At 43.6% G+C, this 57,671-nt stretch carries 42 protein-coding genes, 2 tRNA genes and 2 rRNA genes (2 of these 46 only partly in view); 7 read left to right on the forward strand and 39 right to left on the reverse strand.

Annotated elements, in window-relative coordinates; genetic code table 11:
• The 5 genes from HWQ47_RS15520 to gmhB form a co-directional block, all read right to left on the reverse strand.
• Nucleotides 1–136, reverse strand: a 23S ribosomal RNA gene (locus tag HWQ47_RS15520); it reaches 2,778 nt to the left of the window's first position.
• 567 nt (nt 137–703) lie between these two features.
• Nucleotides 704–779 (reverse strand) — tRNA-Ala (locus HWQ47_RS15525).
• A 135-nt stretch (nt 780–914) separates the two neighbouring features.
• A tRNA-Ile gene (locus HWQ47_RS15530) sits at nt 915–991 on the reverse strand.
• A 202-nt stretch (nt 992–1,193) separates the two neighbouring features.
• A 16S ribosomal RNA gene (locus HWQ47_RS15535) occupies nt 1,194–2,747 on the reverse strand.
• Together the 16S and 23S rRNA genes with 2 tRNA genes alongside form the textbook arrangement of a ribosomal RNA operon.
• A 685-nt stretch (nt 2,748–3,432) precedes the next feature.
• The gene (gene gmhB / locus HWQ47_RS15540; protein ID WP_269966977.1) at nt 3,433–3,984 is read right to left on the reverse strand and encodes a D-glycero-beta-D-manno-heptose 1,7-bisphosphate 7-phosphatase; all 552 of its coding nucleotides are present in this window, start codon (nt 3,982–3,984) and stop codon (nt 3,433–3,435) included.
• 197 nt (nt 3,985–4,181) lie between these two features.
• On the opposite strand from gmhB, the gene HWQ47_RS15545 reads away from it, so the two are divergent.
• Entirely contained in the window at nt 4,182–5,501 is a 1,320-nt protein-coding gene (locus HWQ47_RS15545; protein ID WP_269966978.1) for an aminopeptidase P N-terminal domain-containing protein, read from the forward strand.
• Nucleotides 5,502–5,622: 121 nt separating this feature from the next.
• On the opposite strand, the gene HWQ47_RS15550 is transcribed toward HWQ47_RS15545, so the two are convergent.
• The 3 genes from HWQ47_RS15550 to HWQ47_RS15560 form a co-directional block, all read right to left on the reverse strand.
• The gene (locus HWQ47_RS15550; RefSeq protein WP_269966979.1) at nt 5,623–5,931 is read right to left on the reverse strand and encodes an antibiotic biosynthesis monooxygenase family protein; all 309 of its coding nucleotides are present in this window, start codon (nt 5,929–5,931) and stop codon (nt 5,623–5,625) included.
• 54 nt (nt 5,932–5,985) lie between these two features.
• On the reverse strand, nt 5,986–7,284 hold the full coding sequence (locus HWQ47_RS15555) for an NAD(P)/FAD-dependent oxidoreductase (RefSeq protein ID WP_269966980.1): 1,299 nt from the start codon (nt 7,282–7,284) through the stop codon (nt 5,986–5,988).
• Between the two features lie 64 nt (nt 7,285–7,348).
• Nucleotides 7,349–8,389 carry a proline racemase family protein gene (locus HWQ47_RS15560; protein WP_269966981.1) on the reverse strand — a complete coding sequence of 347 codons (1,041 nt, stop codon included), beginning with the start codon at nt 8,387–8,389 and terminating at the stop codon, nt 7,349–7,351.
• A gap of 190 nt (nt 8,390–8,579) precedes the next feature.
• Here HWQ47_RS15560 and dapA point away from each other — a divergent pair, with 190 nt between their 5' ends.
• The 5 genes from dapA to HWQ47_RS15585 all read left to right on the forward strand — a co-directional run bounded on the left by dapA (nt 8,580) and on the right by HWQ47_RS15585 (nt 14,186).
• Complete coding sequence (gene dapA, locus HWQ47_RS15565; RefSeq protein ID WP_269966982.1) at nt 8,580–9,494, forward strand: 4-hydroxy-tetrahydrodipicolinate synthase; 915 nt, start codon at nt 8,580–8,582, stop codon at nt 9,492–9,494.
• A gap of 117 nt (nt 9,495–9,611) precedes the next feature.
• Nucleotides 9,612–10,613, forward strand: a complete 1,002-nt coding sequence (locus tag HWQ47_RS15570; RefSeq protein WP_269966983.1) for a 4-hydroxyproline epimerase — start codon at nt 9,612–9,614, stop codon at nt 10,611–10,613.
• 60 nt (nt 10,614–10,673) lie between these two features.
• On the forward strand, nt 10,674–12,239 hold the full coding sequence (locus HWQ47_RS15575) for an aldehyde dehydrogenase (NADP(+)) (protein ID WP_269966984.1): 1,566 nt from the start codon (nt 10,674–10,676) through the stop codon (nt 12,237–12,239).
• Between the two features lie 117 nt (nt 12,240–12,356).
• A complete protein-coding gene (locus tag HWQ47_RS15580; RefSeq protein ID WP_269966985.1) occupies nt 12,357–13,028 on the forward strand; it encodes a GntR family transcriptional regulator in 672 nt (223 codons plus the stop codon).
• Between the two features lie 93 nt (nt 13,029–13,121).
• On the forward strand, nt 13,122–14,186 hold the full coding sequence (locus tag HWQ47_RS15585; protein ID WP_269966986.1) for a ketoacyl-ACP synthase III: 1,065 nt from the start codon (nt 13,122–13,124) through the stop codon (nt 14,184–14,186).
• Nucleotides 14,187–14,270: 84 nt separating this feature from the next.
• Here the strand turns inward: HWQ47_RS15585 and HWQ47_RS15590 are convergent, their stop codons facing one another.
• The 10 genes from HWQ47_RS15590 to HWQ47_RS15635 all read right to left on the reverse strand — a co-directional run bounded on the left by HWQ47_RS15590 (nt 14,271) and on the right by HWQ47_RS15635 (nt 26,117).
• The gene (locus HWQ47_RS15590; protein ID WP_269966987.1) at nt 14,271–15,071 is read right to left on the reverse strand and encodes a ceramidase domain-containing protein; all 801 of its coding nucleotides are present in this window, start codon (nt 15,069–15,071) and stop codon (nt 14,271–14,273) included.
• A 117-nt stretch (nt 15,072–15,188) separates the two neighbouring features.
• Nucleotides 15,189–16,331, reverse strand: coding sequence for a GGDEF domain-containing protein (locus HWQ47_RS15595; protein WP_269966988.1), 1,143 nt, complete (start codon nt 16,329–16,331; stop codon nt 15,189–15,191).
• 248 nt (nt 16,332–16,579) lie between these two features.
• The gene (locus HWQ47_RS15600; RefSeq protein WP_269966989.1) at nt 16,580–16,813 is read right to left on the reverse strand and encodes a hypothetical protein; all 234 of its coding nucleotides are present in this window, start codon (nt 16,811–16,813) and stop codon (nt 16,580–16,582) included.
• A 199-nt stretch (nt 16,814–17,012) separates the two neighbouring features.
• Nucleotides 17,013–17,945, reverse strand: a complete 933-nt coding sequence (locus HWQ47_RS15605) for an MBL fold metallo-hydrolase (RefSeq protein ID WP_269966990.1) — start codon at nt 17,943–17,945, stop codon at nt 17,013–17,015.
• Nucleotides 17,946–18,073: 128 nt separating this feature from the next.
• Entirely contained in the window at nt 18,074–19,474 is a 1,401-nt protein-coding gene (gene pntB, locus HWQ47_RS15610; RefSeq protein WP_269966991.1) for a Re/Si-specific NAD(P)(+) transhydrogenase subunit beta, read from the reverse strand.
• Between the two features lie 14 nt (nt 19,475–19,488).
• Nucleotides 19,489–21,033, reverse strand: coding sequence for a Re/Si-specific NAD(P)(+) transhydrogenase subunit alpha (locus HWQ47_RS15615; RefSeq protein ID WP_269966992.1), 1,545 nt, complete (start codon nt 21,031–21,033; stop codon nt 19,489–19,491).
• Between the two features lie 401 nt (nt 21,034–21,434).
• The gene (locus HWQ47_RS15620; protein ID WP_442802112.1) at nt 21,435–22,097 is read right to left on the reverse strand and encodes an exonuclease domain-containing protein; all 663 of its coding nucleotides are present in this window, start codon (nt 22,095–22,097) and stop codon (nt 21,435–21,437) included.
• A gap of 19 nt (nt 22,098–22,116) precedes the next feature.
• Complete coding sequence (locus tag HWQ47_RS15625; RefSeq protein WP_269966993.1) at nt 22,117–23,964, reverse strand: DUF294 nucleotidyltransferase-like domain-containing protein; 1,848 nt, start codon at nt 23,962–23,964, stop codon at nt 22,117–22,119.
• Nucleotides 23,965–24,104: 140 nt separating this feature from the next.
• The gene (locus HWQ47_RS15630; protein ID WP_269966994.1) at nt 24,105–25,823 is read right to left on the reverse strand and encodes a sodium:solute symporter family protein; all 1,719 of its coding nucleotides are present in this window, start codon (nt 25,821–25,823) and stop codon (nt 24,105–24,107) included.
• Between the two features lie 27 nt (nt 25,824–25,850).
• Complete coding sequence (locus tag HWQ47_RS15635; protein WP_269966995.1) at nt 25,851–26,117, reverse strand: DUF4212 domain-containing protein; 267 nt, start codon at nt 26,115–26,117, stop codon at nt 25,851–25,853.
• A gap of 863 nt (nt 26,118–26,980) precedes the next feature.
• On the opposite strand from HWQ47_RS15635, the gene gadC reads away from it, so the two are divergent.
• Nucleotides 26,981–28,501: a putative glutamine/gamma-aminobutyrate antiporter GadC gene (gene gadC / locus HWQ47_RS15640; RefSeq protein ID WP_269966996.1), complete on the forward strand. Its 1,521-nt coding sequence runs from the start codon at nt 26,981–26,983 to the stop codon at nt 28,499–28,501.
• Nucleotides 28,502–28,759: 258 nt separating this feature from the next.
• On the opposite strand, the gene HWQ47_RS15645 is transcribed toward gadC, so the two are convergent.
• The 21 genes from HWQ47_RS15645 to HWQ47_RS15745 form a co-directional block, all read right to left on the reverse strand.
• Nucleotides 28,760–29,080: a hypothetical protein gene (locus tag HWQ47_RS15645; RefSeq protein WP_269966997.1), complete on the reverse strand. Its 321-nt coding sequence runs from the start codon at nt 29,078–29,080 to the stop codon at nt 28,760–28,762.
• A gap of 41 nt (nt 29,081–29,121) precedes the next feature.
• Nucleotides 29,122–29,562, reverse strand: coding sequence for a hypothetical protein (locus HWQ47_RS15650; protein ID WP_269966998.1), 441 nt, complete (start codon nt 29,560–29,562; stop codon nt 29,122–29,124).
• A 43-nt stretch (nt 29,563–29,605) separates the two neighbouring features.
• Entirely contained in the window at nt 29,606–29,890 is a 285-nt protein-coding gene (locus tag HWQ47_RS15655; protein WP_269966999.1) for a hypothetical protein, read from the reverse strand.
• Nucleotides 29,891–30,024: 134 nt separating this feature from the next.
• Nucleotides 30,025–30,576: a hypothetical protein gene (locus HWQ47_RS15660; RefSeq protein WP_269967000.1), complete on the reverse strand. Its 552-nt coding sequence runs from the start codon at nt 30,574–30,576 to the stop codon at nt 30,025–30,027.
• 24 nt (nt 30,577–30,600) lie between these two features.
• Nucleotides 30,601–36,333, reverse strand: a complete 5,733-nt coding sequence (locus tag HWQ47_RS15665) for a beta strand repeat-containing protein (RefSeq protein ID WP_269967001.1) — start codon at nt 36,331–36,333, stop codon at nt 30,601–30,603.
• 14 nt (nt 36,334–36,347) lie between these two features.
• Nucleotides 36,348–38,159 carry a LamG-like jellyroll fold domain-containing protein gene (locus HWQ47_RS15670; protein WP_269967002.1) on the reverse strand — a complete coding sequence of 604 codons (1,812 nt, stop codon included), beginning with the start codon at nt 38,157–38,159 and terminating at the stop codon, nt 36,348–36,350.
• Nucleotides 38,160–38,244: 85 nt separating this feature from the next.
• Nucleotides 38,245–38,820: a hypothetical protein gene (locus tag HWQ47_RS15675; RefSeq protein WP_269967003.1), complete on the reverse strand. Its 576-nt coding sequence runs from the start codon at nt 38,818–38,820 to the stop codon at nt 38,245–38,247.
• Between the two features lie 12 nt (nt 38,821–38,832).
• Entirely contained in the window at nt 38,833–39,852 is a 1,020-nt protein-coding gene (locus HWQ47_RS15680; protein WP_269967004.1) for a hypothetical protein, read from the reverse strand.
• A 48-nt stretch (nt 39,853–39,900) separates the two neighbouring features.
• Nucleotides 39,901–41,766 (reverse strand): contractile injection system tape measure protein, encoded by a 1,866-nt coding sequence (locus HWQ47_RS15685; RefSeq protein WP_269967005.1) that lies wholly within the window; start codon nt 41,764–41,766, stop codon nt 39,901–39,903.
• Nucleotides 41,767–41,788: 22 nt separating this feature from the next.
• Entirely contained in the window at nt 41,789–44,227 is a 2,439-nt protein-coding gene (locus HWQ47_RS15690; protein ID WP_269967006.1) for a hypothetical protein, read from the reverse strand.
• Between the two features lie 244 nt (nt 44,228–44,471).
• Entirely contained in the window at nt 44,472–45,914 is a 1,443-nt protein-coding gene (locus tag HWQ47_RS15695) for a tail fiber protein (protein WP_269967007.1), read from the reverse strand.
• 124 nt (nt 45,915–46,038) lie between these two features.
• On the reverse strand, nt 46,039–47,487 hold the full coding sequence (locus tag HWQ47_RS15700) for a tail fiber protein (RefSeq protein WP_269967008.1): 1,449 nt from the start codon (nt 47,485–47,487) through the stop codon (nt 46,039–46,041).
• A gap of 119 nt (nt 47,488–47,606) precedes the next feature.
• Nucleotides 47,607–52,358: a hypothetical protein gene (locus HWQ47_RS15705; RefSeq protein ID WP_269967009.1), complete on the reverse strand. Its 4,752-nt coding sequence runs from the start codon at nt 52,356–52,358 to the stop codon at nt 47,607–47,609.
• 50 nt (nt 52,359–52,408) lie between these two features.
• Nucleotides 52,409–52,843: a hypothetical protein gene (locus HWQ47_RS15710; RefSeq protein WP_269967010.1), complete on the reverse strand. Its 435-nt coding sequence runs from the start codon at nt 52,841–52,843 to the stop codon at nt 52,409–52,411.
• 140 nt (nt 52,844–52,983) lie between these two features.
• The gene (locus HWQ47_RS15715) at nt 52,984–53,382 is read right to left on the reverse strand and encodes a GPW/gp25 family protein (RefSeq protein ID WP_269967011.1); all 399 of its coding nucleotides are present in this window, start codon (nt 53,380–53,382) and stop codon (nt 52,984–52,986) included.
• A gap of 27 nt (nt 53,383–53,409) precedes the next feature.
• The gene (locus HWQ47_RS15720) at nt 53,410–53,631 is read right to left on the reverse strand and encodes a hypothetical protein (protein WP_269967012.1); all 222 of its coding nucleotides are present in this window, start codon (nt 53,629–53,631) and stop codon (nt 53,410–53,412) included.
• A 68-nt stretch (nt 53,632–53,699) separates the two neighbouring features.
• Nucleotides 53,700–55,412, reverse strand: a complete 1,713-nt coding sequence (locus HWQ47_RS15725; protein WP_269967013.1) for a hypothetical protein — start codon at nt 55,410–55,412, stop codon at nt 53,700–53,702.
• A complete protein-coding gene (locus HWQ47_RS15730) occupies nt 55,405–56,157 on the reverse strand; it encodes a CIS tube protein (protein ID WP_269967014.1) in 753 nt (250 codons plus the stop codon). Before HWQ47_RS15730 ends, HWQ47_RS15725 begins: the two co-directional genes overlap by 8 nt.
• Nucleotides 56,158–56,160: 3 nt before the next feature.
• Nucleotides 56,161–56,307 carry a hypothetical protein gene (locus tag HWQ47_RS15735; RefSeq protein WP_269967015.1) on the reverse strand — a complete coding sequence of 49 codons (147 nt, stop codon included), beginning with the start codon at nt 56,305–56,307 and terminating at the stop codon, nt 56,161–56,163.
• Nucleotides 56,308–56,324: 17 nt separating this feature from the next.
• Nucleotides 56,325–57,014 (reverse strand): phage tail protein, encoded by a 690-nt coding sequence (locus HWQ47_RS15740; protein ID WP_269967016.1) that lies wholly within the window; start codon nt 57,012–57,014, stop codon nt 56,325–56,327.
• Between the two features lie 9 nt (nt 57,015–57,023).
• On the reverse strand, nt 57,024–57,671 hold the 3' portion of the coding sequence (locus HWQ47_RS15745) for a hypothetical protein (RefSeq protein WP_269967017.1). Its footprint extends 18 nt past the window's final position; the window shows 648 of its 666 coding nt (coding positions 19–666); its start codon lies beyond the right edge, outside the window — the gene reads right to left on this strand; its stop codon occupies nt 57,024–57,026.

Raw genomic sequence — 57,671 nt, forward strand, 5'->3', positions numbered from 1 at the left:
GCTAGTGGGTTTCCCCATTCGGACATCGTTAGCTCAAATGCTTGTTACTAGCTCGCCAACGCTTATCGCAAGTTACTACGTCCTTCATCGCCTCTGACTGCCAAGGCATCCACCGTATACGCTTAGTCACTTAACCATACAACCCACATAGGTTTTTCTCGCTTGCGATTTGCTATTTTGTCTGTATTGCAAGCTTCGTTCGTCAGTCATGTAGCACGCTACACTCCTTCCTCTCTCAACTTACGGCTTAGACAAAAACGCAACTTGCTGCGCTGATATTATCTATCGTTCAAACGGGTAAGTTTGAACGAGATGTATCGCAACTAATGGTGTTTACTTTCGCCAAAAGAATACTCTTGAACCATCGTTAAGATGATTCGGCACTTGATTTAAGTGTTTGAGAACTCAATTATTTATTTTTCGCGCTAATGCTATTAACAATAAATAACTTACAAATAAGATATTTACTGTCCCTTTCACATTAACACTATCAGCTTTCCAAATTTTTAAAGAGCGGGCTTAAAAAAGCCAAAGATAAATTTTTCATTTATCTTTGGCGTCTCTATATCCATGTGCATGCCTTACTTCTTGCTGGAAAAGTAAGTCTACTTAAATAATCAAAAAACCTTTTTTTATTATTTAGCTAAGTAAATGGTTCATATACGAGAGTGTAGTGAACCAAAGTTCAAAACAATCAAGTAAATGGTGGAGCTATGCGGGATCGAACCGCAGACCTCCTGCGTGCAAGGCAGGCGCTCTCCCAGCTGAGCTATAGCCCCATTTACATGCAGTCAAACAAACAATCAAATCCAACTTAACATTGGAAATTCCAAATCGAGTTTTAGCCGAAGCAAATTAATGCGACGTTTAGTTCACTAAACGAGTATTAATTTAACAAAGGATAAACGAAGATTTGGTGGGTCAGAGTGGACTTGAACCACCGACCTCACCCTTATCAGGGGTGCGCTCTAACCAGCTGAGCTACAGACCCATTCTTTTTGGTTTTTTAACCCTTACTCTTCGTTACTTTCATCATTTCTCAATCATGTAGGTGAACTACACTCATTGCGAGACTCTTCAAGTGCCTTGATTAAGAATCAAAATCCTCAAAAACAACCTTTCGATTATTTGCTCTTTCTTTCTATCAAGTAATCTGTGTGAACACTCAACAAGCATTGAGTTAGTCGTATAGGTAAGGAGGTGATCCAGCCCCAGGTTCCCCTAGGGCTACCTTGTTACGACTTCACCCCAGTCATGAACCACACCGTGGTAAACGCCCTCCCCGAAAGGTTAAGCTATCTACTTCTGGTGCAGCCCACTCCCATGGTGTGACGGGCGGTGTGTACAAGGCCCGGGAACGTATTCACCGTAGCATTCTGATCTACGATTACTAGCGATTCCGACTTCACGGAGTCGAGTTGCAGACTCCGATCCGGACTACGACCGGCTTTGTGGGATTAGCTTGACCTCGCGGCGTTGCGACCCTCTGTACCGACCATTGTAGCACGTGTGTAGCCCTACTCGTAAGGGCCATGATGACTTGACGTCGTCCCCACCTTCCTCCGGTTTATCACCGGCAGTCTCCCTAAAGTTCCCGACATAACTCGCTGGCAAATAAGGATAAGGGTTGCGCTCGTTGCGGGACTTAACCCAACATTTCACAACACGAGCTGACGACAGCCATGCAGCACCTGTCTCACAGTTCCCGAAGGCACCAAGCTATCTCTAGCGAGTTCTGTGGATGTCAAGAGTAGGTAAGGTTCTTCGCGTTGCATCGAATTAAACCACATGCTCCACCGCTTGTGCGGGCCCCCGTCAATTCATTTGAGTTTTAACCTTGCGGCCGTACTCCCCAGGCGGTCTACTTAATGCGTTAGCTTGGGAGCCCAGTAACTAAGTTACCAAACTCCGAGTAGACATCGTTTACGGCGTGGACTACCAGGGTATCTAATCCTGTTTGCTCCCCACGCTTTCGTACATGAGCGTCAGTCTTTGTCCAGGGGGCCGCCTTCGCCACCGGTATTCCTTCAGATCTCTACGCATTTCACCGCTACACCTGAAATTCTACCCCCCTCTACAAGACTCTAGTCTGTCAGTTCCAAATGCAATTCCCAGGTTGAGCCCGGGGCTTTCACATCTGGCTTAACAGACCGCCTGCGTACGCTTTACGCCCAGTAATTCCGATTAACGCTTGCACCCCTCGTATTACCGCGGCTGCTGGCACGAAGTTAGCCGGTGCTTCTTCTGCGAGTAACGTCACAGTTGTCGTTTATTAAACGACAACCTTTCCTCCTCGCTGAAAGTGCTTTACAACCCGAAGGCCTTCTTCACACACGCGGCATGGCTGCATCAGGCTTTCGCCCATTGTGCAATATTCCCCACTGCTGCCTCCGTAGGAGTCTGGACCGTGTCTCAGTTCCAGTGTGGCTGATCATCCTCTCAGACCAGCTAGGGATCGTCGCCTAGGTGAGCCATTACCTCACCTACTAGCTAATCCCACCTAGACTCATCTAATCGCGAAAGGCGCTCTCGAAAGTGCGTCCCCTCCTTTCCCCCGTAGGGCGTATGCGGTATTAGCAGTCGTTTCCAACTGTTATCCCCCACGACTAGGCAGATATCTAGGCATTACTCACCCGTCCGCCGCTCGACAGCAAAAGTAGCAAGCTACTTTCCTGTTTCCGCTCGACTTGCATGTGTTAGGCCTGCCGCCAGCGTTCAATCTGAGCCATGATCAAACTCTTCAATTAAAGTTTTTTGCGTCATCCACCTTATAAGTAAGGCTAAATCAGCGGCTCAACGAATTATACTGTTTTATAAATCTTACGATTTATAGTTTACATATTTCTATGGTCACTCAGCTCCCCTACTTCTTATAAAGAAATAAGAGATTCATTGAGATAATTTTTTTTATTTACTGCGTTAGCAGAAAATAATTTCGAATAACTCAACACCTGTGAGTGTCCACACAGATTACTTGATAAATTGTTAAAGAGCGTTGCACTTACTAGTGCAGCCGTGACGCTAGGTCGTTGGCTTGGAATGCGTATTTTACGTATTCCCTTTTCTGCGTCAAGCCATTTTTAAACATTTAACATTGGATGATGACTTCTTATACATAAAGTGTTCAAACAAAACTAAATAAAGACTTGATGCGAAGATCTCTTATTAAAAGTCTTCATTAACACTGCGTTGGATATCTTATAGACATCGTCTCTACCGTGTCAGTGGTTGCGGATTATAGGGAATTAAAAACCAAGCACAAGTGCTTTTTTCTATTTCAACACCGAGTGGATAGTTAATCAGCACAGTGGTTGATTTTTGAATAGCACCAGTATATAAAGCCAGCAAAAAACACCAAGAACAGCTTGGTGCTTTTAGTCTTTATTATTTTATAGCTAATCAAACCCTATGTACTGTCATCAAATAGTATAATTAGAGGCTTTTTAAGTATTCTGGTACATCTGCTATCGAGTTAAGTACGACGCTGGCTTCTGCGATCGCTTCATCAGTCACCTCTTTACCTGTACGCACTAGAATTCTGATCGGGATACCAGCAGCTTTAGCGGCAAGCATATCATCACGCTTATCTCCAACCATCACAGATTGACTCAGATCTAATGTCAAGAATTCAGCGGCTGATTGCATCATGCCAGGCTTAGGCTTACGGCAGTCGCACTCTTGTTTATATTCACCAATGCCCTTTTCGGCGTGATGTGGGCAATAATAGATCCCGTCGAGCTCGACACCTTTATCTGCGAAATTCCAATCCATCCACTCTGTTAACGTATGAAACTGATCTTCTGTATAAAGGCCGCGTGCAATACCTGATTGATTGGTCACAACCGCCAGTTTAAATCCCATCTCTTTTATCGAGCGGCAGGCATCAAACACGCCTTCAACGTATTCAAAGTCATCGACCATATGAACATAGCCATGATCAATATTGATAACACCATCTCTATCTAAAAAAACTGCTCGAGTCACGAGTTTAACTCCCCAAAATTATCTGCTGACATTATCCCACCCATCGCCATAAATTGCACCGCTAATCTCATGGACGTTAAACAGCAGGATTGAAATGAATAAAATATACAAATATAGTACAAAGAATCACAGAACTAATACCTGTCACCTACCGAGTTCACTTTTTACAGAGTAGCTGAAGCAATGAGCCTATATTTATGAACATGACCTTATATCAAAGCAGACGAGCAGCCCTATTTAACACACTTCCAAAGAGTAGTGTTGTCATTCTTAGTGGCTACCAGCAAAAAGTAAGAAGTAAAAATATAAAGTATCACTTCAGACAAGACAATGACTTCTTATACCTCACCGGATTCAATGAACCCGATGCAGTCGCTATTTTATGCTCAGATAAAAATACTGACACAGGTTATCGCTATACCTTATTGTGCCGTCCTAAAAATGAGGCTCTGGAAGTCAGCTTTGGTGAGCGTGCAGGGCTTACTGGCGCTATTAGCCAGTATGGCGCTGATGACTCTTTTGATATTGCCGAGCTCGAAAAGGTCGTTCTAGCTAAAATAGACCAGCATACTCACTTCTTTATTAGCGATGAGTGTGACCGCTTCAACACCCAGATCACTGGCTGGTTAAATAATCAGCGGCGCAATAGCAGTTTCGACACTATTAAGCAGTACCGCAGTCTAACGCCACTGGCAAAGTACTTACACCCCATGCGTGTAATTAAAAGCGACGAGGAGATCGCTCAGATAAAAGCGGCTGTCGTTGCCTCAACCGCAGGGCATATCTCGGTAATGCAGGCCTGTAAAGCTGGCGTTAATGAAGCGCTTCTTTCTGCAACGTTTAATTTTACTATCTCACAATTCGGCTGTACCGAGGTCGCCTACCCTAATATCGTCGCTGCAGGTAATAATGCCTGCTGTCTTCATTATGAAGAAAACTGCAGTGATATAGTCGATGGTCAAATATTGCTTATCGATGCTGGCGGAGAACTTGCTCACTATGCTTCCGACATCACTCGCAGTTATCCAGTCAATGGAAAGTTTACCAACTCCCAAAAAGCCATTTATCAATTAGTACTAAATGCACTTGATGCCGCCATTGCTAACGTTGCTCCCGGCACCGCTTGGAACACGCTTTATGAAACCTGCATGAAAGTCATGGCTAGAGGGCTACTTGAACTAGGTTTATTAAGTGGTACTCTTGAAGAGGTGATGGCCGCAGAGAGCTACAAACGTTTCACTGTGCATAAAACAGGTCATTGGTTAGGTATGGATGTACACGATGTTGGCCCATATCATGACGAAAACGGAGAATGGCGCAAACTTGAACCTGGCATGGTGTTCACCATAGAACCAGGGATCTACATTCCCCTTTCAGCAACCGACGTACCAGTAGAATACCGCGGTATGGGAATACGCATTGAAGATGACATTCTTGTCACCCAACATGGCCATGATAATCTGTCAGTTCACATTCCAAGAACAATCGATGAGATCGAGAAAACCATGACGAGATAATTCTTGCTATGCCGATACATTTAGGGAAAGCAATAATTCCTCACTCTCCTTGAACGACATAGTAAATCAATGATAAACAACCATCATCGACCAAGAATATGCGCATAAAAAACGGGCACGGTTAGCCCGTCTCTGCAGATATCACCACACTGTACTTCTCAATAGCTGGCTTTCCGGTGAATGCCTCCTTGGGAAATGGATTTTGATGAGACTGTTTGAAATCGTCACTTTGAAGCCAAATATCGAAAGCCTCTTCATTCTCCCAGGTTGTCAGCACGACATAAGGAGTCTCGCTCGTTTCAGGTTTTAACACCTGCATGGATACGAAGCCTGTTTGCTTGTTTATCTGCCCCACTCGCTTACTAAAGCGAAGTTCGAACTCATTTTGCCAACCTGATGCAACAGGGATTCGATTTGCCACTATATACATATTCATTCCTTTGTTTGATTAGAACCTAATATTATAGCTTTTCTTTATCGCCAGTTATGAGAACCTATCCACTCTGTAGGGCGTCAAATCGATATCGATTTGTTTCCCCCCTATCTGCTGGGTCACCAATTTAGCTGTGATAGCCGACCACGTTAATCCCAAGTGCTGATGACCAAATGAGAAAAACACATTGGCATGATTAGGACAGGCCCCCAACACTGGTAAACTGTCTGGCAGTGAGGGTCTGAATCCTAACCACCGCTCACCGTCACTCGCCTTGGCATCACAAAAAAGCCCAGGCAGTAACGCTTTACCATGGGGAAATAAACAATCTGCGCGGGCATTAACCAAAGGCGCTTTTAGGCCACCAAATTCAACGGTTCCCGCTAATCGAGTTCCTTCACTCATAGGCGTAATAATGAATTTGCGATTATAGGAGGCAACTGGCCGCGACAAACCACTCTTTTGCGGCATCATCAAATGGTAACCTCGCTCACACTCAAGCGGCACTTTATGTCCCAACTGCTTAGCAAAAGGTTTTGACCAAGCACCGGATGCTATAAGCAACTTATCTGCTTTTAACACCTCCCCCGACACGAGGTTTAAACATACAGAGCTGATCTGAGGCACACCTACATCTATCGACTTCAGCTCATCGGTGATCAACTTCCCACCTAAGGCAACAAACGTTTTTGCAAAAGCTTGGCACAATTGATAAGGATCACTAGTATGTCCCACTTGGGTAAAGTACAAAGCATAAGTAATAGTGTCACTCAAGCTAGGCTCAAGCTCCCTGACCTCGATGCCATTAAGCAGTCTGACTTTAACCCCTGCTTCACGGTAATGTTGGAAGGTCTTTTCAACTTCTGCGATATCAGTTCCTTCAAATACCAGCAGGCTACCATTAAACAACAGTAAATCTTCGCAACCACAGAAAGTGGCCAGCTCACAGATGGCGGCAATAGAGGCTTGATTAAGTCGCTTGATAGCTTGACTGTTATGCGCCCTTTTAGTGGGCAACATATTAAGTAAAAAGCGCATAAACCAAGGCAAAGCCTTTAAAAAATACTTAGGTTGGATACGAAAGGGTCCAAGCGGATCGAGCAGCATACCCGGTAATTTAGGTAACAGAGTAGAGTCTGCCAGTGGAAATACCTGCTCAGTGGCAAAATGACCAGCGTTGCCCTTAGATGCTCCTGCAGCCACACCCTCTTTATCTAAAATCTCGACCTGAAAACCCGCCCTTTGTAACTCTAACCCTGTCGCAAGCCCGACAATACCAGCACCGATAATGGTGACACTCTCTTTTGCCTTGCGCGGTTGCTCATGCTCTTTAGGATCCATCGATGCCATCGTTCTCCTGCCTTTAATTTTATATCGACTGTCGAAGCTAACGTATTTGCTTTTGTTCAATAACTTAACGCAACACAAAGCCCGTTTGAAAAATATCATCCGGGTCGACAATAAATTGATGTTGACCCGTTATGTATGAGCGACCCGACACTTGTGGGATCACGGCTTGTTTACCGTGAAACTCACTCTGTCTTAAGGCGCTGACGATCATTCTTCCGTCGACAATACTCTCTATTATTAACGGTTGATTTAACTCTACTTCTCCTTTGGCATGTAATAAGGCAACTCGAGCAGCAACCCCTGTTCCCGTTGGCGATCTATCCACTTCACCATCGGCAAACACGCACACATGACGTGAATGCGCTTGTGGGTCAGTCACCTTATTTGAGGTAAAGATGGTGCCATAGAGAAAACTTAACTCTTTTTCTAACGGATGGTTCAATACATGAGACTTCATCGCGGCATGCTTAATACGTCTACCTATATCTATCAGTTGTGATACGTTTTCTCGGCCACAACTTATGCCCAACAGATCCGCATCGACATATGCATAGTAAGCACCACCAAAACCGATATCGTAATTGACCTCTCCAAATCCTTCGACCATAACAGAACAATCTAACGACTCCGCCCATGAGTCCACATTCTCAAAGCTTGCTTGAATCTTACCATCAGCATCGCGCGATGCCTTGGCAGTAATAAGCCCTGCCGGTGCATCGATTTTTATTATCCTAGACTCACTACCTAAGCTGATGGTGCCGGTTTCACACATCACTTTAACGAGCGCCAAAATACCGTGACCACACATACTGCTATAACCTTCGTTATGCAAAAACAGCACCCCAAAATCCGCATCAGGGGTGATAGCTCTAGTAATGAGTGCACCATACATGTCCGCATGACCTCTAGGTTCATGCATCAACAAAGTGCGATAGTCATCTAAATGCTCGATCACATATTGGCGCATCTCCAATATGGTTTCACCCATAATATCCGGATAACCAGACATGATAATCCTCAGTGGCTCCCCTTCTGTATGGGCATCGAGTGTTATGAATTGTTGACGTTTGCTGACGATTTCAGAAGGTAGATCTTGAAGCTTCATGGCCCATTCCTTTCAAATTATTTGCATGCAATATATAGTATTTGACATTAATCGATACAACCAACAACAAAAATAGGGTTTTCTTTTTACATTTATTGTATACAATATACCATAGGTTTTTGGAATAATCCAAAATTTGACATGATTCAATCTGTTTATATCAGTATCAAAAGTGAAAGAGGTCTTTAAGATGAAAGTAAATTGGCAAGGTGTTTTCCCAGCAATCTCAACACAGTTTAATGATGACGGTTCGATTAACTATGAATCGAATGCCCGTATGCTGGAAGACCTCATCAATGACGGTATCGACGGTATCATTGCCCTAGGCACTATTGGCGAGAATGCCTCACTGAGTCCAACAGAAAAGCGCGAGTTTATTAAACACACTGTAGATACTGTTAAAGGCCGTATCTTAGTCTTATCTGGTTGTACTGAAAATACCGCAGAGCAAGCAGCTCAATATGCTCAAGATATCGAAGAGATTGGTATCGATGGTTTAATGTTATTGCCTGCTATGGTGTATCGCGGTACAGATCGTGAGGTAATTGCTCACTACCAAACGGTCGCACGCTCAACTAAATTGCCTATCATGATCTACAACAATCCTGTTAGTTACGGCATCGACATTGATCTGGAGATGACAGCGATTCTTGCAGCAGAAGAGAACATCGTCGCAATTAAAGAGTCCACCACCGACACTCGTCGTTTGACCGAGTTGCAATCACGCTTCGGTGACCGTTTCAATATTCTGTGTGGCGTTGACGATATCGCCCTTGAAAGTATTCTCTTAGGCGCGACAGGTTGGATCTCTGGTCTCACTAATGTATTCCCACGTGAATCGGTCACGCTATTTAAGCTAGCACGTGCTGGTCGTATTGAAGAGGCTCGCGAGATCTACCGTTGGTTTATGCCTTTACTACGTCTAGATACTATCCCTACTTTGGTTCAATGCATTAAGTTTGCCGAACAAGTCGTCGGTCGTGGGAGAGAAAATGTCCGTATGCCGCGCATGAGCCTAATCGGTGAAGAGCGAGCTTATGTTGAAAATGTCATTAAAGAAGCTATGGCGACGCGTATCGATCTTAATAAGTACAACTTAGATTAAGGGTTAACCACTACCTGTTTCCTCTTTGACATTATGGGTGAATAAATTGACTATCTATCACCCATGTTCACAGCTTATCTTAGCCAAGAGGAACTGGAAAAATGGAGTAAGATTGAGATGTTAAAAGGTACCTTCTTTTGCGTCGATGCTCATACCTGCGGCAATCCGGTTCGTTTGGTCACCAGTGGCCACCCTGCTCTTAAAGGCCACACAATGAGTGAAAAACGCCAAGATTTCCTCAATCAATATGATTGGATCCGCAAAGCCTTGATGTTTGAGCCCAGAGGTCACGACATGATGTCAGGGGCATTTTTGTATCCTCCTTGCAGTGACAATGCCGATGCCTCTATTTTGTTTATCGAAACCAGTGGCTGCCTACCTATGTGTGGTCATGGCACTATCGGCACAATTACGGCGGCAATCGAGTCAGGTCTGTTATCGCCTAAAACACCAGCAAAGCTCGTCATCGATGTACCAGCAGGTCAGATAAATATCGATTTTCAGCAGACGGGCCCCAAAGTTGACTGGGTCAAGATCTACAATGTTCCCGCTTATTTAGCCCACTGCGATGTGATTCTCGATATTCCAGAACTTGGCCCATTAAAAGTCGACGTTTCGTACGGCGGCAACTACTACGTCATCGTTGAACCTCAAACTAACTACCCAGGATTAAGACATTGGTCTGCGGCAGACATTTTGCGCTGGAGCCCTATAGTGCGTCAAATAGCCCATGAGCAGTTAACCTGCATACATCCAAATGACGCGACGGTTTCAGGTGTTTCACATGTGTTGTGGACCGGCGATACCATCAGTGAAGGTTCTGATGGAGCCAACGCTGTCTTTTACGGTGATAAAGCAATCGATCGTTCCCCTTGTGGCACAGGAACAAGCGCTCGTCTGGCACAACTCTATGCCAAAGGGCTGCTCAACGTAGGCGATCAGTACACCCATGAAAGCATTATCGGCAGCCAATTTATCGGCCGCATCGAATCAGCAACCACGGTTGGGGAATATCCCGCCATTATGCCAAGCATTCAGGGTTGGGCCAGAGTAACTGGCCACAACTCCATTACCGTTGATGATAGCGACCCCTACGCCTTCGGCTTCCAAGTTGTATAAATAAATCATTCACACTCTAGCTTAACGAGCTAGTTGGACAGAGATAATTCAGGAATTACTATGATAGATACAATAAAGACAAAATTGACCGGACAACACTTTATCAAGGGTGAATGGATGGGCGATAGTGGCACTTTCTCTAGCTTCAATCCAGTAGAGAATATGCCACTGGATTGGCAATTTTCCACTGCATCAAACCAAGATATCCATACCGCAGCGAAAGCGGCCAAACAGGCATTTAATCAGTATCGTTCAACCACGCCGATACAGCGCGCCGAGTTTCTAGAAGCCATTGCCGATGAGATCCAAGCAGATATAGAAACGATCACGACAGCAGCTCACTTAGAAACCGGACTACCTATGGCCAGACTTCAGGGCGAAACAGGCCGAACTTGTGGTCAGTTAAGGTTATTTGCCAGTACATTACGTCAACCACTCGAGCCTAAATTTGTCGATTTGGCTAATCCAGAACGTGCTCCATTGCCAAAAGCTGATACCCGGCTCAGCGTATTACCACTGGGTCCTGTTGCCGTATTTGGCGCATCGAACTTCCCGTTAGCCTTCTCAACGGCTGGTGGCGATACTGCCTCAGCATTAGCCGCTGGTTGCAGCGTGATTGTTAAAGGCCACCCTGCCCATGCGGCCACGAGTGAATTAGTGACCCATGCTATCGAAAAAGCCATCAAACGCTGCAATATGCCTGCCGGCGTATTTAGTTTAATCCAAGGCACGGCACCGCAGGTATCGGTAGATCTCGTCAATCAGAGTGCCATTAAAGCGGTTGGTTTCACCGGCTCACTCAAGGTGGGCCGTATCTTAGCTGACTTATGCGCAGCCCGAGTTGAGCCGATCCCTTTTTATGGCGAGCTGGGATCAACTAACCCACAGTTCCTGTTAAACCAAATACTGTCAGACAAAGCCGAGCAGCTTGCCAGTACGCAGGTACAATCTATGATGATGGGACACGGTCAATTCTGTACTAGCCCAGGTGTTATTATTGCTCAAACTGGGGAGCCGCTGAACCGTTACATCGCGACAGTGACAGAAGATATCTCATCTTTAGCAGCATCAGCTATGTTAACATCTGGGATTGCTTCAACCTATCAAGCACACATTGATTCCCTCTTGAAAAACCCTCAGGTCAACTTAATTGCACAGGGACAAGCTGCAAACGCAAGCCACCAGACTCGACCAATTGCATTTAGAGTATCAGCTGAAGCTTACTTAGCCTCAGAAGCGCTACAGCAAGAGGTATTCGGCCCATGCGCAATTTTAGTTGAATGCGAAAATCTGGCTCAGATGCAGCTAGTTGCCGCTGATTTAGATGGCCAATTGACAGCCACCATTCATGGAACCGATGCTGAATTGTCACAAAACTCAGACTTAATTGAAGCCGTGGCCTATAATGTTGGTCGCCTAATTTTCAATCAGATGCCGACCGGCGTTGAAGTGTGTCATTCAATGAATCATGGCGGGCCATATCCTGCCAGCACTGATAGTCGCAGCACTTCAGTAGGCAGTCAGGCAATGAAGCGGTTTGAGCGACCGATCTGCTATCAAAATATGCCAGAATCAATTTTACCAAGTGAATTAATGCTATCAGACCCTAAAGTTATGACATTTTAAACTTTGCTTGATTTACCAGAAATAAATAGAGGGAAGATAGTTTCCCTTTATTTATATTGACAATAACGGTAATCTTACAAGGATAAAATAGAATAACGAATAGTCAAAATTGAAACTATGAGCCGATCAACACCTATTATCCATAAAACTCGCACTCAAGTTGTCGTTGAAGTGCTTAGAGAAAAAATTCTTTCTGGTGATATCGCAGCTGGTGAACCACTTCGCCAAAGTGCATTAGCTGAAGAGTTAAATGTCAGTCGTATTCCTGTTAGAGAAGCCTTACTTCAGCTAGAAGCTGAAGGTTTGGTGAAGTTTGAAGCCCATAAAGGCGCAACAGCAACCGTGTTGTCAGTCGAGCAAGTGACAGAATTGTTCGAGCTCAGAGCCATGATCGAAACCGATCTGCTTGCCAAAGCTATACCGAATTTAACTGATGATGATTTTCTGCAAGCAGAAAAAGTGCTTGATGAATTGGAATCTGCGTTTAAGCAAGAAGATGCTGTCGCCACGTGGAGTGAACTGAATACTAGCTTCCACACATGCTTATATCAGCCGGCAAATCGTCCACATACCTTAGAGGTTGTGCATGGTTTAAATACTAATTGTGACCGCTATATTCGTTTACAATTACTGCTTGCTGGCGGAATACCACGAGCAGAGCAAGATCACCGCGATTTGCTCCAATTCTGTAAAAGTAGAGAAATAGACAAGGCCGTCGAACTGTTGCGTTGTCATATTTTGCATGCTGCTGGTGAGATCCGTAATCTTGTCGCTCAACAAGTGGTATAGGTCACAGTTGCAGTGCAAACGACTTGTTAAGCTAAATTTACGTTTGATAAGGCAGAGCCAAGGTTCTGCCTTTTTTATTTGAGAGAAAACTAGATGCAGTACGCCACAATTACCGGTTGGGGAAAATGTGTTCCTCCAGCAACACTAACAAACCATGATCTTTCAACCTTCATTGAAACTTCTGACGAGTGGATTAAATCACGTACCGGCATCAGTCAGCGTCATATCAGTCATGTAAATACCTCTGAACTTGCTTCTGTCGCCGCGCAACACGCGCTTGCTGCCGCTGGTATCAAAGGCAGTGACTTGGATATGATCATTTTAGCGACTGCCAGCCCGGATACCTTGATCCCAAATATCGCTTCTACTGTTCAAGCCAATGTCGGCGCAACTTGTGCGGCATTTGATATTAATGCAGCCTGTAGTGGCTTTCTCTACGGCGTAGGTCTTGCCAGTTCACAGATTAAAAGTGGTCAATGTAAAAAAGTACTGGTTATCGGTGCTGAGCGTTTATCTTTCTATTTAGACTGGTCACGTCGTGACACTGCCGTGTTATTTGGCGATGGTGCTGGTGCTGTTGTACTTGAAGCTACAGATCAGGAAATTGGTGTGCTTGGTTATGAGCTTAACAACGATCCTGCTGGTCGCGATATTCTAAAAGCGGGCTTCGGTACCGCCATGGATAGATTCAGTGCTGACTCTCTTGAATTCTATATTGAATTTAACGGTCAAGAGATCTTTAAACGTGCCATCGCAGGCATGAGTAAATTGAGCACTAAAGTGCTTGAGAAATGCAAAATAAGTAAAGATGATGTTGATTGGGTTATTCCTCATCAAGCTAACGAGCGTATTATCGATACGCTTATTAGTCGCATGAAGATCCCGAAAGAGAAAGCGATCGTCAATATTGCCAACTATGGTAATACCTCCGCTGCTACGATCCCTATTGCCATCTGTGATGCATTAGAACAAGGTAAGATAAAGCCTGGTCAAACTATTCTTTCCTGTGCTTTTGGAGCCGGCCTGACATCGGCTGCAGCCTTAATTAAGTGGGGCGACAGAGTCAGCCCTATTAATGAAAGCAATGCCGAGCTGCCGCCCTGTGATCAAACCGGTATTGAGCTGGTCAGCAAAGCCGTTAAACATTTTTGTGGCTAATCGTTAACAGCAATTAAATTAAGCACGAAACAAAACACCAGCCATTGCGCTGGTGTTTTTGTATCTTTAATTTTGTGTCTTTAATTATTCTTTCCGTGATGCTCTGATCCCAATGGGTATTACAGTTCTGTTCCTCAACATTAAGAGTATGAAGTAGCAGCCGATAGCTGCAAGTAAGTGTTTCACGGTGTGTCCACTCATCACTTCCCCCGTAGCCAAATAGATATTTAGGTCATTAAACTCCGCTATTTTAGCTAATATGTAACAGACAAATGCCATAAATAGTAAGTTGTAATGAGTATATATTTTAGGAAAAAATAGCAAAATAACAGGCAGGGTTAACATAGGCACAAGTTGAACCCAATAATAGAGTCTGAGATCATCAGTCCAATGCCAATAGCAGACTGAAAAAATCCCAATAAATAGGGCGGGTAATAGTATTAAACTACTGAGCTTGCTAGAGACACACTCCCCAATCAAGGCCACATAAAGCCCCATAAATCCAAACGTCATAGGCAGACGATCCCACACTAATGAATCGTTATTTGGCGACCAATGATAATAGAATGATGCTATCGAGACTAAAGTCACTCCCACAAAAAGGAGTGTCCAACCATTCATCACTCGCCACTGATAGATGGACAAGGTTTGATAAAGTCCCAAAAAACCTATGATAAAAAATGGAATATTAGACAGCACATTAAAAAAATTAGGAACATCTACCAATTTTTTTTGATCAGCAAAGCTATGATAAGCTAGGTTTTGTGGTATAGAACCTAAACTATAAAGCCACAATAACGAACCCCAAACGATGGCAAGCAAAAGGCCGTGGCGCCAATTGAAACTTTCCATCACAACAACATTAGTTTGATTTAACCTGTTCACTTATGACTCCTAATCGCCCACTTATTCGCTAACACACGAACACGTGAAGGAGTTAATCTAGGCACATCGATAGTTTTATTCTAGATGAGTTCTTCTCGTTAAGAATCAAAATTACTGCTAATGCATCTTCTTCTGATTATACATTCGAGTATCAGCGTTGTGCAGGAGATCCCGTAAGCTATTACCATCTTGGGGAAACATAGCAACTCCAACACTGGCCCTTAATTCAAGCTGCTTCCCTTCAATTTCAATATCTTCATTTAATGTCGCACGTATACTGTCGATTAAATCAACTTTAATTACATCTAAGCTATAATTTTCAAGTACTACCACAAATTCATCACCACCAAATCTAGCGAGGATATCTGAATGGCGAATTTTCATTTTAATCCTACTAGCCGCTTCAATTAACACTTTATCACCCACTTCATGACCAAAACGATCATTGATGACCTTAAAATTATTAAGATCAATATAGAGCAGAGCGATAGATTGTTTACTTACTTTAGCGCGTTCAAGAGCATCTTCGGCACTACCTTCAAAGAAATGACGATTAGCCACCTTTGTCAAGCTATCGAATAACGCCATCTCCTGCAGCTTTTTTCTGGTTATCACATGTTCTGCCACCTCGGCCTGTAAACTGATATTCACAGTAATTGAACGTATTTCACTTTTGGAAACTTTAATGCCTTTGGTGATAAACACTGACGAGCCTGACACCACAAAAAAGATCATCAAGTAGCCAAAAGAGCTTGGATTAATGATGAAGTATGACATCACGGGTAACAACACACTCAAAATAAACAGTATGTAATAAGCTGGTATCATTGAATATTGAAAAATGGCCACAGCAATAGCACACAGATAGAGACATAGAAGAAATAACACTGCAGATTGTTCAATAGGCTGAGGTAACAAAAAAACAGCCACACCATATAGCAGACCGATCAGACAACCTAATCCCACTCTACAAATCAGTAATCTTGCGAGCACTTGTCTTTCTGGTTTATGTTTACCAACATATTTAGCGATAAAAAAGACAAACGTGGCGACGAATGTTGTTACACAGAACAGAGCTTGAACATATTCAGTCGTCGTACCGTAATATGAGAGAATAACCGAAACAACAAAAGCTCCAAAAATCAAACCCATCATATTCGATATTGAGTAGCTGAAGAAACGATTAACTCGCTCCAGATAGTTTTGTTCCTGTTCAGGGTCAGTTGGATAGTTTAGAGATAATAGATTGATATAGGTCACTTCAACTCCCCCTTTAACCGACTAACTCTGTGACTCTCATATATCGGTTTCTTCTTACCTAAAAACGTTTTTCTTACCGTTTACAAAGTCTAGTAGAGCTCTCTTTGTATTGCCATGACAGAAAAATAGCGGTTTAAAATGAATAAATAGAGTCCAGCAGCAAAAGTGGGAGTAAATAAAAATAAAGAGGAGAAGTGATGAGATAACCCAACCAAGTTATAATTCCAAGCTGGGATTAATCATGAATATTAGTTGTAACCACGAATATAAGTAGGGGTGACATCATCACTGTTGAAGGCTTCACATAAAGAATTAAAAAGCTCTGTATTAGTCTTTTTTACCAGAGGAGGAAAGCGATCAAACTGCTCAATTTGATCATTAAGATGATTATTTTGATCATTTTTCAATAAAATTTTAGTGTTTTCCATAAGTAATGCCTCTGATATCGAGTAAGCGAGTCCGCAAAGATGTCGTAGATTCATCAGGTCGCATTTCCCCGAGTAAAGCCAATATCGACTAGATTTTGAGGATGTTAAACTCATGACTCATTGAATACCATAAGCTTAATGACCAGTATGAAACTAAACTCATTTAACAATACTTAACAGTCATAATAAATATAAAACATTCAAACTTGAGTTTTATATGGGTAAAACATAATCATATGTTTTAAATTGCACACTATTTGATCTGAACAAGTTCAAGCTCGTTTGCCAAAATAACCTGACCTGTAAAGTCTTCTTTTATGATCGCAACTGACTCATCCAATGTCTTTGTACTACGTAACATAAAATGCGCCAACATCAGTTGATTAACATTCGCTTGTTGTGCTATTTCGCCGATAGTTTGAGGAGTCATATGCAAGTTTTTTTCAACCCACCCAGCCTCTTGTCCAATAGCATTATTCGCCACTAACAGTTGAGTTCCTTTGGCTAAAACAGGTAAATTTCCACTACGACCATTCATATCCCCACTAAAGGTAACAGAGCATTCACCTAAGCTCACTCGCCAGGCTAAAGCGGGTACTGGACCATGAAACACATTGATAGCAGCAATTGAGAGGCTATCTGTTAATGCGTGCTGCCAGACCTTATTATCAGCAACAATATTATGAGCTTGTATTAAGTAGTCAGTGGAAGCTTGCTGCCTAACGTTATCAGACAGGTAAGGAAAAGTACTCTTTTGCCTATCATCGAACAGCGCTGAGATAAACTCAGTGGTCGATGGAAAATTGACCGCAGAGCTGGGGCCAAAAATCCCCAAAGGCTGATCTCTTCCAGTGAAAAAGCCCGCCTTAATATAGACAGGAAGTGCAGCGCTATGATCCACATGTAAATGTGTGAGTAAGATAGCCTGCAAATCATTAAAATTGGCAGTGGATTGTTCAAAATTAAAAGAGCTGCCTCCACCAGCATCGACCATGACTCTTGCCTTACCATTTATCCAAACCAGAAATGATGCCGATGCCAAGCCATCGTTAATTTCAGGCCCTCCCGCCCCTAATGTTTGTACCTGTATACCAGTACATTGCTCAACAGGCATCTGTGATGCAAATAAGTTTGTACTCCACATCATTGCCGTTAACGCGATAAAACTCAATCCAGCCTTGTTCATAACACTTCCTTAAAACACATGAGTAAGAGTACAGACCTCGTTAACGCTTTTTTTTATTCAATCATGAGATAAAAAAATGCCAGTCATTGCTGACTGGCATTGTTCACTTGTACTAGCGGGTTAAAACATTAAATATTCGCTAAAATTTTATTAACACTTTCTTTGGCATCGCCGAACAACATTTCAGTATTTTCTTTAAAGAAAAGTGGATTCTGAACGCCTGCATAACCAGTAGCCATCGAACGTTTAAATACCACTACGTTCTCAGCATTCCATACTTCAAGTACTGGCATACCCGAAATTGGGCTACCAGGCTCTTTCGCTGCGGGGTTAACAGTATCGTTCGCACCGATAACAAGCACCACATCAGTATTGGCGAAATCATCATTGATCTCATCCATCTCCATCACGATATCGTAAGGAAGTTTAGCTTCAGCCAGAAGTACGTTCATATGACCCGGCAAACGTCCCGCAACAGGGTGAATCGCAAAACGGACATTAATGCCACGTTTACGCAGTTTCTGAGTGAGTTCTGCAACTGGATATTGAGCTTGAGCAACCGCCATGCCATAGCCTGGTGCGATGATAACGCTACGGGCACTTTTCAGCATTTCAGCCACATCTTCAGCTTGGATTTCACGGTGTTCACCCTGATCAGCATCACCGGCTACCACGGTACCACTTTCGGTACCAAAGCCACCTAAGATCACCGAGATAAATGAACGGTTCATCGCTTTACACATAATATACGAAAGAATCGCGCCTGAACTACCCACTAGCGCACCGGTAATGATCAATAGATCGTTACCTAACATGAAGCCTGCTGCTGCTGCTGCCCAACCTGAATAAGAGTTAAGCATAGAAACAACCACTGGCATATCCGCGCCGCCAATGGCCGATACCAAGTTATAACCGAATACGAAAGCGATTAGCGTCATCAGCACTAATGCACTTATGGCATCAGTTTGCATGTAGTAGATACCCAATACGACAGAAGCTACCAGCATACCTAGGTTCAACCAATGTGCCCCAGGTAGTGCTTTAGGCGAACTGCTAACGAGTCCGCGAAGCTTAGCGAACGCCACAACCGAGCCAGTAAAGGTCACACCACCGATAAAGATGCCTAAGAAGACTTCGACATCATGAATGGTCTTAGCCACAGGATCGATATGACCCGTCACAGCATCCATCAAGGCGCCGTGATCTAATGTGCTCGAGAAACCAACGAGCACCGCAGCCATACCCACAAAACTGTGAAGGATAGCCACTAATTCAGGCATTTCGGTCATCTCTACTTTCAGCGCTAAACGCACACCAATCGCAGCACCTATTGCCATTGCACCAGTAACAATCCAGCTGTTACCATCAATTTGAGTACTGGCTAGGGTTGCGACAATCGCAATCACCATACCGATAATACCCAAGATATTACCGCGTTGAGCGGTTTCTTGTTTACTTAAGCCTGCAAGACTGAAGATAAACAGGACAGCGGCAACCAGATAAGCTGCACTTAATAATCCTATAGACATGTTCGTCAATCCCCTTAGTCTTTACGGAACATTTTCAGCATACGCTGAGTGACAGTGAAACCACCGGCAATGTTAATCGAAGCGATAAGTATCGCAATACCAGACAATATCAGTACAGCCGTGCTGTCGCTATTCATCTGTACCAGTGCACCGACAACAATGATGCCACTGATGGCATTGGTCACGCTCATCAATGGTGTGTGCAGTGAGTGGCTCACGTTCCAAACCACGTAGTAACCGACAACACATGACAGAACAAACACGCTAAAATGTTGCAGGAAGTCAGCTGGCGCCGAGTTTGCGATAAGCCCAAATAGACCTGCAGCAACTAATAGCAGTGCTCGTTTAATCCAAGGGTTCTTTTTCTTCTCAACGACGTCAGCGACGGCCTCTGCAACTTTCGCTTGAGGTTGCGCACTGACCTGAATCACTGGTGGTGGGAAAGTGATTTCGCCATCTTTAACGGCTGCAACACCACGAATCACTTCATCATCGAAGTTGATCACATAGTTACCATCTTTCTCTGGCGCCATCAGTTTAAGCAAATTGACTAAATTGGTACCGTACAGTTGGCTTGCTTGTGTCGGCAGACGACGTGACAGCTCGGTATAACCAATAATGGTCACATCGTTGACCACAGCGACTTCACCTGGCACAGTTAATTCACAGTTACCGCCGTTTGCCGCTGCCAGATCGACAATTACGCTACCAGGCTTCATCAAGCCAACCATATCTTCTAAGATCAACTTAGGTGCAGGCTTGCCCGGGATAAGTGCTGTGGTAATGATAATATCGACATCTTTGGCTTGTTCACGAAACAGTGCCATCTCAGCTTCAATAAACTCTTTACTCATGACTTTGGCATAACCATCACCAGAGCCAGATACCTCTTCGAAGTCTACTTCTAAGAATTCGGCGCCCATGGAGTTGATCTGCTCTTTCACTTCAGGACGAGTATCGAAGGCGCGAACGATTGCCCCTAAACTTCCAGCAGTACCTAATGCTGATAAGCCGGCAACACCAGCACCAATGATCAACACTTTGGCCGGCGGCACTTTACCTGCAGCAGTTATTTGACCAGTAAAAAAACGGCCAAAGTGATTAGCCGCTTCGATAACTGCACGGTAACCATCTACGTTAGCTAATGAGCTACGGGCATCAAGGGATTGAGCACGTGAAATACGCGGTACCATATCCATAGCAAGCAAGTTTATGCCTTTCGCTTTAAACTTCTCTAACAGTTCAGGATTTTGAGCAGGCCATACAAAACTTATGACTGTCGCACCGGCTTTCATTAGATCTGTTTCGTCAACGCCAGTATCGGCATCGATAGTGGGCGCATTGACTTTCAATATGAGATCCGCTTGAAACGCTTCTTCGAGGCTAACAATCTCAGCTCCCGCTTCTAAATACGCTTCATCTTTGAAATTTGCAGCCTCTCCGGCACCGCGTTGCACAACAACACTGAAACCTAATTTCTTAAGCTGAATAACAGTGGCTGGTGTCGCGGCTACCCGGCTCTCCTGATTAAGGATCTCCCTTGGTATTCCGATTTGCATAGTGTTTTCCTGGTGTCGATAGTGATGTTCTCTATTGCGATTAACACGAGTATTGCTCGGTAATGCATTAGCAATTTTTTATAATCCTCTATGACAAAGCAATAGATAGGGTCATTGCCGCCGAAATATTAATTCAAGCGTGTCATAAATCCTATCAACAATAACAAGATATTTGGGCTATGGGTCAATAATTTTCAATATTTGAGATTAATCTCTATTATTCTTGCGGAGAAGTTTGATCGTGGCAGGCTGTCAATCTCATTCTGCTATTAGTTATTTACAATTGTTATAAAATCCATCTACATAGATAGAAGATTTACGAGCCCAATGACTAAATAACATTAAATTTGTGTTCCTCATTGCAGACTCAAGATCAACAGAGGTTAAGCAAGAGATATCAATTAAGAGAGCAGTTCAGCAACATTCACTCTTCCTCCCTGACCTATCGCGCATACCTGAGCGAGTAACAGCTCCCCACAAGCAATGGCATCAATCAGTGCATTGTGCGCAGCGTAAACAGGCAAGCCATAACGTTCCCTACTCGCACCAAGCCTCAATGATCCCTCTTTGAACACTTCATGTTGACGCATCAATCTGCGTTTTTCTAATCCCAAGGTGTCGATGGCCATCAATATCACTCTTTGCTGAAAGTGCACTGACAAGCCTTTTTGTAAAAAAGCCAGATCTAAAGGGGAGTGGTGTGCGACCAGTATTTGACCATGGATTTTTTCTGCAAACCATGCCATTGCAACTTCTAGAGAAACCGCCCCATCAAGATGATGATCTAAGATGCCGTGAATGGCTGCACTTTGCCCGACACTGCCCTCGATTTTAACCAGTTTATGCTCAGCTTTTGACAATATCAGACGACCCTTTTCTATCGGTACAATACCAATACTTAATATTTGATCAAACTGTGCATCTAACCCCGTCATCTCCAAATCAATAGCCAACAAAGGCGCATCCATAACATTGGTGGTTAATAACGTTTTTTGAGCAAGATAATAAGCTTTGAGGCTTTCATTTTCGGCTCGAATGACCCGCCAGAAAAATTTAGTTTTCAACAGGTTCTGTACCAACAAATCAAAAACTCCGGGTAAATTTAAGTTTTATACCAGACTGAGCATCATGTACGACTTTAAAAGCATCCCTTAATTGATGCCGAACAAGAGACGACAGCTGCTTAGGTTGAAGATAATTTGAAATAGGCAGGGCCTGAGTATATTGTTCCCCTTGATTAAACAGTCGCATATGAGCTATAAACTCATGGGCATCAGCAAGGTTTAGTGCATCTTTTCGGTTAATAATATTTTGCTCCATCAGGGCGCGGATCCGCTTAGCGGTATTGACCTCTTTAATCCCTGCAAAGAGTGCGTAGATACGAACGATATCGTTAATTAACGCGTTGCCTTTATTCTTAAGATCTATCCCTTTAACCTCAGATCCATCGCGTTCAAGGACAAGTTGCTTGAAAAAACCCAAAGGGGGTGACTCTACCAGTGAGTTATTGGTCATCGCTGCGAGAAAAATATCATTATCTTTGGTGTTGGCTAACACCTCATCTTGCAAACTATCGAACAGGCAGCTTGGGCCGAAAATAGAACGCATATCGAAAAATATACTGGCATGCATCAAGGCTGTTGGTTCTGGGGTATCGACCCATTGAGTAAATTTACCTTGCCATTGAGATAAGCTCAATCGCCACTGAGGGTTCTGCGCCATGATATCGCCAGGACAATAGATGTAACCACATTTATCTAGTCCGCTACATACCGCCTTTGCTAGCGCCTCAAAGTAGCCTGACGCAGCTTCATCGGGCTCATGGGCCAAGAGCAAACCGTTATCTTGATCTGAGCAGGCAGCCTGATCTTGTCGTCCTTGAGAGCCAAACGCTAACCAACAAAACGCCATTGGCGCCTCTCCGAGCAGGGTTAGATTTAAAATGATCAACCGGCGCGTCAGGGCATCGGTAACCGAGGTCAATACACGCCCTATCTCTTCCGCTCTGGCATCAGCACTGATTAAGTTCTGTAACAGCAAGGGGATCTGTTTACTGACAGAGATAAGACTGTCTAGACTAATCTGACGCTCTATTTCACCAATCAGCAGTAGAGGTTGAGCGCTTTGTCCACGTAGAATATCAGTACTGGTCACAACCCCTACTGCTCTCTCATCATCGACAATGGGCAGATGATGAATACCATGCTCACTCATCAATAACATAGCCTCAAACACTAAGGCATTAGCGCTGAGTACTTTTGGTTGCGAGGTCATCGCTTGATGCACTGGTAAACTGCCATCTTGTCCTTCTGCTAACACGCGATTACGCAGATCTCTATCCGTTAAAATGCCACAGAGTTTAGCATTATCGACCACCAAAATGGAGGAGACTCTCGCTCCGCGCATCATTCTTGCTGCCTCACTAACAGACGCATTAATATCGATAATCAGCGGGTTCTTAGACATTAACGAGCAGACTCGGCTAGTCGTGGTTAACTCTTTTGCCTTAAACTTGGCTTGATGACGAAGACGTTTCGCAAATGCCCGATTAAAAGAGCGATCAAACTGCCGACTCTGTACACGTAGATAATCAAAAGTGTCTGGATCCAGATGATATACAAGACCATCTTCTAAGATACGAACTCGATTACTGATTTTTTCACCGGACAAGAGTGATGGGAAACCGAAATAGTCTCCTTCACCTAACCTATCGAGTAACTCACCATTATCACTTCTCACCTCAAATGCACCACTGCGGACAATATAAAGTTGAGGGTCTGTTTCATCTAAGGGAACAAACGTTGACGCCTTGCTGTAGTAGCCAACACTCAAGCTTTTACAACATCGTTCTAATGCTGAGTCAGACAAGGAGTCAAAGGGAACGAGTCCCTGGATAAAATCGGTAATGGGTTGAAGCTCGCTTGCATCCATAGGTAGCCTGCCATAGTTATACATCATTGAACTATAACGAATTCAATATAGGCTTAATATTCGACTAAAGGCTTAATGAATTGTATTTAAAGCAAAAAGAGCGCCGAAGCGCTCTTTTATTGAGTGAATAAACTCACTAATTAATGATCATGTGCTTCGCCAGACCCTTTAGGGAAACGAATCGACTCGACCATAGCAACCACATCTGCAGGAACTTCTTTAGTCACCCTGCTAACACTAAATGCAACAACGAAGTTCACTAGCATACCTAACATACCGATACCTTCTGGTGAGATGCCCATGAACCAGTGATCAGCATTGTTAATCTCAGGATTAACAAACTTAAAGAACACAATGTAAGAGGCCGTAAACAGTAGACCCAGTACCATACCAGCGATCGCGCCCTCTTTATTCATCGTCTTAGAGAAAATCCCCATGATAATAGCTGGGAAGAGTGATGAGGCAGCTAAGCCAAAGGCAATGGCGACCACCGCAGCAACAAAGCCTGGAGGATTAATACCAAAGTAACCCGCCAACACAATACCCAGAGCTGCAGCAATACGGGCAAACAACAACTCCTTTTTATCAGAGATATCTGGCATTAAGTTTTTCTTCAACAAATCATGCGCAACTGACGTTGAGATAACCAGTAACAAACCCGCAGAAGTAGATAATGCCGCCGCTAAACCGCCCGCAGCAACCAATGCGATAACCCAAGCTGGTAAATTAGCAATTTCAGGCGTTGCTAATACCATGATGTCACGGTCAATCTTCATCTCATTTTCAGGACCGTTGGCGTAATAAATCTTGCCATCGTCATTCTTATCATCCCAGGTAATAAGCCCTGTCTTTTCCCAGTTCTTAATCCACTCAGGAGCTTGGGTATAAGCGACACCGGTCGACTCTGGACCGTTGATAGTTTCAATCATATTCACACGAGAGAACGCAGCTAGAGCAGGAATAGTGGTGTACATGATAGCGATAAAGACTAATGCCCAACCTGCTGAAACGCGCGCATCTTTCACCTTAGGTACAGTGAAAAAACGCACGATAACGTGTGGCAAACCCGCAGTACCAAACATTAACGCACCGGTAATAAAGAACACATCAATCATGCTCTTAGAGCCTTCAGTATACTGAGAGAAACCCAGTTCAGCCGATAAGCCGTCTAACTTATCCAGTAGGAAAACACCAGTACCATTACCCGCAGCATCGACAAGTTCAGCACCAAAACCAATTTGTGGGAAAATATGGCCTGTCATCATCACAGAGATGAAAATTGCAGGCACCATGAAAGCAAAAATAAGCACACAATACTGAGCAACTTGAGTATAAGTGATGCCTTTCATGCCACCGAGGACGGCATAGAAGAAGACCACTGCCATGCCTATATACACACCGGTATCGACTTCGACCTCGAGGAAACGCGAGAACACCACGCCCACACCACGCATCTGCCCTGCAATATAAGTGAAGCAGATAAAGATGGCACAAACAACAGCTACAGTACGTGCAGCTTGAGAATAATAACGGTCACCAATAAAGTCAGGCACCGTAAATTTACCAAATTTACGCAAGTAAGGAGCCATACACAAAGCGAGTAGTACATAGCCGCCCGTCCAACCCATCAAGTAAACTGAACCATCGTAACCTACGAACGAGACTATACCTGCTAATGAGATAAAAGACGCCGCAGACATCCAATCAGCGGCTGTCGCCATTCCGTTAACAACAGGATTGACACCACCGCCTGCTACATAAAATTCTTTGGTCGAGCCCGCTCGGGACCAGATCGCAATACCAATATAAAGGGCAAACGTTACGCCCACGATTAAATACGTTAGAGTTTGTACATCCATCTCACTGCTCCTTACCTAGGTTAAATGCTAGTCTTCGTTCACATTGTATTTTTTGTCTAATGCATTCGCTTTAGCGACATAGACAAAAATCAGCGCCACAAACACGTACATTGCACCCTGTTGTGCAAACCAGAATCCTAATTTGAAGCCCATGAAATGATATTCATTGAGCACATCTACTAATAAAATACCGCAACCAAATGATACGGCCGCCCATATGGCCAATAAGCCAAGCACTAAACGTAAATTTTCACGCCAGTATCCCTCTGCCTTGTCGTTGCTTTCAAAACTCATAGCGACTCCTCTGTGATGATTTTATATTTAAGTCTCAGTTAATCTATCAAGCAAAAGCACAACAACAATCGCGACCTTAGTCTAACGCTTACGACAACTTTAGTATTAAACAAGTAATTAGTCGCTATTTAACAACCTATTACAAGTTAACGTGCACGTTAACCTGCCAATTATTAAGTAATAAACTTTAGACTAAGGTAGCAGGGATATTGATAAGGTTAATGTAGCGCGCCGCCTTAAATGAGAAACTCAATCGTGTAAGCTGAGATAGTTTTGTGTAGCGCGTCGCATGGTTTGGCAAAAATTTTCACACTATTTGGCAAATGAAAACAGGTCTCACCTGAGGCTTTATCAGTTCACATAGATTGACAAATGAGAACAGGTCTCATTCAGCCCGTATCTCACCAAAGATCAAGGCTTTTAATTGGAGTTTACCCCTAAACAGTTACTAATTGACTAGTACTAATTAACGCCAAACCTGCAAGTAAACTTATTTTTAATAGACACTTATTGATCATACTAGCCCATTTAAACATGACCTTGTTTGGCGGTGTTAAACATATAAATAGAATTAATTATTTAATAAAACATTGAATTATAAGCACACCTAAATTTAAACCTAACACTAAAAATGAGCAGAACCAAAATACAGATCTGCATTTAATTGCACATTGATTGGAAACGTGGTAATAAATGATGAGATAAAATACCTTATTTATCTCATCATTTATATGAATAACAAGCTTCCATAATGGTATTTTTATGCGTTAGCTTTACATAATTCAATATCATCATTTTACTTTACATTGAAATATGTAAAGCCAACTAACTGAAACAGTATTGATTACTCGAAGTTGGTTATTATGAATAATGAAAAGAAGATAAGTAACGGGAAAATAGGTGTATTTGCGCTAGCAATGTTAAACGTCGTTGCCGTTGTCAGTTTACGTGGCCTCCCCGCGGAAGCTGAATATGGGTTAAGTTCGGTATTTTATTATGTATTTGCAGCCGTTGTATTTCTGGTTCCAGTTTCTCTGGTTGCTGCCGAGTTGGCAACTGGCTGGTCAGAAAAAGGGGGTATATTTCGTTGGGTAGGTGAAGCATTTGGTCCTCGGCTTGCCCTTGTCGCTGTATTTATGCTGTGGATTGAAGTCACTGTTTGGTTCCCAACTGCGTTAACGTTTGGTTCGGTATCACTGGCATTTATTGGTCCTGATACGACTTGGGATCAAGCTCTTTCAGAAAACAAATTCTTCATATTGTCGATTGTATTAGGTATTTATTGGTTTGCAACTTTTGTCGCTCTTCGGGGGACATCTGCTTTTGCTAAACTGGCTAAGTGGGGTGGCCTAGTGGGCACTATCATACCTGGCATCGTGTTAATCGTGCTTGGTTTTTCTTATTTGTTTTTCTCTGGTAAGCCACCTCAAATAGAATTGACTTGGGGCAACCTTATTCCCGACTTTTCTAATTTTAATAATGTGGTACTCGCAGCCAGTATTTTCCTGTTCTATGCCGGTATGGAGATGAACGCCATTCATGTTTCAGAAGTCGATAATGCCGCGCGTAATTACCCTATTGCAATCGCCATTGCAGCAATTGGTACAGTGTCAGTGTTTGTTTTAGGTACCTTGGCGATTGCCTTTATCATTCCTCAACAAGACATCAGTTTAACCCAAAGCCTCTTGATAGCTTATGATAAGTTGTTTGCTTGGGCTGGTATTGGTTGGGCTTCACCGGTTGTCGCAGCGTGTCTAGCTCTTGGTGTGCTTGCTGGAGTGGTTGGTTGGGTAGCGGGTCCATCTTCTGCACTGCTAGTTGTCGCTAAAGGGGGATATTTACCACGATTCTGGCAATACACCAATAAATATGGCATGGCAACGCACATTATGTTGGTTCAAGCCATATTAGTGACCTTAATCTCCACCATATTTGTGGTGTTGCCATCGGTACAAGCCGCCTATCAGATCTTAAGTCAATTAACGGTCGTTCTGTATTTGATTATGTATTTATTAATGTTTGCTGCAGCCATCCACCTTAGATACAGTCAACCCAATCGACCACGTCCCTATAAAATACCTGGGGGCGATATGGGCATGTGGATCATTGGTGGTTTAGGCTTTATTGGTTCATTAATAGCATTCCTATTTTCATATATCCCGCCGAATCAAATCTCAGTGGGTAGCCCTGAAGAGTTTGTTGGTTTCCTTGTGTTATTGACGCTATTCTTCGTCGCTGTTCCGCTTATTATTTACCAAGTTCGCAAGTCACATTGGAAAGATCCTTCAGTGACTGACTTTGCGCCGTTTACTTGGGAAATAGAGAATATACATCCCGGGATTATAAATACGTCAGATAAAATCACTCATGAATTAAATAAGTAACTTAAACAAAATATCGTATGTTTCATTTAGGTATGCTAATTCATCAAAATTAATTGGATTAGCATTTGCCTCGGTGATGAATGAAATATGTTTAAGATTTATTACCAAGTACTGAAAGATAAATCACCAGTTCAGCCAATTCTTTCGCAGTTCTGCGTTTAGAGGTGATCAGGTATTTACCATTAATAAACATTACAACATCCCTTCTCAGACTAACTTAATATAATCAATGCCTTCAATACCAAAAACTCAAAAAAACTAATCGCAACATGGTATGCATAAGCCTACCGATAGGTATAGATTTAACTCTTGCTGCTGTTGGCTTTGTTGCTGGGATTGTTGCTGTTGACTTCGAAGCTGTTGCTTTTCTGGTTCAGATAATTCAGTCAAACATCTTTCAGGAATTGCATCATTATTTTTTCTACGTTCAGGTGATGGTACTTCCTTCGCACCGTCATCCACTATCGACTGGTTATTTTCCTCCTTACTCTCCTGATAGGCTCCCCAGAACAGAGACAAGATTGCAACTGCACTGATCATCAGTTTCTTATCTAACTTACTACCTTTGTTTTTAGTCAATACACAACACCTCTCAGATACTTTGAACATCCCGCACTATATTAATCTTTACTTTTATGAGAAAAACGTTCCAGCGCAGACTTGGCAATAAGTTCCATATGAGGTGCTGCAAAATAGAACCCCAGTACCAACATCATTGCTGCATTCATCTGCTCAGCATTATGACCGATCACATTGGCAGCTTTTTCAAACCCCTCGGGATCTCCAGCCCAGATGGAGATAATGGACAACAGTGTCACAGTGAAATATTGAAACACCCAGATCCCAGCAATCACTAATGCAATAAAGCGACGGGCCAAATTTTGGCCCTGTGTCGCCGCCATCCAATTGACCAACATACCTCTCGCCTCACTACGCTCCTTCGCCGCATCAAGACTTTTTTCTTCATCGGTGTAAACAAGCGCATCTAGTCCATTAGTAACACCATCTACCATGGCATTCACCGCATGGCTAGATCCAAACAATCTTCCCCAAAACCCCATATGCAACCCCCTATCAAGCCATGTTTACGGTATATCGATTTCACTACTTATCTGAACGGTTCAGTGCAACTTGTGGTTCACTGTTGACCAATCTAAGCACGTCATTATCGACTTCACTGCTACAAGACAAAGCAAACATCTCCTGTATTGACAATATAACTTGATCTACACCGCAAAATATTTCTGTACAAAAAAGTTGCTCTGCTAGGTGTTGATTATTAACTTCATGGCCCCTAGCCCGTTGACATACTTCAACCAAATATAGCTCTTTAAAGATAATATCTAATGTTGACTCATCAAACCCACAGCTTTCATTGTTTGCCAACATTTAATACCTTTTAAAGAGATAGCCGTCTCACAATCTGAACTTGAATGAATAATAAGATTTTTATTGCCACTGAATAATTCGCCATTATTAACCTCATCGACAAACTTACGGCAAACAAATAAATAACTAATCTATTAAGGTAATAGATTAAAATCATCAAGAACCTGAGAAAATATAAATTCAAGTTCATCCGTACTCCCTGCAGATAAGATCCTTTCCTTAGATGTAACGGAGAAACCAGCTAGTAATCCATAATATTGATACAAGGAAGTGACTTTCTGTTTTATATCCAGATAGAGTTCATTAACTGTGATCCCTTTAGCGTTGGCCTCGTGAATAAGGAATAGATACTCAATACTATCCTCCTCTATATTGCCACCTTGACTGCTATTAACCAGTTCTCGTTTAGCCGCATACTCTCTCTCCTTCCCAGGAAGATGACTTTTATGTTCCATTTTTTTTTCATCAATCACTCCTGCAATTAGCCCTATGTAATAGTCTTTTCGTTGAGATAACTGATAGCTTTCCTGTTCATCATCTGAGGCCAATGATACAAGGCCATTATTCAATATGCAGAGATCTCCATTCTGGTAACCTTCTGGCGTTTCAAACCAAGTATATTCCTCTTCATTATATTTATCCGAAGTTACTTCAATACTAAAATCATTTTCAAATCTTATAAACATATGGCCACCACCGTCCTATTTTGATTATTCACCGTACATGACACCAACAAGTCTAATCTTTAAACTTGACCGGTTCGTTACATCCCAATTTAGATTAAACTTTCCATTATCATTTACAGGAATACAAAGTAGTCCATATCCATGCCAAGAACGCCTCCAATTACGCATTGCACTAATACTTACATCATATTCATTCCTGATCTTACGACCTAGGTTAATCGCTGCACCTTCGTGATACCATGAAGTCGAACTAACATTACATAATAGACATCTCACATTTGTATCGTTTAGATTAAAATCTACATTGAAGTTTCGGTTGTAATAATTCAAATCAAACATTTTGCTCACTGGAGCACTCATCAACTTTATACCGGGATCAAACCATTGCGGCAAATTATGCGCGCTGATATTACCATTGATATACAAGTCACCTGTTAACTCACTATTACCGCTTGCTTTAATGCCGCCGCCAACGGTGAGTTTTTTATCGAGTTGAACATGACCACGGGAGCGAATATCTCCGCCAATCCATTGATTGCCAAATACGTTTTGATCCCCGGTAACACGCTGATTATGACCAACATGATGATCATGCTTGCTAACCAAACGTCCTGTGACTATTGCTTCTCCCGCCACATTTAGATTTTTATCAACTGCCAATCCACTTTGGAAGAAACCGTCACCAACAACAGAATGATTCCCAGCAACATTTAGATTACCCTGCACAGCGGAATGACCACCGACGTGACTGTTGCCAAATGCTGACATATCTCCACGAATAGTTGCCTCACCAGCAAGGTTCAAATCTTTTGAAAGCGTGAGTTGCCCTTTTACAAGACTATTGCCATTAACTGTCTGACTACCATAAACAGCCTGATTCTTCTCAACGACTTGCCACCCCTTGACCCTTTGATTCACGCCGATAGACTGACTGCCGTGAATCTGAGCAGAACCGCTCACCCGCAAGTGGCGGTCAATACCAAGGTCTGTGCTGATATCACAGCGTCCTTTAATACGCTGATTTCTGTCCACAGTTTGATGTCCAGCAACAATCTGATCAGCGCCAATGCTCTGACTTTCCTTAACACGACAACTCCCACCGATAACGGCATTACCCTGCACTGATAAATCTGACTTAAGCGCTGTACTCAGATCCACAGTGAAAGAACCTGCAACCACTAATGCCTGCGAAAAATGCCCAGGACTTTCAATCATCAAACTGCCGCTGGAGTGCTGACTACTAATTACACCTGCAACCTTAATTTGATCGCTATCTTCATCACCCAGTTCCACATCACCAAGTAAGTGTTCAATATCCTTAGCGAACGTTTCTCCTTCTACAAGCAGATCCCCACCGACCCTGAGATTTCCACCGATGATCTGATTGCCAGAAACAGTTTGACTGCCACTGGCGGCAATATCTCCAGCAACTGTTAGAGACTCGCCAACGGCTAAATTGGCATCTGCGTTAATATCACCAGCGACATGCTGCTGCCCACCAATTGATTGTTGTCCCAGTACGCTATGATTTCCGCCAATATGACTATTACCTGTAACATTGGCGTTGCACTGTACAAGGAGATTATGATCAACCAACATCTCAGATTTTGCATGAACATTGCCCTCAACAATCTGTCCCAATGCAACAGTTTGATTACCAGCAACGTCGAGATCCCCTGTAACACTCTGATCACCTAACACACTGCAGTCACCTTCAACATCAAGGTTTTCTCGGATCCCAATGCTTTTATCAACCTGTAAGTTGGATTTCGCCTGCAGATCTCCATCTAACCTCATACTACCTTTAGTCAGCTGATCACCATTGGTTATTTGGTCATTCAAAATAGTTTGGTTGCCAGCAACAACACTATTGCCGATGACATTAGCGTTACCGCCTACATTTATATGACCATCTACGGTCATATTAGCTTCAGCTCTACTGTCACCAGAAACGGTATGACGTCCTTCTATCTGTTGATCACCAAAGATAAATTGGTTGCCACCGACATTAGATTGACCAGCTACCGTCAACACCTGCCCAAGAGACAAGCTTTTAAGCCCAATCATGTCACCACTTACGGTATGGCGACCTAAGATCTCTTGGTCACCTCCAACAGTGTGCCCCCCGGTAACCGAGCTTTCGCCATCAACGGTTTGATTTGCAGCAACATTGTGGTTGCCACCTACATCCAGCTCACCAGACACAACCATATTGGCATGGGCAACACTATCCCCAACAACGGTCTGGCTGCCGTTAACAATGATATTACCACCGATGGTTTGGTCACCCGTAACCGTTGAACTGCCGCCGATAGTACTGTTTTCATCGACGGTCATATTAGCGCGCACCACACTATCGCCCATCACAGTGTTAACGCCAGCTACCTGTTGATTGCCACCAATGGACATGTCGCCGGTAACACTTGCCTCCTCGCCAACAGTCAGTGATTTATCAACCGTCAGTGACTGCTCAATTTGTCCAGGACTTGTGATTACTAAATTGCCGCTTGAGTGCAGACTACTAATAGTCCCACTCACTTTAATTAAATCGGTATCTTCATCACCGAGCTCGACATCGCCTAATAGGTGTTCAACATCCTTTGCTAAGGTTTCACCTTCAACAACTAAATTGCCGCCAACACGTAAATTTCCTCCTACATCTTGGCTGCCATCAACAAGCTGACTCCCCTGAATTCTCGAGTTTCCTTTCAGTAAACTATTACCATCAACCGTCAGATGACGACCCACGTGAAGGTGAGCTCTGGCGTAACTATTGCCTTTAACAATCTGACAGCCTTCAGTCTCCTGATCACCCGCAACATATTGGCGACCGCCAACGGATCCGTTACCACCAATAACAAGGTTCCTGTCAACTTGCATATTGGCTTTGGTATGATTGTCACCATCAATGATTTGACGACCAGAGATCAGTTGCTCACCACCAACAAATTGATCACCCAAGATACTGCTGTTGCCACCAAGATGTGAATCGCCATCGACGCTGGTATCACCCTGAACACTAAAATCTTGAGCAACACTCATATTGGCGTTAGCAAAACTGTCTCCTGCTACGCTTTGGGTACCAGTAAGGGTGTGATTACCACCAACGCTAAGGTGACCCGCTATTGTTTCACTGCCACCGACAGTTACATTCTGCTCTACCGATAAGTCAGCCTCCATTCTGCTATTACCGGAAACAGTTTGAGCACCTATCAATGTTTGGTTTCCCGTCACAAATTGATGACCCTCAATCCTTTGATTGCCATCAATGCGAGCATCTCCAGAAATAATGGCCTCGCCGCCAACGGATAAATCAGAGGTGACAGCCATATTGGCTAATGCACTACTGTCACCCGTCACAGTTTGATGGCCACTAATCAACTGACTGCCATCAACCTGATGGTTTCCTTCAACAAGTTGGTCGCCATCAACGCTTACATTACCTTCCACCAGCAAATTATTACCAACTTGCATATCGGCATTAGCATAACTATTTCCCTCTACGGTTTGGGTACCCGCTGTTTGTAAATTAATATCTATGGATTGACTACCTTTGACAATTTGGCTGCCGTCAATGCGGCTATCCCCCTCAAATACGGCATTTTGTTTAACGGTGAGGTCTTTAGTAACCTCAAGATTTGATTGGGAAAACATGTCTCCTGAGACAGTCTGCTCTCCTCTCAGACTTTGATTACCCTCTATGTTACTGTCACCAATAACACTCTGAGTACCGCCAACATGAATATTACCGCCTATAGCCAGATTAGCGGCGCCAGTAATATCACCATCAACGGTTTGAGAGCCTGAGGTCTGCTGATCACCTGACAGTGTCAGATCACCGCCAATGTCAGCGTTTTCACTCACTAAAAAAGACTTATCAACCTTAAGTTGTTCCTTAAATTGACCTGTGCTGGTGAAAACAAGGTTTCCAGAAGTATGGTTACTGCTTATCTGACCGGCGATCTTAATCTGATCAGAATCCTCGTCTCCCAGTTCAACATCGCCTAGCAGATGTTCAATATCCTTGGCTATGGTCTCACCTTCCACCACGAAATTACCGCGAACGGTCAAGTTTCCACCCACTTCATGATCAGCTTCGCTAGTCACCTTACCGCTGACTCTGGTTTCACCGCCAACAGTGACGTCACTATCTACATTCAGCTTCGCCTTTAGGTGTGAGTCCCCGGTGATCTCTTGCATTCCCGCAACCGACTGATTGCCGCCAACCAAGAGAGCACCTGTTATATTTTGCCCTCCGTCAACCTGAACATCTCCACCAACGTTGAGGCTTTCATCCAAACGAACATCTGCTTTACCGTAGATTTCGCCATCGACCTGTTGGCTGCCATTTACCCTCTGACTTCCCGAAACCGTTAGATCACCACTGATGGACTGATCCCCTGAGAGCGTACTATCACCACTAACGAAGAGATTACCACCCGCACTTAGATCGCCAACTATCGAAGCATCACCTTGAACCGCTTGATCTCCATAAATGATTTGGTTCGCCCCAACATTTTGATCTGCTATAACAGACTGGCTACCATGGACTTCGGCGTTGCCTGATACATCCAAATCCCCACCTAAGATTAAATTAGCATTGGCAGTCACATCCCCATTAACGGTTTGCGAACCGGTAACACTCTGGCTGCCAGCAATATTGTGATCACCACTGACATCAACATTTCCCCCCACTGACAAATCGTTATCAAGGGTTAAATTTGATTTTACATGGCTATCGCCATTGATGATTTGATTACCGGCAATTGACTGGCCACCTAGTAATGTTTGATTCCCAGCCACGCTTTGAGCACCGCCTATTGTGGCATCGGAGGTGACGGTTAATTTCTGACCCACATCCACATCACCACTGATCTCAGCGTTACCCGCACTATATTGCGTACCAGCGACGTGCTGATCACCGCTGACCCGTTGCTCGCCAGCAACACTCTGGTTACCGCTAATACTCGCCAACCCACCTACCGTCAACTGCCCACTCAAATTCATATTGGTTGCACTGGCATTACCAGTCACAGCTGTATTGCCATCAACCTGTTGATCACCAGCAATGCTTTGGCTGCCCCCGACACTGATATTCCCAGACAGCGCGCTATTTCCGGTAACGCTGACATTGCCACCAACTCCAAGGTTTTCAGCAATGTCAGCAGATTTATCTATCGTGACAGCTTGTTGAAAATGCCCTGGGCTAGCAAACGCTAGCTGACCAGATGAATGAGCACTGCGAATTTCACCTGCAATCTCAACTTTATCGGTATCCTCATCGCCAAGCACCACATCCCCAAGCATATGATCGACATCTCGGGCTATGGTTTCACCGTCCACAATTAGATCACCATAAATGCGAATATCTCCGCCAACATTGGTATCACCACTAATAGAAAGCTTGTCGTTAATTGCTACGCCTTCTCGATTGACAGGGCCAATAACCGGCGAATTGAGACGCACCCAATCGCTGTTGTCTTCACCCAATTCAAGAGAGCCTGTAAATATGGCATCTGTTCCCTGAAGATCACCCTCAACAGTCAGCGTGTCGCTCACCTTGAGATCCGCGGTATTAAAATCTTCCTCTTCACTGCCGTTCAACTCGGCTTTCAACGCCAAACCGGCCTCCAAATCGGCATAAAGATTATCAGCCACTTGTTGGATATCATCAGTTTGATAGCGATAAGTTTGCAGGCGGTAGGTGATATTCTCCGGCATGGTTTCACCGGACAGAGCATTGCGTTTTTTAGTCATAATAGTTCCAATATTCAGTTGCCTGTAGCAATTCCAATAATCAAGGTGATATCTGTATCTCGGTTCACTTCACTCTCAGCAGACGGGAATTGTTCTAAAACGACTCCACTCTCTTTCTGCTCGTCTGTTGCACGGTGAACAATGCGATAGCCCAGTTGCTTATCATCCAGCAAGGATCCAGCATAATGCTCGGTAGCGCCCAGCAGGTAAGGCATAGAAGTATTCGTTGTAGGCTCGAGGTATGCAGGTGAAAAGTTAAAACTCAGATTGGTATAGTGGCCAGGATCGAGGGAGGTTAAACGGTCTGGATATGGCACAATAATTTTTGAAGGTTCAGTGCTCAATATCACCTTAGCGTCAATACCGATATTAGTCAGTTGATATTGAGAGGACTCAACCTGTGACAACTGGCCAACCAGATTATTAACAAAAACGTCTGCATCAAACGCCAAACCCAGATCTGCCACCACCTCTCCGGGGCCATCACCTCCAGGTTCAGGCTGCTCATCATATAAATCAGCTCTTGTTCTTAGTTGACGTAATCGTTCAGCCGGAGAGGCTTGGATGACCAAAGAGTCTTCACGCCATCGACCACCGGTTATCACTGCTAATGACCCCCCATGACTCGGAGTCTCAACCTGATTACCTGTTTGCTGAGCCAAGGGCCAATACAAACGCAGAGGATATTCATCCCCCTCTTGGCGATTCAAAAAGTTATTAATGATCTCATCACTTGTTCGGCACGTCGCCCAAACTCTGATATCTGCAAAATAACTTCCAGGATGGCTGTGACTGTTATCAATTGCCCCACCTAATTTAATCATTCCACCAGCGGGAATAATATTTTCACTGTGAAGTGTTCGCTCTCCGCCCTTCAAGACGCCATTTTGATAAACAAGTAATTTACCATCGCGCTTATTCCAACAAACCGCAATATGTTGCCAAACGCCATTGACTAAGTTGATCCCAGTATCTGTAGCGACGCCAGCGATCTCAACTGTCAGGCTTTGAGGATTAAATACTTTGACCCCAGATGTACCGTCATTAGCGGAATAGTCCAGAATATAACTGCCAGGCAGGCCATGAAAGGAACGATACCAAAACTCAAGCGTAAATCGATAAACAGGAAAATCATCTATCCACAGTGCAGACACTGACTCATCGGCTTGATCTAAAAATAACACTTGGGATTTTTGTTCAACAAAAGGTCTGACTTTTTCAATCCAGCTAACCAGCACACCTTGAAATTCCCGACCAAGAATTTGGTCTTTAATTTGTTGTGCTTGATTAAGTGGTAGCCAAGATGCTAAATCCGGCTCTATGCCATTGAGCGTCAATTTCCTACGGGCTTTAATTAACGCAGCAGGCCACGCTCGACTCCAACGTCTAAGCTCTGCAATGTCGCCTTCTAAACCTCCCCCCAAAGAAACATCGCCAAAGTTATCTTGCCACAGGTTTATCCTCGTCTCTGCAACGGTTTTACCATCGATCAGTAACCTTATCTGGCTTTGTTCATCAAGCTGTTCAACGGTAAATGAGAAGTGAATCCAGCGATTAAATGGGTTGGTTATATCTGCGGTTAACACTGATGAACCGATAGCAAGCTGACAGAAATATCGGCCTTCATCGTTTTCTAAAGTAAGTTGATAATGAGTATTGCCAGCTCCCTGCTTGTGGACCAAATTAGCCTGTGCATCCATGGCGTTAATATAGGCCCAGAGCTCCAGGGTTAATTCACCACTGTGTGTTGTCTGCGGATCATCCGCCATGGGGATATAACTGTTCTTCCCCAGCTTAAGCGCAATGCCCGGCACCAAGTCTGTCATAGTAATTTCCAAATCGAAAAGTCTGATGAGATAAGTCATGTAAAACTGCACTCAGGACTGATTGCAGCGGCAAAAAAGATATAATTTAGCTCGTGGTAAATAGGTAGCTGTAGCTCACCCCACTAAACAGAAGCTCCAGTGGCAACTTAATACCAGCTTGATCCCCACTGCCTACATCCACAACAATGGCAAATAGCCCCTGAGGATCTGTCATTACTATTGGGGTGTTAATTCGTGTCGTCAGCAATAAGGGCTGATTATTTAATTGCCAGGCCAGTTCACGATTCAGGTTTGCCTCAACCGGATGTTCAACACCAACACCGCTGACTTTAAAGGAGATAGATAGCGCTCCATCCTCAAAATGATGGGACACCAACTCCGGAATAATGGCCGGCGCAGTCGACGTTGGACAAGCGGTAAACTTACTGCTAATCCGACTTACAGGCCCCGCTTGCTCCCCCGGCGTCAGGGCTGCCACTCTGAGTTTTGGGATCTGATTTCGGCCGCCTCGAATCGCAGTCAACGCCAATTTAAGCTCAGTACCAAACTCTGGCATCTGATAAGCGATTTTCTGTTGCTCGATATATCGACGTGTTTTGTTTGCTTCTCTGGCCATAGCACTAAAAAGCTCACTTAATCCCACCGCAAAATGATTTGCCATAAAAGGTTTCCTTTATTGGTTAGTGGTATCGATAAGTTGCTGCAAATCGGCTTGAGTATAGGATTCTAATATCTCAGTGCTTAAGGCTTCTAATACTGCAATGTAGAGGCTCCAACGATCCACGTTGACACGTATAATGCCTGCTTGAGTAAACATCTCCTGAGTCAAAGAGGAAAACTGACTCAGTTGCATCAATGCCAGAATTTGGCCAAAAGCATTAGATTGAGTGACCACCACCTGTAATCCATCCACATGATTAAGGCTCGACAAGGCTGATAAACGGTTGCGGTAATGACTCAAGTTCCTATCCACAGCGCCCTGTACTCCAGTGGCGTACAGCTCTTTTATCGTCATAGGTCGGGTGTCATTTGCCAACACATAGTCACGAATGACGACAAAGGCGTTCACGCGCAAAACAACTTGTTGTAAGGAGGGAATATTGGGTAACTCATCCGGATGCAAAGCAATCAATGCAGCCCGATAATCCGGTAAGTTAGCTTCGAGTAAATAATTAGTTCCAGTTTGCTCTAGTTCATATAGATTCATAGCAGCGGCGTTCTGGGCAATGACATAATCGCGAATATGATTAAAGGCTTTCTGAGTTAGCTCAAGCATCATCTGCCCAACTCTTTTTTCAAAGACATTGGGGACACTTGTCGGCACCAATTTGGCCGTGATCTGACTAGCAGCTTCGGCGTCAAAACCAAAGCCACAGAGATTACGTTCATTCAATAAACTGCCATAAATCCCCAGCTCTGCTCCATTGCGCTCTAGGTGCATTGCCATCTTGAGTTTGACTTCAGTTTCCCCGAGCTGGTAAAACTCAGGCACAAAGCCCAGTTCCAACAGTGAATATTTGCTGGTACCGAAACGCACCTGATCTTCCGGACTGGCGCCTGCCAGCCTGCCAGCAATGGCAATAGATTGTTGATTAAGTTGTTCCTGAGTATTGAGAATACTGGTGGTAACGGCCTCAAGGATATTATCCAAGGGCGCTTTAATAATATGCTCACTGAGCATGGGTGTTGGCATAAAAACCTCCGAGCGACAAAAATGAAGAGGCAAGCATTTGCCTAAATTTTAGATCTGGTAGGGTTGGCTCTTCTCACTGTTCCATTCAACATTCAAAGCAAACGGCATCCAGGGAAAACGTAAATGGGTTAGTGGACTAATCTGTGACGACAAGAGAAGATCTCGTCCTTCCGGTTCGATACGCAGCAACCAGGCATTATCCTTTACACTCAACAAACCATGTCGCTGCAGAAAACTATCGCGAAATGTAGTAATGTCCATATCACCGAGTTTTTCCAATGCTGCTATGGCCTGCTTAATCGCGTTATCAGCGAGCGTTTTTGCTTCTAGAGGTAGATAACAATCTCCCCAAACCGGGTCGCTGCACTGTAATCCACACAACAACTTATTCAGATTCAAGCGCGATTCCGGCACCAATCTCTCCAAGTAATCAGTGGGCATCTCGGTATTTTCAATGACCTCTAACTCAATACTGAAGTCGTTGGAAAGAGACTCATCCTCAGTCTCCCCCCAAACCATGTAGTCTAGCAGATGTACTGCCTGCTGCTGGCAAGCTGCTGATACAAATCCATCACCCACAAGCCAATTAAGCTTGGTAAACAGTTCAGGCAGCGAGCCAAATAGCAAAAAGAGTCCAGCATTAGAGATCATCAGCACTTCACAAAGGTTTTCTGGGAATGCATCTATTGGCAGAATTTCGGGGCTAGCATTAAGCGTTGTGTGTTCAGAAGCCTTAATACTTGCGGCCACGGGACTTGAAATAACAGACTTATCCTGCTCTTCAAGCAAGTCAATGAGTTCTTCAAAACCTTGGTTGGCAAACACTTCACTCCGACTTGCGAGCGTTAAAATCTGCCCTCGCCAATTCAAAAAATCAGGTTGTTGCCGCCACTGTTCCAGTACCCCTTGAAAACTGGTCCTTGGGGTAGGTTGCAGGTTTAGCCAGTGGATAAATTGCTGCCAGGACTGCACGATAAAAGGCGATACGGACACGAGTTGTCCGTGATTGTCATGACTGGTGTTAGACCCATTACTGCGATTACCTAGCAGTTGATGACACACGTTAATGAACCGCAACATCTGCATGTTATGTTCGGTAGTTGATAGAATATCGATAAGCTTTGCTTGTCGACGCGCATCGAACTGCCAAGCAATACGGGACAGCACCTCAGGATAAGATTGCATCAACTGCAACAGCTCATCGGCATCTTCAGCCGTTAGCTGTCTCATCAAACGATTGACCTCATCGCCGCTATCATCTTGGCTCCACCAGGGAAGTTGACCGGTACGTAAAAACAGCAGCAAAGCTTCACCGTCACTAATATTATTCTCAGAGTCGGCCGTACCCGTCCCATCGGGTTCCGACTCAGTGATACGAGTCAACGATTCGGTTTGCCAATCATCATCCTGCTGCAACGACTCTTCATACCAAGCTTGCTCCATCAACTCTTGATCAAACTCATCGTCACTGTCTCGATGGCTTTCCCAATCATCAATACCAGATCGCGAATGTTGCTCGTTTTCCCAACCATTCGCGGGTGGCCGCCTTCCCCCATCTGTAGTATTAGTGGGCCTTTCTCCTTTAGCTGGAGAGATACTTGCTAGACCCATCTGCTTAGACTGACGTAAAGCTGTTTCCAGCTTATCAGGCAGATCCCTCAACAATTTGTCCCTGTCCAAGTAATCCTTAAACTGGCCTAAATCCAACTCAAGCTTATCGATTCTGACGATTTCATCATCACTGGACAACGCAGAAAATTGCTTATCCAATAACGTCTTAATCTGATTTCGGCACAGATCACTGAATTGATTTTGTAGCTCATGGGCATAAGCTTTGTCGTTGGTTTCTATCACCACTTTCAGCCGTTGAATTTTATGTTTTTTAGGCGATGTTTCATCGCGATGTATGCTCATACTGATACCTATCTGTGCAGTGCTACAACAAAAAGGCTAACAGCTCATTGGCAGACTTATCCCGCAGTGCCAACTCAAGCTCCGACTCACCAGCAGGATCAGTTAAAAATGCAGTGTAACTTTGCAGCCATTGCTGATGCACAGAGTCAAACACCGCTTGTTGATCTTCATCCAACCAACGAACATGCAAGGTAATATGGGCGGGCGTTTCAGCTCTGGCCAAGGTTTCAACGCCAAGACGAAATCCCGCCTGCTGGTATCTCGCCTTATCCCCCTGAAACACTAAAGATACCTGCATAGCATAAGGATTCTGTATCTGTCTGCCGCGCATCCACTTGAGGGTGAATTCAGTATTAATAGCATCAGAATCTGGGTTGAGTCCCAGATCCAGCGCCATTTCAAAATGATCGGCATCTATACGGGTGATGCTATAGGCCCCTGCATACACGCTCTCCTGGTCACCGGGAAAGTCGAACAGGCTGACAATATCGCCACTCAATAACCCATGAGAACTGGCCTCAACAACTGGGTAGAAGTAACCATCTTTACGCAATTGAGCAAACAGTTTTCCACTGTGGTAAGGCGCTGGAATTTCACTGTCGCTGTTGGGATAGAGCAAACTATGCTCAACTAAAATAGGCAAAGGTTCATCAGGGTTGTTCCCATCCAGGCCCAATTTTGCCTGCAGTCGCCGCTCCAAACCTGCGCCCTCATCAATACCAGAGCCCTCTTGAGGCAGATAGTTCCGGCCAAGTAATCGATCATGCCCAAGCCTAGCCAGTTGCTGTAAACAAAGGTATTTTCTATCGAGGTAGCTTCTGAAACTCTCAGATGCAAAACTGAAACCCAGTAAACTCTGATCACTGAAGCTTTCTCCTAGTCGAGAAAACAGGTGATCCAATAGACGATTTTCTCGCTCGGTATGTTGCTCAGTGAGATTGTTAGTCAGCTCCGATTGCACCAAAGTGTTAATCTGCTGCCAATAATCATCTGCGGTCAACAAAGCTTGATCCTGAGCGCTGAACTGCCCAGCCTGATAGCTGGTTTGAGGCCTAGCTTTGCTGCCCAGCAGAGCACCACTATCCGCCAGTTGCTGATGATAATTAGCGATCAATTGATCAAACAGCATCAAGTAACCCTGTAGCTGTTTCACTCTGGCCAACCTCTCTGTGCCCACAGAATTGGGTAATATGTTTTCACCCAAACCATACACCACAGGGAACTCCTGTTGCACGGATTGATAAGACAGATCCTGACGTTCACCGGTCGGTAAGGGAATATCTCGCCATTTTTGCTGAACTTTTTGACTGGCTCTTTGAGCTTCAAGCACCTCAAGACGGCTAATAACCAAAGCACTGTCGATAGGACAAACAGCATTGTTCTTATAACAGTCGATAAATCCGGTCACTTTCGGAGGGGCATTAGGATCAATGTCATCAACTGACAGAATCGGCTCTAGCCTTGCGACTCTGCCACTGGATATCGGCAACACCCAATCGCGCCAATCATCATCTCTGGGATTTGCAAAATTAGAGATCTGTAGACTGAACACATGTTGTACCGCCTCAAAGTCTAAGATAATGCGAATAATATCCGAAACCCTTAATTCATTGCGCAGTTGTAACTGATTAAGATCAATCTCATCGAAGTAGCCATTTTCCAGTATTGGTCCTTGATAAATATCACCGCTTGTACGGCCTTTTTTTACCAATTGTTCAAGACTCTGCGCCTTGAGTGGAGGATTAATATAATCCGAAATCGCCCTATGAATATCGATCAGTGTTTGTTCAACATCGGCCCCCTGCCTTAAACTAATACCACCATTAAGTTTGATAAATTCCGGCTCAAGCAGTATCACTTCCTGCCACTGCTCACACAAATTACGCTGAGACTTCAAACGTGACAGTAGCCTTGATGAGAGTGTCTTCTTCTGTTCAACATCAAGTCCGTGATTTTCTACCAATTCCACAAGCGCTCGATAACGCCCAGGAAGCGTCACTTGAACATCACTGACCAGCTCGTCAAAGGTGTAGCGCTTTTGGTGGTCGTCCCAATATAGGGTTCGATCCAAAAGGCGCACCGGCTCCACCAGTACATTGGCTACTAAAGGGTGATCTAATATCAGTCTACGGCGATCATTTAGGCTCACTGCTGCGGTAGTCAACACTTCATTGGCGGAAAAAAACTGCGGTTTTAGCGATACTGGTTTAACAAAATTAAGGGCCACTGTATCGGAACTGCCAGCCACATCCCCATCGCTGACCAAGAGATCTGTCAAGGGCAGATTAATTTTCTCCGCTAGTTGCTGAAACTTAACAATCAGCTGCTCAAGAATGGTGATACCGGGATCTGACACACTCAAATCTGTCCAGCTATTGGGAGCCAGCTCACGGATATCCGCCAACGCCTGTTCACGCAAAGGCGCAAACTCAGGCGCAATGCTACTGTAAGGGTTTGTCATAGATTCAACCTGAAGGTGAGTTGTAGTTTGAAATAATATTTATTTAAAAGACATTAAAGTATCATCGGTAACTACCTGAATAATATATAATCATGTGCGAATGCTTATTATGTTTATATCGGAATGGTTTTTATAAAATAAAAAATAATATCACGAATACAAAAGGGGATGTTAACGGCATGTCAGTATGAACGTCTTCAACATTAACAACGTAAAGTATTAAATGTTACTTTGTAATATACACTTACCCTATCTCCTTCATAATAAAACTCAATGCATAATATGGCGGTCTGTTTTCGTGGGCTTCCTCAGCATTTCCCTTACTATTATTATTGGTCGTAAAGCTATGCGAATGACTACTCCCACTTGATGAAATTTGCCCAGTAGAGCTATCTGGCGCGTGATGATTTCTATCAGCAATAACATGATGCACACCATCATTATCATCATTATCAGCCTTATATTCCTCATTTCCTGTATGTTGATGAGAGCCATCAGTATTAGTACTACCGCTATGGCTATGGGCGGGAACTCCTGATTCATTAGACGTTAATTGAACAGAGCTTTCACCACCTCTTGCATGTAACCCATAGGTATCTCCCACACTAACTATAAACCTGTCTTTTAAATCCGGAGTCCCATTACTCCCATCACATAATGCCCACCCCTGTGGTATCGAATTACCAGACCACATAATAATACTGCCTCTAGGCAACATCTGATGAACGGCAAACTTAGTTAATAGGGTATCTTGCTGAGGATTAGTTTCATCAAACAGATCATTAGACACTTGACTCACACTATCTGAATCATTCAGCTGAATGGCGGCATTAATCTGTAACGGTTGAGCCGTTCCTGAATTTAATTTACCAGGAATTTCAACCGTATCGCCGGCAGCATCTCCCAGTTTAATAGATTGTCCATTAGCACCTACGGTCGATTTAATATCTATTTCTTGCTCAACGGTGAGCTTACCCTTGACATAAATATTGCCATCAATTCGTGTATTCTCTGTCACATTAAGGCTTTTGGTGATCTGCATATCACCAAAAAACTTACTACCTGATTTCACTTCAAAAAAAGGTTCACTGGCACTGGCATGACCATTAAAGGTCACAGCCCCGGCATCATTGACATGCAGCCAGCTTTTAGCGCTGGTTTCGTTTACCAGATTAAAATCACCGTTCACGTACAATGCAGCGTCTTCAAGGCTACTTCCAGAGCTGCCATCTTTCAGCGAATGGACATAGATATTGCCAGCATTACTGATACGGGTCGGGCTATTATCATCACTGGTATCTTCGATATACAGGGTATCCCCAGTAGCAGCCCCTTGATGCAGATGCAACTTAGCTTGGGGCTTACTAGTTCCTAATCCTAGATTGCCGCTGCCAGACTCCAGAAACAGATGGCTCTTACCAGCAGAGTCAGCCAAATTAAAGCCTGAGTCAGTTGCAGACATCAACCCCACGCGCCAATTGTGCGTATCGTCATCATAAAGATCCAATACACTCAAACTGCTACCATTGCCTTTGATCCGCAGTGGTAAATGAGGCTCTGTGGGCTTAAATATGCCGTCGTCGATGGCATTAAAACCAGAATCAATCAAATCAGCATAATCAAGCGCAGTTGGCTGGGCACCAGTACGATACTTTTGTTTCAGTTCTCGGCGATTTTTAACAGTCATGATTTATTCCATTTTAAAAATAAAGGCAATGAGAAAAGAGGGGAAATAAAACAGATGCATTTAATTAGAATTAATAGTCAACTTAAATTGTCTACTAGAAATCATCCTCCCACTCAGTAAAAAACTAACCCGTCGTTTTCATAATGTAGCTCAACGCATAATAGGGAGGGCGGTTTTCATGGGACTGAGAGGCATTTTGTTTACTTATGTTTATGTTTATAGAGTGACTGTGTTCTCCCGCATATCCTGTGTATTTTGATCTGCCATATTGGCCGGTCCCATCACCATCTGCATAATCCCCTGAATCTGAGTTTTCGTTAATATATACATCGGTATATGAGTGATCATGCCGACCAGTACTATTAGTTGAGCCAGAAATAGAGTGAGCAGGCATTCCCGACTGCTCGGCAGTCAAGGTAACAGTACTTACACCTCCCGTTGCACCAAGGTTATAATCATCCCCAGCCCCAACTATAAATCGATTTTTAAGATTCGGTGTCGTCACCCCATTATGAGTGCCACCATCACACAACCCCCATCCCAAGGGCACAGTATTACCCGACCACATAATAATACTGCCCTTGGGTAGCATCTTATGAATGGCTAATTCGGTAAGCAAACTATTGGTGCTAGTGCCATTCCCCAACGCATTGGAAATAGTGCTAACGGTTTGACTGCTGCCTAATTGCAATGAACCCGTAATTTTTAATCCATCATTGATTTCCAGTGGTTGTGCAGTTCCCGAATTCAGTTTCCCGGGCAGTTCAACCTGATCGCCACTGCTGTCACCCAATTTGATCGTTTGGCCATTGGCACCAACAGTGGCCTTGATCTCCATCTCCTTTTCTACCGTCAACTTTCCTTTAACCAGCAGGTCGCCATCAAGTTGAGTATGACCACTGACAATAAACCCCTGGGTAACTTCCATATCCCCAACAAACTTGCTAGCGCAATTCACCTGAAAAAATGGCGCATTGCCAACAGCCTCGCCGTTAACACTCATGACGCCTTTTTTATTCACATGCAAGTAGCTCTTGTCACTGGTTTCATCCACCAAATGGAAATCACCATTCACATAAAGGGAAGCATCTTTAAGAGGGCCACCATCTTCACCATCCTTAAGAGATGAGATATAGAAATGACCCGCATTACTGATGCGAGTGGGGGTTAAATCTGCTGCGGAATCCTGCACATAGAGCGCATCCCCCAAAGCAGCACTTTGATTAATGTGCAGTTTTGCCTTAGGTTTAGTCGACCCTAAGCTTAAGTTACCTGAGCCTGACTCCATAAATAGGTGACTACTACCAGCCGCATCGGCAATATTAAAGCCTGAATCGATACCCGACATGAGTCCAAATCGCCAGTTGTGGGTAGCGTCATCATAAAGGTCCAATACACTCAAGCTGCTGCCATTTCCTTTGATCCGCAAAGGCAGATGAGGCTCTATGGGTTTAAATATGCCATCATCGACGGCGTTAAAACCGGAATCAATCAGATCAGCATAATCCTGGGCGGTTGGCTGAGCACCAGTGCGGTATTTTTGTTTCAGTTCACGACGATTTTTTACAGTCATTGGGCTGCCTTTATTAAAAGATGATCAGTATTAAGGTCAATTGAAGGTTGTAGAGAACAGAAGTATAAATAGGTGAAAGTTGACGTGATTAAATCAACGTAATTAAGTCAGTGCGAACATTACTGCACAATATTATCTAGGCCAATCACCATGTAACCCACGCCCATGTAATCTTCCGGCGCAAAATGTTCACTGGCGATAATGTCAACTCTATGGCTAGTGTCTGACACCAGCAAGGCATCAGGTCGTTGAACCTGAATAGATTTACCCTCCACTTCCTGAAACACTTGCCGCTCCTCTTCAGAGCCGGGAAACAGCGTCACTCGTTTGAAACATTTCAGGGCGGCGACATAATCCACATAGGGCTGACGTTCGAGATGGTTTATCACCTCAGAAAAATGCAATCTATTGCCAAACTGCAGCGGTGTAGCCTCTGCATCAGCCCAAGGGGTCAGCAAACGCTTTATCTGTTTGACCACTTCAGCACTGAATATTCCTGGGCCAAACCCCGGATTAAAACGCACCGCGACTCTGAATTTCAACTGTTGAAAAACCGGATTTTTAACCTTTATATTCACCTCTGGCGGCGCAACTTCACTCAGGCTTTGGCGGATCTGCTCCAGCAAATCAACTGATGCAGCAGGCTCAAGTACCGCATCGAGTTGCTGTTGACTGAGCTCAGGTATCACCATCATGGAGATCTGATTCAACGGCGCTTTGGGCACTTCACCACTGGTCAAACATTTAACTTGTCTTAGCTGTGGAAAACGACTTAAGGTCAATCTTTCATAATCCCAAAAGTTAACCGCCCGGTTTCTGTGTCTCAATCGCTCACTGGCATCACGGTTATACTCTTTGTCGTTGGCCGAAGCTAAACCACCAAAAGAATCATAAACCTGACTCACCGATGAAATAGCACTATTGGACTGCGCTAAGCTGGATACTGTACCGGCGGGCAATATCGCGCTACTGCCAGCACTTATCGGACTGGTTCTTCGTGCGGCTACCGTTTGGGTTTTAATCGCCAGTATTTTTGCTGCCGCATCGGCATTGTTTTTCACCTGCACCGCCAGCCAATGGTGCTCACCGGGCAGAAGCGGGCCATCTAAGGTTGCATCAGCTGGCAACCTCACCCTGATAAGGCCTGAAAAACTCATTGACTTGGTCGTGTCATGAAGCAGATTTTCAGCTGGCAACGACGCCAGCCCAGTTTGATTACGGTAATACCAGTGCAATCTCGGGGTATCCAAATTAGGTTCCCCTGAGCCGGTCTGTACTTGCACCAGAATGGATATTTCATCATTGGGACGGGCATCTTTCAACCCAAGATAGAGATACCCCTCTTCATCAAATCTCGGCACCAAACGCACACCATCCTGAGGACGATTAGGATCCAATACCTTATTCAGATTAACCCCGCCAAAAGGGTGTAAATGAGCCAGAAATGCATGTTCATCTTGCTCATTCAATGACGGTGCAATGATTTCACTGGCCTGATAATCCACAGTAAATAGCTTCACTTTAGGAGTATAAGGCTCATTAATCAGCGGCAATTCAGCACCTTCACTTTGAGCGGTTTCCAAGCCCAACTTTCGCAGTACATGGGGATAGAGCTTGTGCTGAAAATCTGGAGACTGTAGAGATAACTTAAAATAGCGCTCACTCTCTAACGGAGAAGCAGGTGGCGTGCGTGAGTAATCAGGTAAAAAATCATAAGCACTGTGTTTAAACCCTTGCTCAATACGAATATGACTGGTGTCTTCCGCATCAGTATTAAACAACAGCTTATCTTTGTTTTGATCTATCCAGGCCCGTTGATTAAACATCTCCATGCCGACCTGAAACGCCGAGTTAGTCAAACTAGGCACCTGAGCAGGGTAAGCAGAACGATACGCTTGATAATGGTTATTCAAGCTCTCTGGCAGATCCACCCACTGCATATTCAGTGAGATATTATCCAGCTGTTTGCGAGCTAATTCGTAGTGACTAAAATAGAGCGCAGAACCAATATAGGGCTGCGAACCAAAAGGTTCAAATGGCTGGCCGACCGCCAGTGTAGAATCATCATTTGCCAACTGCAGATTGGTGAGCCCTTTTACTTCAACATTGAGGGTGACATTGTGCAGACGGATATCTTTAAGGTATTCATAGGCCATATCGATGGCACCATTGGCACTACTACTATCAATCACACTGGCAAGTTGTACCCTCAACACCGCTTCAGTGGGAGCAAAACCCGGTATCGCTTCACTTTTTGCAGCGGGCGTGACCGACGCTTGTGTCGAGTCCAATTTAATATCAAAGATAAATCCAGGAAAGGTGTTAAATTTCTTAACTCGAAGATCAATACCTGAACCTGTTTCAGTCGGTAAAGCGTCCAGTAACGCTTGATGATAAGGTTTGTCAGGATCGGTTTCATCTTTGTCATCAGCTGCATCGACTAAGTGCCTGATCTTAAAACTCAGGCCATTGGGAAAACGGATCAGACGATCGATATCCCGACTATTGAATGTCACGCCGCCGTCGACGGCTTCACCAAGCAGACGCTGATGATCTAACTTACCCAGCACATCTGACTCTTTAAACGCCAGTGAAGTAAAACGATAGTGATTTTGACCACTGCTATTGCCATTTAAGCCCGTCATGACCACTGCAGGCATATAGCCTAGTGAGGTCACTTTGGCTTTACGGCCCTCTTCGGTCAGCTGAGTCACCAGTAATACCAAACCTGAGTTCAGCACCAGATAATCCCCTTGCTCGATCACCTCCGGTGCACTACCGAAGCCTTCATCCTCAGTTTGCAGTGACACCTGCTGTTTACTCGCCGCATAAGTTAACGTGGTTAAACTGGTCGCTTCCTGCACAAAGTCCAGTTGTGGTAAACGCAAGGTTCGCTCGTTCGATAACCCCTCTACCTGGCTTAAATACTTAAGCCGAAGTTGCTGGACGCCCGCGAGGGTATCATTACCAAACCCCACCACCTGCCAAATTGAGCCGTCAGTAAATATCAGGTACTCACCAAACCTGACATCGTGGACATCACTTAAGGCGACCACCAAACTCAGTTGGTCAGCATTGTAGGCCGCGATAAGGTCGTTACCTATGTTTGCTACAGCAAAATCAACGGTTTCAGCATTGGCCTGAGTATTCAAAGTCTGCCAGCCATCTGCGCCACTGAGTTGCAGCTGAAAATGCAGCTTGTTACAAGATTTGGCCAACAACAGGTCATCCATTGGAAAATCTTTTTGCTTACAAGCAATTTCTAGATGAACATGCCGTTCACCTTCCTCCATATGCAGCAAAGAGGAAACGACCGCCAAACCTGGCCCATAGTAGTTTTCCGGGGCTTGATGGTTATCTGCCACTCCAAACGCGGCAACACCGCCATCAAGCTTAACATCAGTATTAGGCAACATATTGCGGATATCCCAACGCCCCACTCGAGGCAGTTGCTTACTGCGTCCTTGCATCTCCAAGCGTTGAAACTTTTTGAAAAAACGAAACCAGGAGGTTTGCACATCTTGATTTGGGTCTAAAATCTGCCGCAGTTGCATCTCATATAATGCTGCAGACGCTTCATGCATACCATAGACAAACAGAAAGTCGGCCACGCTCATGCCCAGAGAACCGATGTAACGGCCAGCGAGTTTATACTTGTCGGTCTCTTTTTTACTGGCATCACTGAGTTGCTCATACAGAGACTCAAGATCGTCTGTGGTTGATGGCATTGCTGGTAAGCGATCGCCGGGCAAGGGTTGGCCAAACACATATTCAAACAGAGTGTGTAATCTGCCCTTCTCACCTCGGGCTGAAGATCGATAAATCTCTACTAATTGTTGCATCTCCTTGCGCTGCCAGCGAAGGTTAAAGGCGGTTTCTATCTTGTCTGTGGCCGTAATCCATTGAGATTCATCGGGGTGCGGTCTAGCCGAATCTTCCGCTTGGGCATACACTGCCATCACATCATTAAACTCATCTACAGCCGCAAAACCCAATACCACTTCAATGTAATTTTTATATTCCAGCTGCTCAGGTGAGCCTTCAACTGCCGGCGGAGTATTACTGCTCCAAGCCTGATATTTTTCCAGAAAATCAGCAATATCAACTCGGCTATCAAAATAACGTCCTAAGGGATAGGCAGGCAGTTGATCGCCCTGAAAGTACTGCCCCAACGCCCAACGCATAATCACTTCAAAGCCGTTTTGATACAGTTGACGCATCTGATTAAGGCTTTGATATTCGCGGCTCACTCGCAAGGTGTTAATCTGGCTTATCTGGGCTCTGTTCAGTTGATAGTTATCATCCAACGCATACTGAACTGGTAACCCTTGATTGTCAGAGCCACCAGAAAACAGGGTGCCTTGTGTTAACGTCGTGCCATCGGTACCATCGGCAACGGCGCAAGTCAGATGCACCGAGTCCGGCTTACCGGTTGAAGGCGACAACTGCAACACTTGACGATAATAAAAATCCAGATGGCGTTGGGTCAGTTGATTAAACTGGCTGCGTATCATCTGACTCATGCGCAAAAAGATATACACCAGCACTCGTTGCGGCTGACTTAACTGCCCAAGACGATCAAGCTGCGCCCTTTGCTCGCTATTACTGCCCAGTTTATCGACTGCAAAAGACTCTGGCGCATCCAGATAGGCGAGCATGTCAGCAGAGTCTGACTCAAACAAGCCACTCCAATCTCCCTCAACCTCGTTGTCCTGATTGAAAAAGCGAATATGGGAGGCCAACTTTTGCATCAAAGCCAACTGTTGCTCAACCGAGCGCTCCTCCACTGATACGTATTCAGCACTGAGTTCAGCAGCCAAACGTTCATACTCTTGGGTACCATTGCGAGCAATGGCGAGGGATGATTTCATAGTGACGTGATCCGAAGGTTAATTAGGATAAATAGAAAATTAGCGGGTGTTCAAGCCATCTGGATATGCATAAAACTGGGTTTTAAAAAGAAACTGGCATTAGGGTTAGGTACTTCTTTTACCGGATGCGGACTGCCACTGGCGGGATCTACTGCCGGCAGATCAACCGTGAATTTGGCACCAAAGGTTTGTCCCTTAAGCACAAACTTTTTCTTGTCATTACCAACCGCATTACTGGCATAGGTGAGTGTGCCAGTGTCTAGGGTAATAGTGCCAAAGCCAGTCAAAAATTGATTACTGTTATACACCACACCGATTTTTTTGAGCTTATCAACATCATCTTTGATGCAGACCTGCTGTCCATCAACCAACATAGGACCAGTGCCCTTAAGGGACAGAATCACTGGTTTAGTTAATTGTAATCCAGGAAAGTCCGTGGGTTTGATATGGATCTCATCACTGGTTTGAATAAGGGTATCTAGCATATAAAGTCTGCCCCAGATAAATAATGGGTCGATATCAATGATTGAGAATCATGATGTGAGCTTACAGGGGATAATGTAGAACGCTTTCAAATAGCTGATTTAGCCTTCAGCAATACCGAAGCAATACCGAAGTAAAAGGCTTAAAACTCTACCGGTAAGCTGGAATGAATATTTAATGGGATCTGAGTCACCGCCCCTTCTCCCTCTTTGTTACTGTATTCCACCTGCACTATCAGTTTGCCATCCACCTGTGGATCCGGTGCCACCTGAATATCATGGATCCCAATGCGAGGCTCATAACTAGAAATGGAACTGTCTATGGTTTGCTCCGCCTCTTCGAGTAGCTCATAGGAGAGACTGTCGAAAGCCAAACTACTCAAGTCACAACCATAACCCGCTTGTTGATTACGCTCCCCCGGTTGAGTGGCCAGCATGATCTTCATGCATTTGGCTAAATTTCCCAAGCCTGAATGCATGCGGCTAACCCGTGTATCACGTTCAAACACTGGTGGAAACGACCAGCCAATATCCTGGCTCATAATAGACTCCTATATTGTTCAAATAACTTATTCTGGCTCAGAAGGTTTAGGCGCTTTATTGTGTTTATCAACACTCAGCTCATCGGTAAATATCTGTATTTTTTTAGCTGACAGGGTTAATGTATCTGTGTTGCCATCATAAGTTAAGTATATTTTACGATTACCATATTCATCACCCAATTGAAGAAAAAAAGAATCTTTAATGCCATCCTTACTTGTATCTTCATTAAAATTCGCATAATTTGACATAATTTCACCAGCGTTCCATGGAGAAAGTATTAAACAATCCCATACATAGTTTTAACACCTATACTATTTTAAAAAAATAATTTAATATCATTAACTTTAATAACATTTAACTCAGCACTTTCATCACCTTCACCATCACCAAGGTTTCCTTCTTTCTTATTCTCTTCATCTTTTAATTCTCTCTCTCTTGCTTTCTTTTCTTCAGCTCTCTTTTTTGATTCATCTAATTGTGCTCCTACATCTTGTTCTGTCAATGCAAGTCTTCCAATAACAACAGCACTGTCAGGGCTGCTATTCACAAACATCAATACGACTAAATCATCATTATTAAAGACTGTTATTTCACTACCATGAGTAAAAATTGATTGATTACTCTGCTTAGGTATTAAACTTAAAATCCTAGCCTTAATAGCCTGTTCAGAATCTGGCTCAATTGAGACTAGCACTGAGGACTCTATCACACCATCTTTCTTGTTTGACTCTTTAACAGTTGCTAACTGAATCCCATTCACCCCAGGCATCATCGCAAAAGCTTCGGGATATTGTACGTCTGGATAGCGTTGATTATGGAACAGATGATCCACTCCCCAGCCGATTTCGGTATACCAACCATTAAGATTAATCTCATGCTCTATACGGGTAATACGAGAAAAATGACTTAACTCATCTTCCTTCTTTTTACCTATATCAATCCCGACTTGTTTGTAATCTTTAAACGCTTCACCAATAAATAACTTCCGTCCTAAATAGAGTACTATTCCTTTATTGTTTTTTTCTTCATTTTTAGCCTTATCAAGCTCATCATACCTATCCCCGGTATCGACCATGCCATGGTTTATATACTTAATATTACCTTGATTAAAACCATACTTAGATTTAAACAACTTGGCCTTCACCAACTGTTTGTCCTTTATATACTGCTGTGACCGCAATGACATTGGTAAATAATCAGACTCTTGATTCTGCATTTCAAACTTGGCATCGCTTAGTGCCTTAGGAAGAAATCTTGTTAAGTTATTATAATTAGGTTCCTTACGCTTAATATCTTTATATGTTACTTCATCCCCAAAATGTATATCTCCATACAAACCCGCACGATTTTCATCTGAATAAACCTCTATCATGCTACTATTATTGTTTACACCTAAAACTGCAATTTTACTGCTCGATAATTTTTTATCAAACTTAATGTCAGATACGTCAATTTCTGTTCCAATGTTAAAATAATATGCGACAGACTTATCATTAACATTAGCGTTCAACTCTTTTGATAATTGGTTACTAATAGTCGGCTTACCCTCATCCTCACCAAAAAACTTAATAACAGAACTAGCTTTTTCATTAACGATAACCCAACGACTGTGAAGGTCTGCCATTGATATAAGAAAGTCCCAGTCACTGCAGTTATATTGATAGAGACTTTTAAGTTTTTCACCTTTTTCGTTATTGCTGTGAACCTCCGTTCTTATCTTGTTAACCAAGGCATTGGCAGGACCATATTTCAGTGTCACTATAACTAGTTTTAACGACTCATCCATCTTAAGTTTAATGCCAGTTACAGAGCCATTAAATGTAAGTTTAGATTTCCCCTGTTTAGCCTCAATGCTTATTGCAGTTCCCAAGCTTACAAACTCATTTTTGAATTGTGATTTGCTATCGATAAAAGTAATTTCAGCAGATGGTATTTTATTTATTTCTCGATGAATTTTTACTCTCTCCACCGGGATATTTGTATTTTTTTCGCGACCATCTATTTTTATTTTTAACGTTAATTTAGCCACCTTCTGAAACCTCATCGGTTGAATCTTCACGGAAAATACAATCTAGCTCAGCACGCAATGGAGTCCCATTAGAATGGAATTGAGTATAGTTTACGTCGACACTTTCCAAATACACCGGATATACATTTTGTCTTCTTGACGTATTATCAGGGCGAATAAACAACTGTCCCCAAATAATACCTAGAAATAAATGCGATTTTTCTTCCCCATCTTTTATAATCTCTTGTGTTGTCAGGTTTAAGAAACGTTCTACTCCTTCAGCAACTGTTCCATTAGCTCTATCTTTAAATAATTTATCAACCTCATCTTTAGTTACGTCTTCTGATAAAACTTTTCCATCATGAAAGTAAGTTTCTGTAACTTCTCCAATATTATTTATCACTGATACAATGTTATCTTTACTAGTTTTTAGACGACCATCCGTGAAATAAGCATTTCTAACTTTATAAGTATTCCTGCTGGAAAAATGAAAAGTACTTGAGTCGGTAAGTATCAATTTAAATTTTATTCTTTCAGGTTGCGACGCACCTATTGTCAAACTGGCGCCAGCACTATTTAATCCGGTTTCACCTACAAGCTCATTACGATATTCAACAACTAAATTAGCGGGGTTAATCTGAGAACGAAATCCTAGGCCTCTAATACGCTGAGTTCGTTTTGCATCTTTGTAAGCTCTGATCTCCAGCTGGCGGGATAATACACTTGAAATAACTCCTATACCTGTCGAAGCTAACGCTAATGGCATTATTTATCTCTCCCTTTGTTGATGTATCAACTGTTGAATTTGATAATGGTTCAAGCCATTTATTTTCAGTTTTTCAGTATGAACAACTGATTTTTTTTTTACATTCTTATTCACCACTGCTTTTAATACCAACTCTCTTATTTCAAGCATTATGACTCCAAACTATTCTAAATACGTAAAGGGTGCATTCGACTGTACGCAAACTCCATCTTCTCCATGGAGATATTATTGTCATCTGACCACAGATCTGAATTAGACCAGTCCACCGGATAAGCATCGCGGAATAACCAAGCTGCGAGGGGGTACTTTTTAGGATGCTGTAGAGTAACTAACACCTCTCCAGGTATCATCTGGAATAGGCTCATTGCCAAATTAAATTCAAGAGTTAATGGAGATCCAAAAAAAAGGCCCCTCTCTAATACCAGGTTGCCATGAACAACCCGGCTTGGTAGTTGCAACATCTCAGTATTAACACCACCAGCACGGATATCATCTGTTTCTATTTTGCTTTCCAAACCTGAGACTCTATGGAATCTAAAGTCGAGAGGATTGACACCAAGCAAACCACCACCTGCGGCGGCAAATCCTTTCCCAGCACTGTCCTGTGCAATACCTACAGATACAGCAGATCCTATGGTGCTCCCCACGGTAGTTGCCGTACTTAATCCCGCAACTATACCTAATAAAATTTGGTAATAACTACCGAGTTCACTGGTGCTTGCCAGAGCGTACATTTTTGTAATTTTCACTGGGTTGATATATCCAGGAAAAATTGTAACCTCAAAATAACAACCAGTTGGAGGTGCTTCATTTATTGATATTTGACTATCACCAAAAGCATGACCTAAATACGGCATATGAACTCCTTATATTTCCCCTGGAATATCAACATTAAACTGAGCTATTCTATGAGTAGTTATTCCATCAGCCACAAATGTCAACTCAGCTTTGTTTTTCCCTCGGTAAGGATTTCTTTTTATATTTGCCAATATTGGAATTGCACCTTTTAACTCAATAAAATTCACAAATCTGGAAGCTTGTTTATATTTTCCTTTTTTATTATCCATACCATCTTCTTCATCAAGTAAGGCATAGACAGTCAAATCAAACTTATCGACAGTGGTTCCACCATTTATCGTCTCCGCCCATTGGAATATACTGGTTTCCTCTGGAGAAACAGTCTTATTTGTACCATCCTCATGAGTTAATGGACTAGGATCTTTATAGCTTTTTACAATTGTTATATCACCAATACTCTTATTCTTCACCGAAAACCTTCTACGTCCAATAAAAGGCTTATGTTCAGTGTCATCTTTTCCTCCGCCCATCTCCAATGTTTTACTGAATATCATTTTAACCGGATTGGTTGCACCTTTTACATAAGCCAGATTACCGGTTCCCTCAGTATAAAGACCGACACCAAGATCGGCCTGCATACTGACGATATTATCAAACCGAAAACTTAATCCGTCGTCATTTCCATACACCAACAAATAGTTGTTGCGCAAAAAAGT

This window comes from Shewanella sp. MTB7 (genome assembly GCF_027571385.1).
Lineage (GTDB): Bacteria > Pseudomonadota > Gammaproteobacteria > Enterobacterales > Shewanellaceae > Shewanella.

What these genes read in the sequence shown, in the direction of transcription:
- HWQ47_RS15545 (WP_269966978.1), top strand. Translation starts at nt 4,182, where the DNA reads ATGAACATGACCTTATATCAAAGCAGACGAGCAGCCCTATTTAACACA.
- HWQ47_RS15550 (WP_269966979.1), bottom strand. Translation starts at nt 5,931, where the DNA reads ATGTATATAGTGGCAAATCGAATCCCTGTTGCATCAGGTTGGCAAAAT.
- HWQ47_RS15555 (WP_269966980.1), bottom strand. Translation starts at nt 7,284, where the DNA reads ATGGCATCGATGGATCCTAAAGAGCATGAGCAACCGCGCAAGGCAAAA.
- HWQ47_RS15560 (WP_269966981.1), bottom strand. Translation starts at nt 8,389, where the DNA reads ATGAAGCTTCAAGATCTACCTTCTGAAATCGTCAGCAAACGTCAACAA.
- dapA (WP_269966982.1), top strand. Translation starts at nt 8,580, where the DNA reads ATGAAAGTAAATTGGCAAGGTGTTTTCCCAGCAATCTCAACACAGTTT.
- HWQ47_RS15570 (WP_269966983.1), top strand. Translation starts at nt 9,612, where the DNA reads ATGTTAAAAGGTACCTTCTTTTGCGTCGATGCTCATACCTGCGGCAAT.
- HWQ47_RS15575 (WP_269966984.1), top strand. Translation starts at nt 10,674, where the DNA reads ATGATAGATACAATAAAGACAAAATTGACCGGACAACACTTTATCAAG.
- HWQ47_RS15580 (WP_269966985.1), top strand. Translation starts at nt 12,357, where the DNA reads ATGAGCCGATCAACACCTATTATCCATAAAACTCGCACTCAAGTTGTC.
- HWQ47_RS15585 (WP_269966986.1), top strand. Translation starts at nt 13,122, where the DNA reads ATGCAGTACGCCACAATTACCGGTTGGGGAAAATGTGTTCCTCCAGCA.
- HWQ47_RS15600 (WP_269966989.1), bottom strand. Translation starts at nt 16,813, where the DNA reads ATGAATCTACGACATCTTTGCGGACTCGCTTACTCGATATCAGAGGCA.
- HWQ47_RS15605 (WP_269966990.1), bottom strand. Translation starts at nt 17,945, where the DNA reads ATGAACAAGGCTGGATTGAGTTTTATCGCGTTAACGGCAATGATGTGG.
- pntB (WP_269966991.1), bottom strand. Translation starts at nt 19,474, where the DNA reads ATGTCTATAGGATTATTAAGTGCAGCTTATCTGGTTGCCGCTGTCCTG.
- HWQ47_RS15615 (WP_269966992.1), bottom strand. Translation starts at nt 21,033, where the DNA reads ATGCAAATCGGAATACCAAGGGAGATCCTTAATCAGGAGAGCCGGGTA.
- HWQ47_RS15625 (WP_269966993.1), bottom strand. Translation starts at nt 23,964, where the DNA reads ATGGATGCAAGCGAGCTTCAACCCATTACCGATTTTATCCAGGGACTC.
- HWQ47_RS15630 (WP_269966994.1), bottom strand. Translation starts at nt 25,823, where the DNA reads ATGGATGTACAAACTCTAACGTATTTAATCGTGGGCGTAACGTTTGCC.
- HWQ47_RS15635 (WP_269966995.1), bottom strand. Translation starts at nt 26,117, where the DNA reads ATGAGTTTTGAAAGCAACGACAAGGCAGAGGGATACTGGCGTGAAAAT.
- gadC (WP_269966996.1), top strand. Translation starts at nt 26,981, where the DNA reads ATGAATAATGAAAAGAAGATAAGTAACGGGAAAATAGGTGTATTTGCG.
- HWQ47_RS15650 (WP_269966998.1), bottom strand. Translation starts at nt 29,562, where the DNA reads ATGGGGTTTTGGGGAAGATTGTTTGGATCTAGCCATGCGGTGAATGCC.
- HWQ47_RS15655 (WP_269966999.1), bottom strand. Translation starts at nt 29,890, where the DNA reads ATGTTGGCAAACAATGAAAGCTGTGGGTTTGATGAGTCAACATTAGAT.
- HWQ47_RS15660 (WP_269967000.1), bottom strand. Translation starts at nt 30,576, where the DNA reads ATGTTTATAAGATTTGAAAATGATTTTAGTATTGAAGTAACTTCGGAT.
- HWQ47_RS15665 (WP_269967001.1), bottom strand. Translation starts at nt 36,333, where the DNA reads ATGACTAAAAAACGCAATGCTCTGTCCGGTGAAACCATGCCGGAGAAT.
- HWQ47_RS15670 (WP_269967002.1), bottom strand. Translation starts at nt 38,159, where the DNA reads ATGACAGACTTGGTGCCGGGCATTGCGCTTAAGCTGGGGAAGAACAGT.
- HWQ47_RS15675 (WP_269967003.1), bottom strand. Translation starts at nt 38,820, where the DNA reads ATGGCAAATCATTTTGCGGTGGGATTAAGTGAGCTTTTTAGTGCTATG.
- HWQ47_RS15680 (WP_269967004.1), bottom strand. Translation starts at nt 39,852, where the DNA reads ATGCCAACACCCATGCTCAGTGAGCATATTATTAAAGCGCCCTTGGAT.
- HWQ47_RS15685 (WP_269967005.1), bottom strand. Translation starts at nt 41,766, where the DNA reads ATGAGCATACATCGCGATGAAACATCGCCTAAAAAACATAAAATTCAA.
- HWQ47_RS15690 (WP_269967006.1), bottom strand. Translation starts at nt 44,227, where the DNA reads ATGACAAACCCTTACAGTAGCATTGCGCCTGAGTTTGCGCCTTTGCGT.
- HWQ47_RS15695 (WP_269967007.1), bottom strand. Translation starts at nt 45,914, where the DNA reads ATGACTGTTAAAAATCGCCGAGAACTGAAACAAAAGTATCGTACTGGT.
- HWQ47_RS15700 (WP_269967008.1), bottom strand. Translation starts at nt 47,487, where the DNA reads ATGACTGTAAAAAATCGTCGTGAACTGAAACAAAAATACCGCACTGGT.
- HWQ47_RS15705 (WP_269967009.1), bottom strand. Translation starts at nt 52,358, where the DNA reads ATGAAATCATCCCTCGCCATTGCTCGCAATGGTACCCAAGAGTATGAA.
- HWQ47_RS15710 (WP_269967010.1), bottom strand. Translation starts at nt 52,843, where the DNA reads ATGCTAGATACCCTTATTCAAACCAGTGATGAGATCCATATCAAACCC.
- HWQ47_RS15715 (WP_269967011.1), bottom strand. Translation starts at nt 53,382, where the DNA reads ATGAGCCAGGATATTGGCTGGTCGTTTCCACCAGTGTTTGAACGTGAT.
- HWQ47_RS15720 (WP_269967012.1), bottom strand. Translation starts at nt 53,631, where the DNA reads ATGTCAAATTATGCGAATTTTAATGAAGATACAAGTAAGGATGGCATT.
- HWQ47_RS15730 (WP_269967014.1), bottom strand. Translation starts at nt 56,157, where the DNA reads ATGCCATTAGCGTTAGCTTCGACAGGTATAGGAGTTATTTCAAGTGTA.
- HWQ47_RS15735 (WP_269967015.1), bottom strand. Translation starts at nt 56,307, where the DNA reads ATGCTTGAAATAAGAGAGTTGGTATTAAAAGCAGTGGTGAATAAGAAT.
- HWQ47_RS15740 (WP_269967016.1), bottom strand. Translation starts at nt 57,014, where the DNA reads ATGCCGTATTTAGGTCATGCTTTTGGTGATAGTCAAATATCAATAAAT.